Annotated in this window: 51 protein-coding genes (2 of these 51 cut by a window edge); 24 read left to right on the plus strand and 27 right to left on the minus strand. The window is 70.8% G+C overall.

Annotated elements, in window-relative coordinates; genetic code table 11:
- Positions 1-219: the 3' portion of a type 1 glutamine amidotransferase domain-containing protein gene (locus tag OHS59_RS03005; RefSeq protein WP_328491809.1), read on the plus strand. It extends 471 nt beyond the left edge of the window; 219 of the gene's 690 nt are visible here — the last part of the coding sequence; its start codon lies off the left edge, out of view; its stop codon occupies positions 217-219.
- Between the two features lie 114 nt (positions 220-333).
- Here the strand turns inward: OHS59_RS03005 and OHS59_RS03010 are convergent, their stop codons facing one another.
- Genes OHS59_RS03010 through OHS59_RS03035 form a run of 6 tightly spaced genes read right to left on the minus strand, consistent with a single transcriptional unit; the run spans position 334 to position 6407 of the window.
- On the minus strand, positions 334-1209 hold the full coding sequence (locus OHS59_RS03010) for a phosphogluconate dehydrogenase C-terminal domain-containing protein (RefSeq protein WP_328491810.1): 876 nt from the start codon (positions 1207-1209) through the stop codon (positions 334-336).
- A complete protein-coding gene (locus OHS59_RS03015) occupies positions 1209-2018 on the minus strand; it encodes a sugar phosphate isomerase/epimerase family protein (protein ID WP_328491811.1) in 810 nt (269 codons plus the stop codon). The genes OHS59_RS03010 and OHS59_RS03015 overlap by 1 nt, the downstream gene beginning before the upstream one ends.
- The gene (locus tag OHS59_RS03020; RefSeq protein ID WP_328491812.1) at positions 2018-2797 is read right to left on the minus strand and encodes a triose-phosphate isomerase; all 780 of its coding nucleotides are present in this window, start codon (positions 2795-2797) and stop codon (positions 2018-2020) included. Before OHS59_RS03020 ends, OHS59_RS03015 begins: the two co-directional genes overlap by 1 nt.
- Positions 2797-3285, minus strand: coding sequence for a ribose-5-phosphate isomerase (locus OHS59_RS03025; protein WP_328491813.1), 489 nt, complete (start codon positions 3283-3285; stop codon positions 2797-2799). The genes OHS59_RS03020 and OHS59_RS03025 overlap by 1 nt, the downstream gene beginning before the upstream one ends.
- Positions 3286-3297: 12 nt before the next feature.
- Complete coding sequence (locus tag OHS59_RS03030; RefSeq protein ID WP_328491814.1) at positions 3298-5043, minus strand: dihydroxyacetone kinase family protein; 1746 nt, start codon at positions 5041-5043, stop codon at positions 3298-3300.
- Positions 5040-6407, minus strand: coding sequence for an MFS transporter (locus OHS59_RS03035; RefSeq protein WP_328491815.1), 1368 nt, complete (start codon positions 6405-6407; stop codon positions 5040-5042). Before OHS59_RS03035 ends, OHS59_RS03030 begins: the two co-directional genes overlap by 4 nt.
- Positions 6408-6675: 268 nt before the next feature.
- Here OHS59_RS03035 and OHS59_RS03040 point away from each other — a divergent pair, with 268 nt between their 5' ends.
- The gene (locus OHS59_RS03040; RefSeq protein ID WP_328491816.1) at positions 6676-7440 is read left to right on the plus strand and encodes a FadR/GntR family transcriptional regulator; all 765 of its coding nucleotides are present in this window, start codon (positions 6676-6678) and stop codon (positions 7438-7440) included.
- A gap of 130 nt (positions 7441-7570) precedes the next feature.
- Here the strand turns inward: OHS59_RS03040 and OHS59_RS03045 are convergent, their stop codons facing one another.
- Both OHS59_RS03045 and OHS59_RS03050 read right to left on the minus strand, forming a co-directional pair.
- The gene (locus OHS59_RS03045) at positions 7571-8242 is read right to left on the minus strand and encodes a response regulator transcription factor (RefSeq protein ID WP_328491817.1); all 672 of its coding nucleotides are present in this window, start codon (positions 8240-8242) and stop codon (positions 7571-7573) included.
- Positions 8239-9426: a sensor histidine kinase gene (locus OHS59_RS03050; RefSeq protein WP_328499031.1), complete on the minus strand. Its 1188-nt coding sequence runs from the start codon at positions 9424-9426 to the stop codon at positions 8239-8241. Before OHS59_RS03050 ends, OHS59_RS03045 begins: the two co-directional genes overlap by 4 nt.
- A gap of 348 nt (positions 9427-9774) precedes the next feature.
- Here OHS59_RS03050 and OHS59_RS03055 point away from each other — a divergent pair, with 348 nt between their 5' ends.
- Positions 9775-10341, plus strand: a complete 567-nt coding sequence (locus tag OHS59_RS03055; RefSeq protein ID WP_328491818.1) for a GlcG/HbpS family heme-binding protein — start codon at positions 9775-9777, stop codon at positions 10339-10341.
- A gap of 63 nt (positions 10342-10404) precedes the next feature.
- Positions 10405-10896, plus strand: a complete 492-nt coding sequence (locus OHS59_RS03060) for a nucleotidyltransferase domain-containing protein (RefSeq protein WP_328499032.1) — start codon at positions 10405-10407, stop codon at positions 10894-10896.
- 22 nt (positions 10897-10918) lie between these two features.
- Here OHS59_RS03060 and OHS59_RS03065 read toward each other — a convergent pair whose 3' ends face one another.
- The 6 genes from OHS59_RS03065 to OHS59_RS03090 all read right to left on the minus strand — a co-directional run bounded on the left by OHS59_RS03065 (position 10919) and on the right by OHS59_RS03090 (position 21718).
- The gene (locus tag OHS59_RS03065) at positions 10919-12538 is read right to left on the minus strand and encodes a glycoside hydrolase family 13 protein (RefSeq protein ID WP_328491819.1); all 1620 of its coding nucleotides are present in this window, start codon (positions 12536-12538) and stop codon (positions 10919-10921) included.
- A 161-nt stretch (positions 12539-12699) separates the two neighbouring features.
- A complete protein-coding gene (locus OHS59_RS03070; protein ID WP_328491820.1) occupies positions 12700-13575 on the minus strand; it encodes a carbohydrate ABC transporter permease in 876 nt (291 codons plus the stop codon).
- 20 nt (positions 13576-13595) lie between these two features.
- Positions 13596-14558 (minus strand): carbohydrate ABC transporter permease, encoded by a 963-nt coding sequence (locus OHS59_RS03075; protein ID WP_328491821.1) that lies wholly within the window; start codon positions 14556-14558, stop codon positions 13596-13598.
- 73 nt (positions 14559-14631) lie between these two features.
- Complete coding sequence (locus tag OHS59_RS03080; RefSeq protein WP_328491822.1) at positions 14632-16050, minus strand: ABC transporter substrate-binding protein; 1419 nt, start codon at positions 16048-16050, stop codon at positions 14632-14634.
- A 252-nt stretch (positions 16051-16302) separates the two neighbouring features.
- Positions 16303-17316, minus strand: a complete 1014-nt coding sequence (locus tag OHS59_RS03085; protein WP_328491823.1) for a LacI family DNA-binding transcriptional regulator — start codon at positions 17314-17316, stop codon at positions 16303-16305.
- 115 nt (positions 17317-17431) lie between these two features.
- Complete coding sequence (locus tag OHS59_RS03090) at positions 17432-21718, minus strand: discoidin domain-containing protein (RefSeq protein ID WP_328491824.1); 4287 nt, start codon at positions 21716-21718, stop codon at positions 17432-17434.
- Positions 21719-22246: 528 nt separating this feature from the next.
- Between OHS59_RS03090 and OHS59_RS03095 the strand changes: the two genes are divergently transcribed.
- The 5 genes from OHS59_RS03095 to OHS59_RS03115 all read left to right on the plus strand — a co-directional run bounded on the left by OHS59_RS03095 (position 22247) and on the right by OHS59_RS03115 (position 29707).
- A complete protein-coding gene (locus OHS59_RS03095) occupies positions 22247-25696 on the plus strand; it encodes a CARDB domain-containing protein (protein WP_328491825.1) in 3450 nt (1149 codons plus the stop codon).
- A 247-nt stretch (positions 25697-25943) separates the two neighbouring features.
- Positions 25944-27599, plus strand: coding sequence for a PP2C family protein-serine/threonine phosphatase (locus tag OHS59_RS03100; protein ID WP_443061377.1), 1656 nt, complete (start codon positions 25944-25946; stop codon positions 27597-27599).
- Positions 27596-28717 carry a cobalamin B12-binding domain-containing protein gene (locus OHS59_RS03105; RefSeq protein WP_328491826.1) on the plus strand — a complete coding sequence of 374 codons (1122 nt, stop codon included), beginning with the start codon at positions 27596-27598 and terminating at the stop codon, positions 28715-28717. The genes OHS59_RS03100 and OHS59_RS03105 overlap by 4 nt, the downstream gene beginning before the upstream one ends.
- Positions 28714-29145, plus strand: a complete 432-nt coding sequence (locus OHS59_RS03110; protein WP_328491827.1) for an STAS domain-containing protein — start codon at positions 28714-28716, stop codon at positions 29143-29145. The genes OHS59_RS03105 and OHS59_RS03110 overlap by 4 nt, the downstream gene beginning before the upstream one ends.
- Before the next feature lie 58 nt (positions 29146-29203).
- The gene (locus OHS59_RS03115; protein ID WP_328491828.1) at positions 29204-29707 is read left to right on the plus strand and encodes a MarR family winged helix-turn-helix transcriptional regulator; all 504 of its coding nucleotides are present in this window, start codon (positions 29204-29206) and stop codon (positions 29705-29707) included.
- A gap of 59 nt (positions 29708-29766) precedes the next feature.
- Here OHS59_RS03115 and OHS59_RS03120 read toward each other — a convergent pair whose 3' ends face one another.
- A complete protein-coding gene (locus OHS59_RS03120) occupies positions 29767-30432 on the minus strand; it encodes a response regulator transcription factor (RefSeq protein ID WP_328491829.1) in 666 nt (221 codons plus the stop codon).
- Positions 30429-31382: a HAMP domain-containing sensor histidine kinase gene (locus OHS59_RS03125; protein WP_328491830.1), complete on the minus strand. Its 954-nt coding sequence runs from the start codon at positions 31380-31382 to the stop codon at positions 30429-30431. Before OHS59_RS03125 ends, OHS59_RS03120 begins: the two co-directional genes overlap by 4 nt.
- Before the next feature lie 401 nt (positions 31383-31783).
- On the opposite strand from OHS59_RS03125, the gene OHS59_RS03130 reads away from it, so the two are divergent.
- The 3 genes from OHS59_RS03130 to OHS59_RS03140 all read left to right on the plus strand — a co-directional run bounded on the left by OHS59_RS03130 (position 31784) and on the right by OHS59_RS03140 (position 33517).
- Positions 31784-32110 carry a TraR/DksA family transcriptional regulator gene (locus OHS59_RS03130; RefSeq protein ID WP_328491831.1) on the plus strand — a complete coding sequence of 109 codons (327 nt, stop codon included), beginning with the start codon at positions 31784-31786 and terminating at the stop codon, positions 32108-32110.
- 175 nt (positions 32111-32285) lie between these two features.
- Positions 32286-32636 (plus strand): TraR/DksA family transcriptional regulator, encoded by a 351-nt coding sequence (locus OHS59_RS03135; RefSeq protein WP_328499034.1) that lies wholly within the window; start codon positions 32286-32288, stop codon positions 32634-32636.
- On the plus strand, positions 32633-33517 hold the full coding sequence (locus OHS59_RS03140) for a hypothetical protein (RefSeq protein ID WP_328491832.1): 885 nt from the start codon (positions 32633-32635) through the stop codon (positions 33515-33517). The genes OHS59_RS03135 and OHS59_RS03140 overlap by 4 nt, the downstream gene beginning before the upstream one ends.
- On the opposite strand, the gene OHS59_RS03145 is transcribed toward OHS59_RS03140, so the two are convergent.
- Both OHS59_RS03145 and OHS59_RS03150 read right to left on the minus strand, forming a co-directional pair.
- Entirely contained in the window at positions 33509-34336 is an 828-nt protein-coding gene (locus OHS59_RS03145) for an MHYT domain-containing protein (protein WP_328491833.1), read from the minus strand. The genes OHS59_RS03140 and OHS59_RS03145 overlap by 9 nt on opposite strands.
- A 384-nt stretch (positions 34337-34720) precedes the next feature.
- Positions 34721-35983 carry an MFS transporter gene (locus OHS59_RS03150; RefSeq protein WP_328491834.1) on the minus strand — a complete coding sequence of 421 codons (1263 nt, stop codon included), beginning with the start codon at positions 35981-35983 and terminating at the stop codon, positions 34721-34723.
- Between the two features lie 166 nt (positions 35984-36149).
- Here OHS59_RS03150 and OHS59_RS03155 point away from each other — a divergent pair, with 166 nt between their 5' ends.
- Positions 36150-37076: a LysR family transcriptional regulator gene (locus OHS59_RS03155; RefSeq protein WP_328491835.1), complete on the plus strand. Its 927-nt coding sequence runs from the start codon at positions 36150-36152 to the stop codon at positions 37074-37076.
- A 68-nt stretch (positions 37077-37144) separates the two neighbouring features.
- Here the strand turns inward: OHS59_RS03155 and OHS59_RS03160 are convergent, their stop codons facing one another.
- A complete protein-coding gene (locus tag OHS59_RS03160) occupies positions 37145-38602 on the minus strand; it encodes an MFS transporter (RefSeq protein WP_328491836.1) in 1458 nt (485 codons plus the stop codon).
- Positions 38603-38767: 165 nt separating this feature from the next.
- On the opposite strand from OHS59_RS03160, the gene OHS59_RS03165 reads away from it, so the two are divergent.
- The 7 genes from OHS59_RS03165 to OHS59_RS03195 all read left to right on the plus strand — a co-directional run bounded on the left by OHS59_RS03165 (position 38768) and on the right by OHS59_RS03195 (position 46264).
- On the plus strand, positions 38768-39220 hold the full coding sequence (locus tag OHS59_RS03165) for a MarR family winged helix-turn-helix transcriptional regulator (RefSeq protein ID WP_328491837.1): 453 nt from the start codon (positions 38768-38770) through the stop codon (positions 39218-39220).
- A 448-nt stretch (positions 39221-39668) separates the two neighbouring features.
- Complete coding sequence (locus OHS59_RS03170; RefSeq protein ID WP_328491838.1) at positions 39669-40097, plus strand: DUF485 domain-containing protein; 429 nt, start codon at positions 39669-39671, stop codon at positions 40095-40097.
- The gene (locus OHS59_RS03175) at positions 40094-41704 is read left to right on the plus strand and encodes a sodium/solute symporter (RefSeq protein ID WP_328491839.1); all 1611 of its coding nucleotides are present in this window, start codon (positions 40094-40096) and stop codon (positions 41702-41704) included. The genes OHS59_RS03170 and OHS59_RS03175 overlap by 4 nt, the downstream gene beginning before the upstream one ends.
- A gap of 56 nt (positions 41705-41760) precedes the next feature.
- On the plus strand, positions 41761-42957 hold the full coding sequence (locus tag OHS59_RS03180; protein WP_328491840.1) for a FecCD family ABC transporter permease: 1197 nt from the start codon (positions 41761-41763) through the stop codon (positions 42955-42957).
- 209 nt (positions 42958-43166) lie between these two features.
- A complete protein-coding gene (locus tag OHS59_RS03185) occupies positions 43167-44189 on the plus strand; it encodes a FecCD family ABC transporter permease (protein ID WP_443061608.1) in 1023 nt (340 codons plus the stop codon).
- A 71-nt stretch (positions 44190-44260) separates the two neighbouring features.
- On the plus strand, positions 44261-45112 hold the full coding sequence (locus OHS59_RS03190; RefSeq protein WP_328499036.1) for an ABC transporter ATP-binding protein: 852 nt from the start codon (positions 44261-44263) through the stop codon (positions 45110-45112).
- A 123-nt stretch (positions 45113-45235) separates the two neighbouring features.
- Positions 45236-46264, plus strand: coding sequence for an iron-siderophore ABC transporter substrate-binding protein (locus tag OHS59_RS03195; protein ID WP_328491841.1), 1029 nt, complete (start codon positions 45236-45238; stop codon positions 46262-46264).
- A gap of 7 nt (positions 46265-46271) precedes the next feature.
- Here OHS59_RS03195 and OHS59_RS03200 read toward each other — a convergent pair whose 3' ends face one another.
- Together OHS59_RS03200 and OHS59_RS03205 are read right to left on the minus strand one after the other, a co-directional pair.
- Entirely contained in the window at positions 46272-47354 is a 1083-nt protein-coding gene (locus OHS59_RS03200) for a dipeptidase (RefSeq protein ID WP_328491842.1), read from the minus strand.
- Complete coding sequence (locus OHS59_RS03205; RefSeq protein ID WP_328491843.1) at positions 47351-48736, minus strand: amidohydrolase family protein; 1386 nt, start codon at positions 48734-48736, stop codon at positions 47351-47353. Before OHS59_RS03205 ends, OHS59_RS03200 begins: the two co-directional genes overlap by 4 nt.
- 121 nt (positions 48737-48857) lie before the next feature.
- Here OHS59_RS03205 and OHS59_RS03210 point away from each other — a divergent pair, with 121 nt between their 5' ends.
- The 4 genes from OHS59_RS03210 (at position 48858) to OHS59_RS03225 (ending at position 52586) form a co-directional block, all read left to right on the plus strand.
- Positions 48858-49643 carry an IclR family transcriptional regulator gene (locus tag OHS59_RS03210; RefSeq protein ID WP_328491844.1) on the plus strand — a complete coding sequence of 262 codons (786 nt, stop codon included), beginning with the start codon at positions 48858-48860 and terminating at the stop codon, positions 49641-49643.
- Positions 49640-50590 carry an ornithine cyclodeaminase family protein gene (locus OHS59_RS03215; protein WP_328491845.1) on the plus strand — a complete coding sequence of 317 codons (951 nt, stop codon included), beginning with the start codon at positions 49640-49642 and terminating at the stop codon, positions 50588-50590. The genes OHS59_RS03210 and OHS59_RS03215 overlap by 4 nt, the downstream gene beginning before the upstream one ends.
- 209 nt (positions 50591-50799) lie before the next feature.
- On the plus strand, positions 50800-51933 hold the full coding sequence (locus tag OHS59_RS03220; RefSeq protein WP_328491846.1) for an FAD-dependent oxidoreductase: 1134 nt from the start codon (positions 50800-50802) through the stop codon (positions 51931-51933).
- A gap of 194 nt (positions 51934-52127) precedes the next feature.
- Positions 52128-52586, plus strand: a complete 459-nt coding sequence (locus OHS59_RS03225) for a hypothetical protein (protein WP_328491847.1) — start codon at positions 52128-52130, stop codon at positions 52584-52586.
- 24 nt (positions 52587-52610) lie between these two features.
- Here the strand turns inward: OHS59_RS03225 and OHS59_RS03230 are convergent, their stop codons facing one another.
- The 6 genes in view from OHS59_RS03230 to OHS59_RS03255 are tightly spaced (at most 54 nt apart) and all read right to left on the minus strand, a layout consistent with a single transcriptional unit that may run on beyond the window.
- Positions 52611-53249 carry a dihydrofolate reductase family protein gene (locus tag OHS59_RS03230; RefSeq protein ID WP_328491848.1) on the minus strand — a complete coding sequence of 213 codons (639 nt, stop codon included), beginning with the start codon at positions 53247-53249 and terminating at the stop codon, positions 52611-52613.
- Positions 53246-53722: an SRPBCC domain-containing protein gene (locus tag OHS59_RS03235; RefSeq protein WP_328491849.1), complete on the minus strand. Its 477-nt coding sequence runs from the start codon at positions 53720-53722 to the stop codon at positions 53246-53248. The genes OHS59_RS03230 and OHS59_RS03235 overlap by 4 nt, the downstream gene beginning before the upstream one ends.
- Positions 53719-54057 (minus strand): ArsR/SmtB family transcription factor, encoded by a 339-nt coding sequence (locus OHS59_RS03240; protein WP_328491850.1) that lies wholly within the window; start codon positions 54055-54057, stop codon positions 53719-53721. Before OHS59_RS03240 ends, OHS59_RS03235 begins: the two co-directional genes overlap by 4 nt.
- Positions 54058-54111: 54 nt before the next feature.
- Positions 54112-55062: a YihY/virulence factor BrkB family protein gene (locus tag OHS59_RS03245; RefSeq protein WP_328491851.1), complete on the minus strand. Its 951-nt coding sequence runs from the start codon at positions 55060-55062 to the stop codon at positions 54112-54114.
- A complete protein-coding gene (locus tag OHS59_RS03250) occupies positions 55052-55633 on the minus strand; it encodes a hypothetical protein (RefSeq protein ID WP_328491852.1) in 582 nt (193 codons plus the stop codon). The genes OHS59_RS03245 and OHS59_RS03250 overlap by 11 nt, the downstream gene beginning before the upstream one ends.
- Positions 55633-56469: the 3' portion of a DUF6286 domain-containing Asp23/Gls24 family envelope stress response protein gene (locus tag OHS59_RS03255; RefSeq protein ID WP_328491853.1), read on the minus strand. Its footprint extends 183 nt past the window's final position; only the last 837 of its 1020 coding nucleotides appear in the window; the start codon falls outside the window, past its right edge; the stop codon is at positions 55633-55635. The genes OHS59_RS03250 and OHS59_RS03255 overlap by 1 nt, the downstream gene beginning before the upstream one ends.

The following is a 56469-nucleotide window of genomic DNA, read 5'->3' on the forward strand; positions in this document are numbered from 1 at the left end:
GGGTTCACCAACTCCGAGGAGGAGGGAGTGGCCCTCACCGAGGTCGTCCCCTTCCTGGTCGAGGACGAGCTGAAGCGCCTGGGCGGCATCTACTCCAAGGGCGACGACTGGGCACCGTACGTCGTGCGGGACGGCCTGCTGATCACCGGGCAGAACCCGGCCTCCTCCGGCCCGGCCGCCGATGCTCTCGTCGAGCTGGTCGAGAAGGCGGGCGCGTGACGGCGTAAGCACCGTCTCGCGGCGTAACCCGATCCGCCGCGGCGTCCGATGCGGCACCGAAGCCGGTGGTGGCCCGTCAGATGGCCGGCACCGGCTTCGGTGGAACGGGACGCGTCAGCGCTTGATCTCCTTGATCTTCAGCATCCGCGTGATGACCTTGTCGAGCTCGTCGTCCTCGAAGACCTTCTTCCAGTCGTCGCGCACGATGGACTCACGGCCGTAGTCCATGGCGATCAGGCAGGCGTCCGAGAACGGGTTGGAACCCTTGAGGGTGTTCGCCAGGGCGACCTGGGTGTGGCCCAGGAGCATCGCGCGGGCCGCCTTCTCCGGGACGCCGACGGTGTGGACCGTCTCGTGCAGCGCCTCGGTGAGAAGGGCGCCGACCATGCAGGCGATCGTCTCGACGAGGGTCGGCTCCAGGACGGCGAGCTGCTTGACGGTGACCCAGTGGACGTCGACCACGGGCGCGTACATCACGCGGATGACCGAGTCGGCCAGTTCCTGCTTGGCCTCGTCGCCGCCCTCGTACGCGGCGACGACCTCCTGCGGCGCTGCGATGCCACCGAAGGTGTCCTGCCACTCCTCCTTGGTGGTGCGCTCCAGGAACACCGACGGGTGGCAGGGGTGGGCACACGCGTAGTGGATGTCGGCGCGGGAGAAGAGGAGGCCCGCGTAGGCGGCGGCCGGGTCGAGGGTGAGCACGACCGTCTCCGGCTTCATCAGCGGGACGAGCTCCTCGGAGACCTTGCCGAGGACGACGTCCGGAACGGCGAGGATGACCACGTCGGCCTCGGCGACCGCGTCGGCGGACTCGGTCAGTTCACGGCCGAGGTCGCGGATCAGTTCCTGGCCCTTGGGCGAGGCCTCGCTGAAGAGCACCCGGAAGTCGCTCTCGACCAAGTTGTTGGAGACACGCTGGCCCATCTTGCCGGCGGCCCCAATGACGGCGACGGTCTTGACGTCGACCCGGGTCTGGATCTCGGTGGCCATTACTCGCTCCTCAGAAGGGTGTTGATGCTGTGCTGCGTCCACTGGTCTTCGAGCCGGGCGGTGGCGTCGAAGCCCTCGTCCTGCCACGGGAGCCAGTGCTCCACGATCTGGTTGACGCCGTCCGCGTCCGGCCGGGCGGCCCGCACGGCGGCGATCATGGCGTCGTGGTCGAGGAGGCCCTCGCCGAGAGGGCAGCCCGCGTAGGTGAAACCCACCCAGCCGTCCCGCCGGGTGAACGCGAAGTCCTTGACGTGGATGTTGACCACGTAGGGGGCTGTGGCGGTCACGACGTCCGCCGGGCGTTCCAGGCGGGCGACGCTGTTGCCCGGGTCCAGGACGACGCCGAGCCGCTCGCTGTCGACCCCGCGTACGACAGCCAGCAGGTCGTCGGTCGACACCTGCTCGTAGGTCTCCAGGCCGAGGGTCACCCCGGCGTCCTCGTAGCGGGGCACCGCCTCCTCGAGGAGGGACACGGCCTCGGAGGTGTCCGGTCGGTGGTCCGCCGTGTTGAGCATGGAGCGGACCAGGGTGACGTCCAACTGCCGTGCCATGTCGAGGTACTTGAGCAGGTGGGCGGACCGGACGCCGCGGGTTCCCAGCTCCAGTCGGAGTCCGAGGTCGTGTGCCGTGGCCCGTACGTCGGCGAGTTGTGCGGAGTCGTACGACTCGACGGGTGCGTAGTCGCAGATCTGGAAGACCTGGCCGCCCAGTTCGGCGGTGTCGCGCAGCATCTCGGGGAGCGTCATCGGCCGGGGTGCCCGCTCGGAGAAGCGCCAGAAGTACGCGTACGTGCTGATTCCGTAGGCCATCACGCCACCACCGCGTCGGCCGGGGCGCGGATCTCGTCGAGGATCGCGCGGACGTTGTCCGGGTCGTGGGCGAAGCGGCCGAGAAAGAGGCCGTCCGCCGTTCCCGCGAGGCGGGTGAGCAGGCCGGGGCCCGCGCTGCCGCCGTAGATGACCTGCGAACCGGCGTACTGGGGGCGGGTGTTCAGCCAGTCCCGCAGGGCCGTGCAGACCGTGGCGATGTGGTCGGCCGAGGCCGGTTCCGGTGCTCCGATGGCCCACTGGGGTTCGTAGGCGAGGACGACGGTGCCGTCGAGGCCGTGGAGCAGGCGGGCGGCCTCGGCGACCGTGCGTTCGGCCGCCTCCTGGGGTGTCCCCCGGTCGAGTTCGCCGACGCACAGCACCGGGGTGAGGCCGTTGCGCAGGGCGGCGGCCGTCTTGGCGGCGACGACCGTGTCGCCCTCGCCGTACAGGCGGCGACGTTCGGCGTGGCCGACCTCGGCGTAGCGGCAGCCGATCTCCCCGAGAAGGGGGCCGCCGACCTCGCCGGTGTACGGGCCGGTGTCCTCGGTGGCGATGTCCTGGGCGCCGAGGGCGATGCCGGACGGCACGAGGATTCCGGCGGCGGGGATCAGGGTCGGGAAGGCCGGCAGGACGAAGAGGCGGGCCTCGCCGGAGGTCACGGCGGGGTGCTCGTCGGCCAGAGCGGCTATTTTCCGGGCCCAGTCGAGGGTCTGGTGGTGGCCGAAGTACATCTTCAGGCTCACCCCCAGCAGGAGGGGCCGGCGGGCCGGGGCGGGCATCAGGCGGCCGCCCCGGAATCGGCGGCGGAGGTGTCCTCGTAGTCGCACATGAGCTGGACCTTCGCCGCGGACGCGGACGTCTCGTCGAAGCGGTAGGTGAGCCATTCGGCGGCGAGTCGGCGGGCGAGTTCGATGCCCACGACGCGCTGGCCGAAGGTCAGGATCTGCGCGTTGTTGGAGAGGACCGCACGCTCGACGGAGAAGGAGTCGTGGGCGGTGACGGCGCGGATGCCCTTGACCTTGTTGGCCGCGATGGCCACGCCGAGTCCGGTGCCGCACACCAGCAGGGCGCGGTCGGCCTCGCCGCGGGCGACCATCTCGGCGGCGGCGATGGCGACCTTGGGGTAGGCGGTGTGTCCGTCGGCGTCGACGCCGACGTCGGTGACCTCGGCGACCAGCGCACTGCCCAGCAGGTCCTGCTTGAGGGCTTCCTTGTACTGGTGGCCTGCGTCGTCGGATCCGACGACGATACGGAGCTTGTCGGTCATGGCGGCTTTTCCTCAGTGCTGGTCGAGCGGGTGGTCGGGAAGGACGCCGAGTACGGCGCGGGTGATGAGGGCGAGCGAGTGGGCGCCCGCGTCGGCGGTGCCCAGGGACTTCTCGGCGTGGGGCCGGGCGCGGCCCTTGCGGGGCAGCAGGTCGGCCGTGGCCGCGGCGGCCTTCTCGGCGGTGACGGCGGCGCGCTGCCACGCCTCGGTGAGCGGCAGGCCCTCGCCCGCGCTCTCGGCGAGGGTGTCGGCGAAGGGCACGAGGACGTCGACCATCGTCTTGTCGCCGACCTCGGCCCCGCCCAGGCGGCGTACGGCGTCGGAGGCGTCCACGACTCCCCGGGCGACCGCGGTGGCGGTCGGGGCGTCCTGGTCGCCGAGGCGCGTACCGAGGGAGCGCAGGATGGTGCCCCACAGGGCGCCGGAGGTGCCGCCGGCCCGGTCGGCCCAGGCGTCCCCGGCGTGCACGAGGACGGTTCCGGCGCCCGCGCCGAGGTCGTGGGCGCGAACCGCCGCCTCCAGAGCGGCCGTTGTGCCGCGCTGCATGCCGATGCCGTGGTCGCCGTCCCCGGCCACCGCGTCGATGCGGCCGAGCTCCACGGCGTGCGTGTCGACGATGTCGGCCACGGCGTTCAGGGCCGCCAGGACATGGGCGGCCGAGTCGCGGGACTCCTCGGTGGCGTCCGGGACGAGGCTGTCGTCCGTGTCCTCGACGAGGGGCGTCGACTCGGCCGCCGGCTCCTGCGCGGCGGGTGCGCCCTTGCGGTAGGCGGGTGTGTCGGCCGGAGCGCGCCACAGCTGCTCAAGCCGGTCGTCGAGCCAGGTCAGCGTGAGGGAGACGCCTGCCATGTCGAAGCTGGTGACGAGTTCGCCCACCTCCGGGTCGACGATGTCCACGCCCGCCTCGCCGAGCAGGGCCGCGACCTTGCGGTAGACGACGAACAGCTCCTCGTACTTGACCGAGCCCAGGCCGTTGAGTATCACGGCGGCGCGCTGCCCGGCGGGTGTGTCGATGTCCTCAGGGAGTTCCTTCAGGAGGGCGGCGACCATGAGTCGTGCCGCCTCGTCGGCGGTCGGCAGGGACTCCTCGCCGATGCCGGGCTCCCCGTGGATGCCGAGGCCGACGGCCATCCGGGCCTCGGGGACGCTGAACAGGGGCTGGTCGGCGCCGGGCAGGGTGCAGCCGGAGAAGGCGATGCCGAAGGAGCGGGTGCGGGCGTTGGCGTGTTCGGCGGCGCGCAGTACCTCGGCCAGTGGCAGGCCCTCCTCGGCAGCGGCCGCGGCGGCCTTGAAGACGGGCAGGTCGCCCGCGATACCGCGGCGCTTGGCCGACTCCTCCGGCGCGGCGGAGGAGATGTCGTCCGTGACGGCGAAGGTACGGGCCTCGATGCCGTCGCCCGCCAGGCGTTCGGCGGCCTGCCCGAAGTGGAGTACGTCGCCCGCGTAGTTGCCGTACATCAGCAGGACGCCCGCGCCGCCGTGGGCGGACCGTGCCACGGAACGGATCTGCTGCGCGGAGGGCGAGGCGAAGACGTTGCCGACGGCGGCGCCGTGCGCGAGGCCCCTGCCGACCAGTCCGGAGAAGGCCGGGTAGTGGCCCGATCCGCCGCCGACGACGACGGCGACCTGCCCCGCCGGAGTACCGGCGGCGCGGACGACGCCTCCCGTGACGGGCCGTACCCAGCCGCGGTGGGCGGCTGCGAAGCCTTCGAGGGCCTCGTCGGCGAAGGCGGCGGGGTCGTTGAAGAGCCGGGTCATCGCAGGGCCTCCATGGGCTTGTGCTCTGCCGCGGGGGCCGCTTCACCGGTACCGCCCCGGGCGGAGAGCCAGATCATCAGGGCGGCGGACAGGAGCATGAAGAAGCCGACCAGGTAGAGCGGCACGTAGTAGTCGCCGGTCCAGTCCTTGAGCCAGCCGGTGATGTAGCTGGACGCGAATCCGGCGACGTTGCCCGCGGTGTTGATCAGGGCGATACCGGCGGCTGCCGCCGCTCCGGTCAGGAAGCGGGAGGGCACGGACCAGAAGACGGGCAGGGCGGCGAAGATGGAACACGCGGTCACGGTGATCACCGCGACCGTGGCGGTCGGGGAGCCCATGTAGAGGGCGAGCGGGATGGAGACACCGCCGACCACGGCCGGTCCGGCCACGTGCCAGACGCGGGTGCCGTGCTTGGTGGCGTGGCGCGTCCAGAAGAACAGGACGATCGCGGCGGGCAGGTAGGGGATCGCGGTGATCCAGGCCTTGTCCATCACGCTGAAGGTGGTGCCGTACTGCTCCTGGAAGCCGTCGATGATCGTCGGCAGGAAGAACGCGAGCGCGTACAGGCCGTAGACGAAGCCGAAGTAGACCATGGCCAGCACCCAGACGCGGCCGCTGGTGAAGGCCTTCTTGAGATCGCCCTTGGCGTGCTTGTCGTCGTGGCCCGTCTTCCGCGCGTTCTCCGCGGCGAGTTCCTCGGTCAGCCAGGTGCGCTCGGCGGGCGTGAGCCATTTGGCGTCGGCGGGCTTGTCGATCAGGTAGAACCACGCGACGACGCCCAGGAGGATGGCGGGAATCGAGACGAACAGGAACATCACACGCCAGCCCTCAAGGCCGAACAGGCCGTGGTGGCCGATGAGCCAGCCGGCCAGCGGGGCACCGAGGACGGTGGTCAGCGGCTGCGCCAGGTAGAAGAGCCCGAGGATCTTGGTGCGGTGTCGTGAGGGCACCCACTGGCTGAGGAAGAGGATCGCTCCGGGGAAGAAGCCCGCTTCCGCCACGCCGAGCAGGAAGCGCAGCGTGTAGAGCTGGCCCGTGCTGTCCACCCAGGTGAACAGGAGGGAGACGATGCCCCAGGTCACCATGATCCGGGCCAGCCAGCGGCGGGCACCGAAGCGGTGCAGGGCCATGTTGCTGGGGACCTCAAGCACGATGTAACCGAGGAAGAAGATCCCGGACGCGAAGCCGAACTGGGCCGCGGTGAGGGCCAGATCCTGCCCCATGCCGTTCGGTTCGGCGAAGGAGACGGCTGTGCGGTCCAGGTAGTTCACGAAGAACATCAGTGCCACGAACGGCACGAGGCGGACTGAGACCTTCTTGATGGCAGTTCTTTCGACTGCCGCGGATGGCGCGTCGGCAACCATGGCGACTCCTCGGCTCGCCCGGACAGCTCCGTCCGGGGTGGGTCGGGCCGGGCGGCTCGCCGCACAGGCGGCCGACCGGAACGGTTTCACGCTATGCCGACGACTCAAATTGGTCACCAATTTACCAATGTGAGGACGGTCTCACATTCGACCCTCTCGCAACTCTTGACAAATCCGGCCTGCGGCACGATCTCCGCACGCCTGAGTCGGTTCTTCGACGCCGAGGAACCTGCTGGTCAGCCCTCTGGGGGCCGTATCTGGTTGACTGGTGACCGTGACCAGTCAGCCCGACGATCAGACCTCCGGGGCCGCCCCCGACCTCGCCCGACTCCTGCGCCCCGTGGTGCGCGAGTCCTCCGTCAGCGAGGTCGCCAAGCGGCTCCTCGACCACCTGTCGGCGGGCGACATCAAGCCCGGCACCCGGCTGCCCGCCGAGCGTCAGCTCGCCGAGGCCCTCGGGGTGGCCCGCTCCAGCGTCCGTGGCGCGCTGTCCGCCCTGGATGTGCTCGGCATCATCGAGATCCGCCCCGGCTCCGGCTCGTACGTGCGCGACGGCACCTCGGAGTTCCTGCCCAAGGCGATCAACTGGGGGCTGATGCTGGGTCAGCGGCGCACCCAGGACCTGGTGGAGGTGCGCACGTATCTGGAGGCCGTGTCCGCCCGGCTGGCCGCCGAGCGTGCGACGGACGAGGACCTGGAACGTATGGAGGAGCATCTGCGGCACATGCGCGCGGCCGGCGGCGATGCCAAGACCTTCATCGACGCCGACATCGACTTCCATCTGGAGCTGGCCCGCATCGCGCGCAACAGCGTGCTCAGCGACATCCTGCACAGCATCCGGGCGCTGCTTCAGGTGTGGATGGAACGGGTCAGTGACATCGAGGGCACGGTCAGTGGCACGTTGTGTGAGCATGACGCGGTGCTGGCGGCTTTGCGGGCGAGGGATCCCGAGGCTGCGGATCGGGCCATGGCGGAACACATGGTGATGGCCAGCCGCCGGCTGCGCGAGTCTGTCGACAACGAGGCCCTGTAGTCGGCCGCGGCCCGGCGGCGGCGAAAGCCAAAGGATTGCGCCGTTCCCCGCGCCCCGAAAAACAATGGGGCTGGGGCCCGCCGGCCACGCTGGGCCGGCGGACGGAAGCCGGTCTGTCGGTCCCCTCCGGTCACGGAAGGACGCGGCGCTCCTTCGCGGCGGCGACCGCGCCCGCCCGCGTGTCCACGCCGAGCTTGTCGTAGATGCGGCCCAGATGCGTCTTCACCGTCGCCTCGCTGATGAACAGCGCCCGGGCGATGTCCCGGTTCCCGAGCCCCCGGGCGAGCTGCCCGAGGATGTCCCGCTCGCGCCCGGTCAACGCGGGCGGCGGCGTGCGCATATTGGCCATGACCCGGCCGGCCACGGGCGGCGACAGCGTCGTACGCCCCCGCGCCGCCGCGTGGATCGCGGCGAACAGCTCTTCCGGCCGCTCGGCCTTCAGGAGGTACCCGGTCGCTCCGGCCTCGATGGCCCGCGTGATGTCCGCGTCGGTGTCGTACGTGGTCAGGACGAGGACGTGCGGGGAGCCCGAAGCGGTGACCGAGGCGGCGGCCGGCGCGGTGGTCAGGCGGCGGGTCGTCTCCACGCCGTCGATGCCCTCGCCGAGTTGCAGGTCCATCAGCACCACGTCGGGTGCGAGGCGTGCGGCGAGCGCGAGCGCCTCCTCACCGGTGCCCGCCTGGCCGACCACCTCGATGCCGGGCTCGCTGTCGAGAAGGGCGAGCAGCCCGGCGCGTACGACGGCGTGGTCGTCGCAGACCAGGAGGCGCACGGGGCGCCGCTCGGCGGGCGGATCGGTCATCGTGGTGTCTCCTCGGTGTGCCGGTCGGCCGGGACGGTGGCGGTCAGTACGGCGCCCTCCCCCGGCGTCGACTCGATGGTCAGGGTGCCGCCCAACTGACGTACCCGGGCCTGCATCGCCCGGATCCCATGCCCGCGCCCACCACCGGACGGTTCGTCGCCGACGGTGGCAGGGTCGAAGCCCCGTCCGTTGTCGGCGACGTCGAGGACCACCCGGTCGTCGAGCCCGGTGAGGGTGAGCGTGGTGACCGTCGCTCCCGAATGCTCCCGGACGTTGGCCAGCGCGCCCTGGGCGATCCGCAGGAGCGCGGACTCGGCGCGGTCGGTCGGCGCGGACGTCCGTCCGCCGTCGTCGATGTGGACGCGGACGGTGAGGCCGGAGCCGGACTCGCGTCCCGCGAGGGTGCGCAGCGCGGCTTCGAGGCTGCCGCCGCCGGCGAGGTCGGCGGGTGCCAGGTCGTGCACGAAACGGCGGGCCTCGGCGAGGTTGTGCTCGGTGACGGACGTGGCGGTCCCTACGTGGTCGCGGGCCTTGTCCGGGTCGGTGTCCCAGGTCCGCAGCGCCGCCTGCAGCAGCATCTGCTGACTGGACAGCCCTTGGGCGAGGGTGTCGTGGATCTCCATGGACAGCCGCTGACGCTCGGCGAGGACACCCTCGCGGCGTTCGGTGGCCGCCAGTTCCCGGCGGGTGCCGATCAGGTCGTCGATGAGGGCGCGCTGGCGCACCGCCTGCCGCCGCATGTGCGCGAAGACCGCGGTGGCGAGGGTGGCGACGGCCGCGGGACCGACGACCAGGTCGAGGCTGAACCGCGGTGCCAGCGCGAGCTGCGCGAAGACGACGAGGAGCGTGAGGAACCCGACGAGGAGGTACGCGGCCATGGGCGGCAGGGCGCGCAGCGCGGCGTAGAACAGAGGCACCGCCGCCCACGCGAAGCTCGGTGCGGCGACCACGAGGACCGCCCAGGTGGCGACGACCGCGCCGAGCCGGATCAGCCGTGGAGCGGGTGGCCAGGTGCCCCTGCCGCGCGACGGAGACGTCTCGTCGGTCAGGACCGTGTCGATCGCGTAGAGAACCGCCAGCGCGACGGCCAGAGCGATCACCCAGGGGGCACGGGGCTCGGCCGCGTGGCGCTGGACGAAGCGGGTCAGGCAGGTGGCCAGCAGCACGAAGAAGACGATGTGCATGACCAGAGCCAGTCGGCGCTCGTCCGGATCGCCCACCCGAGGTGCGCTCTCGGGGCCCGCGGGCGACGGCGGGACCCGGCGCGAGGGCGCACCGCTGTGATCGGACCGCACGCACACCTCCTGAACTGGGTGAACACCTCCATTGTCGCCCAGTGGGGCGGCCCGGGCATCAACCGATCGGTTGATGCCCGTGTCGACCGTTCCGCATCCCGCGTGCAGCCGATGCGCCGACCGCCGGGCGCCCTCCCCGGACCCACGATGGATGACAGAGCGGGGCGGTCCGCACAGCCGGAGTCCGCCGCCTCCCTCCGTACACAGTCATCCGCACACCTTGAGGAATGGGCAGCCATGAAGCACGTCAAGAACGTCTCCCGCCGTACCCGTGTCGTCACCGGTGGCGCCCTTGTGGCCGCCGTCGCCCTCGGCGGCTTCGGCGCCTACTCGGCGAGCGCCACCTCGTCGGTGCCCGCGGCCCGGGCGGCGGTGAAGGCCGACGCCTCGAACAAGAACCTGACGCAGTCCACGCATCTGACGGTGGACGCCGCGGGCCGGGCCGCGCAGGCGGCGCTCGACGCGGCGCGCAAGGACGACCAGCGCGTCTCCGTCGCCGTCGTCGACCGCAACGGCAACACCGTGGTGACCCTGCGCGGCGACGGCGCGGGCCCGCAGTCGTACGAGTCGGCCGTGAAGAAGGCGTACACGGCGGTGTCGTGGAACGCGCCCACCTCCGAGCTGGCCAAGCGCCTGGAGCAGTCCCCGAACCTCAAGGACATCCCCGGCACGCTGTTCCTCGCGGGCGGCGCCCCGGTCACCGCCAAGAACGCGCCCGTCGCGGGCATCGGTGTGGCGGGCGCGCCCTCGGGCGACCTCGACGAGAAGTACGCCCAGGTGGGTGTGGCGGCCCTGAACAAGTAGGTCGGGGGGCCACCCTCAAACCACTCGCCCACCCGGTCGTCGTACGGCTACCGTGCTCGCGTGATGACCGCTGACGACGTGCTGTCCGTGCTCGCCGTGCTGCGTGCGGCAGCCACCGACGTCTGGGTGGGCGGGGGTTGGGGCATCGACGCGCTCGTCGGGGAGCAGACGCGTCGGCACCGTGACCTGGACCTGATGCACCGCAAGGACCAGGAGCAGGCGGTCGTGGCGGCGCTCGCGGAGGCCGGGTTCGTCGAGACGCTCGACTGGCGTCCCGTGCGGTTCGTGGTCACGGACCCGCGCGGCCGTGAGATCGACCTGCACCCGTTGGTCTTCGCGGCGGACGGGTCCGCGGTGCAGGCCTCCCTCGACCCGCACCGCCCGTTCGTCTATCCCGCCCCGAGTTTCGTCGGTGGCACGATCCAGGGAATCGCCGTCCCGTGTCTGTCGGCCGAACAGCAGGTCCATTTCCACCAGGGGTACGAACCGGCCGACCGCGATCGTCATGACATGGCTCAGCTACGGCGGGTCTTCGGCGTCGCCACGCACTTCTGACCGGGTGCCGGCCGGTGTGCCCTCAACTGCGCAGCCACACCGCCGTGTCGGAGGGCAGCCTGTCGTCGGTGTCCAGTGGGCCGCTGGAGAGGAGGATCTCCGTGTGGTCCGGCAGGACGGCCGGGGTGTCTGCCAGGTTCACCACGCAGGTGAGGTCCGGGGAGCGGCGAAAGGTGAGGACGCCGTCGGAGGACGGCAGCCACTGCAAGGGGCCGCCGTCGCCGAGGGCGGGGTCGGCTCGGCGCAGTTCCAGTGCGGTGCGGTAGAGGTTGAGCATGGAGTCGGGGTCGTCGGCCTGGCGGTCGGCGGCGTAGGCGGGCCAGCCGTCGGGCTGCGGCAGCCAGGGTTCGGTGGCCGAGCCGAAACCGGCGTACGGGGCGTCGGCCGTCCAGGGCAGGGGGACACGGCAGCCGTCGCGGCCCGGGTCGGTGCCGCCGGAGCGGAAGTGCATCGGGTCCTGGATGCGGTCGCGGGGGATCTCCGCCTCGGGCAGGCCCAGTTCCTCGCCCTGGTAGAGGTAGACGGAGCCGGGCAGGGCGAGGGTGAGCAGGGCGGCGGCGCGGGCCCGGCGGGTGCCGAGCCGCAGGTCGGTCGGGGTGTTGTAGGTCTTGGTGGCGAAGTCGAAGCCGGTGTCCTGTCGCCCGTAGCGGGTGACCGTGCGGGTGACGTCGTGGTTGCACAGCACCCAGGTGGCGGGCGCGCCGACCGGGGCGTGTTCGGCGAGGGTGTCGTCGATGGCCGCGCGCAGCCGGGTCGCGTCCCAAGGGCAGGACAGGAAGCTGAAGTTGAACGCGGTGTGCAGTTCGTCGGGGCGCAGGTAGCGGGCGAAGCGTTCGGAGTCCGGCAGCCAGACCTCACCGACGAAGACACCTCCGTACTCGTCGGCGATGCGCCGCCAGGAGCGGTAGATCTCGTGCAGGTCGTCCCGGTCGATGTACGGGTGCGGGTCGCGGCCCTCCACGAACTCGGGCAGGTCGGGGTCCTTGGCGGGCAGTGCGGCGGAGTCGATGCGCACGCCGGCCGCTCCGCGCTCGAACCAGAACCGCAGTACCTCCTCGTGCTCCTCGCGCACCGCGGGGTGGGCCCAGTTGAGGTCGGGCTGCTGCGGGGTGAACAGGTGCAGGTACCACTCGCCGTCCTCGACGCGGGTCCAGGTCTGGCCGGAGAACTGCGACGGCCAGTCGTTGGGCGGGAGTTCGCCGTGTTCACCGCGGCCGGGGCGGAAGTGGAAGAGCTTGCGCTCGGGGCTGCCGGGGCCCGCGGCGAGCGCGGCCTTGAACCACGCGTGCTGGTCGGAGACATGGTTGGGCACGATGTCCACAATGGTGCGGATGCCCAGCTCGCGGGCCTCGGCGATCAGCCGTTCGGCCTCGGCCAGGTCTCCGAAGGCGGGGTCGATGGTGCGGTAGTCGGCGACGTCGTAACCGCCGTCGGCGAGCGGGGACAGGTACCAGGGGGTGAACCAGATCGCGTCGACGCCCAGTTCGGCGAGGTAGGGCAATCTCGACCGGACGCCCGCGAGGTCCCCGGTGCCGTCACCGTCGCCGTCGGCGAAGCTGCGCGGGTACACCTGGTAGATGGCGGCACCGCGCCACCAGTCGTCGGTGTGTCCGGGGGTCGTACCGGGCTGAGGGGCTGCCACGTGTCGGTCCTTTCGGGGCAGGAGTGGTTCTCCGCCGCCGCCCCGGACAGCGAGGCGTCGGGAACGGGACGGCGGCGGAGGATCGGTGGGGGCGCCTGCGTGATGTTCGCTGCGGGAGGTGCCCGGACTGCGCGGGTGGTGCCCGGACTGCGGGTGCTCGGTCAGCCCTTGAGGCCGCCCGCCGTCAGTCCGCTCATGATGTTGCGCTGGAAGATGAGGAAGAGGATGAGCGTGGGCAGGGACGCGATGGTCAGTGAGGCGATCAGGACGTTCTCGGGCACGCTGGTCGCCAGGGAGTAGATGCCGACGGCGAGGGTCTGCTTCGACGGGTCGGGCAGGACCAGCATCGGCCAGAGGAAGTCCTTCCAGACGCCGACGACGGCGAAGATGGACACGACACCGAGGATGGGCCGGGAGACCGGCAGGACGATGGACCACAGGACGCGCAGGGGGCCCGCGCCGTCCATCGAGGCCGCGTCGAGCAGCTCTCTGGGGATCGAGTCGAAGAACCGCTTGAGGAGGAAGATGTTGAAGGCGTTGGTGACCGACGGGAGCCAGATCGCCCAGGGCGAGTTGAGCAGGTTGCGTTCGACGATCGGCACGTCCAGCGCCGTGAGGTACTGGGGTACGACGAGGACGGTCGCCGGGATCATCAGCGTGGCCAGCATCAGGCCCAGGATCACCTTGCCGAGCACGGGCCGCAGCTTGGACAGCGAGTAGGCGGCGGCGACGTCGAGGACCAGTTGGAAGGCGAGCGCCCCGAAGGCGTAGTAGAGGGTGTTCATCAGGAGTTTGGCCAGGTCCATCACCTCCCAGGCACGCTTGTAGTTCTCCGCGTGGACGGAGCCCGGCACCCAGGTGGGCGGGGTCTGGACGGCTTCCTGGGTGGTCTTGAGGCCGCTGGTCACCATCCAGTACAGCGGGCCGAGGAAGGCCAGCGTGAACAGGACGACGACGAGCGCGAAGCACACCCAGTACAGGGCCTTGCCGCGGGGGCGGGCCAGTTGGGCGGGTGAGATGAGCGTGCGAGTGGACATGTCCGTGTCTCCCCCGGGTCCTAGTCCTGCTCGGCGCGGTTGAGCCTGGTGTACACGGCCGAGAAGCCGGCCAGGAGTACGAGCAGGAGCAGGCCGAGTGCCGCCGCGGCGCCGTAGTTGTTGAAGTTGAAGGCGTACTGGTAGATCAGGTACACGACGGTGGTGGTGGACCCCTCGGGTCCCGCGCCGCCGGTGAGCAGGAACGGCTCGATGAACACCTGCATGGTGGCGATGATCTGCATGAGGAGCATCAGCAGCAGGATGAGCCGGGTCTGCGGGACGGTGACGTGCCAGACCTTGCGGAACAGTCCCGCGCCGTCGAGTTCGGCGGCCTCGTACAGCTCGCCGGGTACGCCCTGGAGTGCGGCGAGGTAGATGAGGGTGGCGCCGCCCATGTTCATCCAGGTCGAGGCGACCACCACGGAGAGCATCGCGGTGTCCGGGTCCTGGAGCCACTGCTGGGCGGGGACGCCGAACACGCCGAGTATCTCGTTGAACATGCCGTACCCGGGGTCGTACAGGTACTTGAAGAGCAGGACCGAGGCGGTCGGCGGGAGCATCACCGGCAGGTAGACCAGCAGCCTCAAGTAGCCCTGGCCGTGCCGGAACTCGTTGATGATCAGGGCGGTGACGAACGGTACGACGAAGCCGAGGACCAGCGCCAGCACGGTGAACCAAAGGGTGTTGCGCCAGGCCTGGCCGAAGGCCGGGTCGTTCCAGACGGTGACGAAGTTGTCCCAGCCCACCCAGCTGACGCGGCCGTCCTCGGTCTTCTGGAAGGCGAGAAGGAACTCCCGGACGATCGGATACCAGGAGAAGAAGGCGAAGCAGAGCACCGCTCCGATGAGGAAGCCGTGCGCGGTGATGTTGCGGCGCAGGGTCTTGCCGAATCCGCCGTCCGGGCGGTGCGGGGCACCGGCGCGGGGTCTGCGGGGACGGCGGTCCTTGACCGCCGGGTCCTTGGTGAGGGTGGGGGCCGACATGCTCGCTCCTTGACGTGCTGCGGCGGCGCGCGGGCGGGCCGGGCGGTGGTGGCACCGCCCGGCCGCCGCGTGGTCACTGGGTGGCGAGGACCTGGTTTACCTGGGACTCGGCTGTGGACAGGAGCTTGTCGATGTCGGCGTCCTTGTTGGTGAGGATGCCCGACATGACGTTGTCGAGGACCTTGTAGATCTCCTGGGCCTTCGGCGGTTCGGCCTTGCCCGGGACCGGGTTGTCGGTGAACGCCTTGAAGTTCTCCACCGGCATGGTGGCGAACTCCTTGCGGCCGGCGTCGTCCTTGGTCTTGGAGCCGTTCAGCCACAGGTTCGGCTGCGGGAGCCCCACGGGCAGGTCGTCCGCCTTGGAGCGCTTCCAGTCGTACTGCCCCTTGCCGACCGTGGTGAACTTGAAGTTCAGCCAGGCGACGGCGGCCTTGACCTTGTCGGACGAAATACCCTGCTTGATCATGTAGTTGTTGCCGCCGGCGAGGGTGTTCTCACCGCCCGGGATCGGCCCCATGCCGAAGTTCTCGTACTTGGCGCCGAGTTGCTGGACCATGTACGTGACGTCGTCGGGCGCGGCGAGGAACATGCCCAGCTTGTCGGTGGCGATCTGCTTCTGCAGGTCGCCCCACTTGAGCAGCTGGGTCTTGCCCATGGAGTCGTCGTCCCAGCGCATGGCGTGGAGGTTCTCCGCGACCTGCTTGCCGGTCTCGTCGTTGAAGGCGGCCTTCTTCCCGCTCGCGTCGACGACATCGCCGCCGAGGCTGTACATCTGCGCGGTGAAGTGCCAGCCACCGGTGTTGGCCGCGCTGTACTCGCCGAATCCGGCGACCCCGCCGCCGATCCCCGCTATCTTCTTGGCCGCGGTGCGGACGTCCTCCCAGGTGGCGGGCGGGGCGTCCGGGTCGAGGCCGGCCTCCTTGAAGAGCTTGCGGTTGATGAGCAGGCCCATGCGGTAGTTGCTGGTGGGCAGGCCGTAGAGCTTGTCGTCCTTCTTCAGCGAGCCGAGGACGTCGGGGTCGATGTCCTTCAGCAGCGGGACGCTCTTGTCGTTGACGTACGCGGTGATGTCCTGGGCGCCGTCGTTGTCCAGGACCTGCGGCAGGTCGGTGAAGTAGGTGTAGAACACGTCGGGTTGGGACTTGGCCTTGAGCATCGCGGTGAAGCGCGGCGGCTCCAGACACTGGCCCGGGGTGGAACGCCCGTTGATGGTGACGTTCGGGTACTTCTTGTTGAACTCCTTGACGTCCTCGTTCCACTGCCTGAGCTCGGCCGCCTTCGCCGCGGGGGGCATGCAGTCGATGGAGATGGACACCTTCGTCTTCGGGTCCAGCGGTGCGGCGGGATCGGCTTTCGCGCCGTTGCCGGAGCCGTTGTCGCCGTCGTCGCCGCTGCTGCTCGTACCGCAGGCGGCGAGTGCCGTCAGCGTGAGCGCGGAAGCGAGGGTGACCGCGCCGGCGCGGCGGGTGCGGCGGAACCGAGCTCTTCTCATGGGTGGTCCCCTTCGGGCATGAACGTGGAAGGCGCCCTCATCGCCGGTGCGATGTGGGGCGCCGCACACTCAACCACCGCGAACAGATGACCGCAATATCTCGCGCAGCTTTCGTAAATGTTTGACAGAAGGATGGATACGGCTGATCTCGGAGAGCCTCACGGGAGGAGTGCGCGCGCAAGCAGAAGCGCGGTGGGGCCGGGGTCTGCCTCACCGCGCTTCGGTCGTACGTCCGGCTCGGAGTCCTGCGGTCTAGTCCCGGGGAGCCTGCGTCGTGGAGCCGCGGACCACCAGCTCCGGCTCGAACAGGAGCTCACCGGGCTGGACCTCGGCGCCCTGGATCTGGGCGCACAGGAGGTCCACTGCGGCCCGCCCCATGGCCTCGACGGGCTGGCGCACCGTGGTCAGCGGGGGCTCGGTGCAGTTCATGAAGGCGGAGTCGTCGTAGCCGACGACCGACACCTGTTCGGGCACCGCGAGGCCACGCCTGCGGGCCGCGCGGATGGCTCCGAGGGCGAGCGGGTCACTGGCGCAGACGACGCCGGTGACACCGCGCTCCAGGAGGCGGTTGGCCGCCGACTGGCCGCCCTCCAGGGAGAACATCGAGCGCTCCACGTACGCGTCGGGCAGGGAGCCGCCGGCCGCCTCCGCGGCGATCCGGGCGGCGGCCAGCTTGCGCCGGGAGGGGATGTGGTCGGCCGGTCCCAGGACCAGGCCGATGCGCTCGTGCCCCAGCAGGGTGAGGTGGCGCCAGGCCTGCTCGACCGCGACGGCGTCGTCGCAGGAGACGCACGGGAAGTCGAGCCCCTCGATGGCGGCGTTGATCAGCACGACCGGGATGCGCCGTTCTGCGAGCTGCCGGTAGTGGTCGTGCGGCGCGTCCGCCTGGGCGAACAGGCCGCCGCCGGCGAACACCACACCGGAGACGTGCTGCTGGAGCAGCAGCTCGACGTAGTCCGCCTCGGAGACGCCGCCCTTGGTCTGGGTGCACAACACCGGGGTGAGGCCCTGCTGGGCCAGCGCGCCGCCGATGACCTCGGCGAACAGGGGGAAGATCGGGTTCTGCAGTTCGGGCAGGACGAGCCCGACCAGACGCGCGCGCTCGCCGCGCAGCTGGGTGGGACGCTCGTAGCCCAGAACGTCCAGCGCGGTCAGCACGGACTGCCGGGTGCTGTCCGACACTCCGGGCTTGCCGTTGAGGACCCGGCTGACCGTGGCCTCGCTGACTCCAACCTTCTTGGCTACCTGAGCAAGTCGTCGCGTCATGAGCGCAAGGCTAGCGCAAGCCGCGCAAACGGCTTGCGCCAACCTTGTGGCCTCCCTTCGGTCGGCTTCTCCTAACCCGACGGGGGTCCCGTGAGGAGTCCCGTCAGGGCTCCCGTCAGGGGTTGATGTTGATCTTGAAGGTGGAGGTGGTGTTGCGGACGTCCACGGCGTTGCCGCTGAAGCGCAGGCCGTTGAAGGTGACCTCACCGACCGCCGGACCCTGCCCCTGTTCGGGCAGCTCGTTGGCCCACAGCCCGAACCCGGACTTCGCGTCGTAGGCGTCCCCGCTCTTGCGGGCGCCCGTGATCGAGATGTCGGTGAGGATCGTGTCCTTGATCGGGTTGATCGGCCGCCCGCCCGCGTCGTACTGGGTCTGGAACATGATCCCGCTGTAGGTCGGGTCCACGATGTCCACGTCGTTGACGCGGATGCCCTGGAAGACCTTCGAGGCGGAGAACAGCCAGATGCCGGGGAAGGTCTGGTTGCCCCAGAAGTGGCCGCCCGAGCGGACCACCGACACGTTCTCCACGGTCGTCGGCTCGGTACCGAACCCGTTCATCGGATAGCCGAAGTCCAGCGAGCTGATCGTGATGCCCGAGTAGACCAGGGTGTCGGCGATGTGGATGTTGCGGAAGGTGTTGTCGTAGCCGCCGTAGACGGCGATGCCGGCGGCCCGCCAGGTGAGGATCGAGGTCAGGTTCTCGTAGAGGTTGTCCTTCATGTCGGCGCCACCCGCGTCGATCGCGGAGAACAGCGCGAAGCTGTCGTCGCCGGAGGCCCGGGACTCGTTGTTGACCACGTGGTTGTCCGTCGAACCGTTGGTCATGTTGATGGCGTCGGCGAACGTGTTGCGGATGCGCGCGTTGCTGATCGTCACCTTGTCGGTGTTGGCGCCCCAGTAGAGGCAGATCATGTGCTCGGTCCAGGTGTTGTCGATGACCATGTCCGAGACGTTCGCGAAGTCGAACACCTTGCCAGGCCCGTCGATGCGGGAGGTGTAGTTGCCGAAGTAGGCGAAGTTCCTGAACGAGGACCCCTTCGCGGAGTTCTCCGCCCGGAAGCCGATATCGGTGTTGTCCTGGCCCGACGGGGCGTGGAACTGCGTGTACCAGGGCCCGGCGCCGACCACCTGCACGGCCTTGCCGTACACCTGGAACTTGCTGGACGTCTGGTAGTCGCCCGGCGGGAGGTAGACCCCGGTGAGCTTGCCCGTGGTGTCCATCCGCACCCGGTCCAGGGCGTTCTGCACGTCCTGGTGACCGAAGCCGGTCGGCACGGCGTACGCGGCCGGGTCCGGGTTGGCGACCGGCGCCACCTTCTCCAGGCTGACGAAGTCGATCGCGTACCGGGAGGTGTTGGCCGTGTCCTTCTGCAGCCGGATCTTCGCACCCTCCGGGACGGTCTCGCCCAGCATCAGGTGTGCCTCGTCGTAGATGTGGCGAGGGGCTCCCGCGGAGGGGGAGTTGCCCGGACCTGCCTCGGCCCCGTACAGCCAGGCGTACTTCGAGGTGAGCGGCAGCGCCTTGCGGAAGGTGCCGTCGACGTAGACGTTGAGGGTGGCGTCGATGCCGCCGCCGCCCGCGGAGTCCGGGATGGAGAAGCGGGTGACCAGGGTGTTCGTGGCCGCCTTGGTGGTGAACTCCACGTACTCACCGGTGCTGTCGAGGGTGACGGCCTTGCGACCGGAGGCCTCGCCCGCGAGGTCGCCGACGGTCCGGTTGGGTCCGACGGTCGCCGCTCCGCCGCCGGTGGTGCCGTCCTCCGCCTCGTACATGTCGTAGGGCATGTTGGCGCCGCGTCCGACGAACAGGGACTGGGTGGCGCTGTTGTTCTCCCGCTTCACGGGGAGTTCGTTGGCGTCGGCGGCGACGGTGGTACGTACCGTGTACGAGCCGTTGGCGGCCGTCCAGGTGCCCAGCGTGACCGCGCCCGTGGTGGCTCCGGCGGCGATCGTGCCGTCGTAGGAGCCGGTCAGGGTCTTCACGGTGGCGCCCTTGGAGTCGACCAGCGCGACGGTGAGGCCGTGCGCGCCGCCCGCCGAGGCGGTGGTGCCCTGGTTGCGTACGGCGGCCTTGAAGGTGACGGTGTCGCCGTCCGCCGGGCCGGACGGTGTGGTGGTCAGGACCGGCACGAGGTCGGAGCTGCTGACCGGGCGTACGACCAGTGAAGTGGGGCTGGTGTAGGTGTTGTTGGTCTCGTTCTGCTCGATGACGGCGCCGGCGTCGTCGGCGACGGCGCTGAGCTGGTAGGTGCCTGCGTCCCGTGCCCCGATGGAGGCACTGACGGTGCGCGTCGCGCCGGCCGCGAGGGCGGCGACGGAGGCGGTGGCGACCTTGGTGCCGCCCAGCCGCAGCGCGACGGCGCTGGCGGGCGCGGCGGCCTCGCCGCTGTTGCGGACGGTGGCGGTGAGGGTGATCTCGTCGGACTCGACCGGCGAGGCGGGCGAGGCGGTCAGCCCGGTGACCTCCAGATCCGGGTTGGGCGCCGCGGTGCCGATCACCTGGAACTCGGCGATCTGCCCGGCCGGGGCACCCGTGTTGGAGGTGAAGCGCAGCTGTACGTCGGCCACGCGCGCCGTGACGGGCACGGTGACGCTGTTACCGCTGGACGGGTTGAAGGCGTAGTCCTTCGCCGCGACCAGGCTGGTGTACCCGGTGGCGTCCTGCTCGCGGCCGAGGACCTGGATGTTCTGGGTGCGGGCGCCCCAGGCGCTGTCCGGGTTGAGCTTGAGGACGAGCGAGGAGACGTCGGCGTTGGCACCGAGCTTCACGGTGAGGGTGGCGGGGTGGCCGGAGCCCTCCCAGTAGGTGGAGGTGCTGTTGTCGTTGGCGTTCTCCGCGACGAAGGTGTGCACGGTCGAGGAGGCCGTGATCGGCTTGCCGACCGCGAGGTTGGAGCCGGGGCCCGAAGTACCGTTGCGGGTCACGGTGTTGCTGTTGCCGGAGACGTTCCCGGCCGCGTCCTTGGCCCGCACGAAGTACGAGACCGTGGCACTCGCGGAACGGTTGTCGGTGTACGTGGTGACCGAGCCGCCGACTGTCGTGAGCAGGCTGTTGTTGGCGTACACCTCGTAGCCGGTGACGCCGGTGTTGTCGCTGGAGGCGTTCCAGGCGAGCCGGATCTGCCCGGCGGCCGGTTCGGTGAGGGCCAGGTTCGCGGGCGCGGTGGGCGCCTGGGTGTCACCGCTCTCGCCTCTGCGGGTGACGGTGTTGCTGTTGCCCGAGACGTTCCCGGCCGCGTCCTTGGCCCGCACAAAGTAGGAGACCGTGGCGCTGCCGGGACGGGTGTCGGTGTACGTGGTGACCGAGCCCGCGACGCTGGTGAGCAGCTCGTTGTTGGCGTACACGTCGTAGCCGGTGACACCCGTGTTGTCGTCGGACGCCTTCCAGGTCAGCCGGATCTGGCCGGTGGCGGGCTCGGTGTAGGCGAGGTCCGCGGGCGCGCTCGGCGCCTGGGTGTCGCCGGTCGCCGGGCCGTAGACCTCCAGCTCGGACAACTGGCCAGCGTTCTGCACGGTGTTGGCGGTGACCAGGACCCGCACGTACCGGGTGGTGGTCGCGTCGAAGGAGATCGTCACCGAGTTGCCCTCGCCCGGCGCGAACGCGTACGCCTTGGAGGCGGTCAGGTCGGAGAAGTCGGTGCCGTTGGCGCTGCCCTGGATCTTCAGGGTCTGACTGCGGGCGCCCCAGCCGTCGGGCAGGCGCAGCACGACCCGGTTGACGCGCACGGAGGAAGCCAGGTCCACCTGGATCCACTGCGGCAGGTCGTTGTTGCGGCTCTCCCAGTAGCTGGCCTTGTTGCCGTCGGCCGCGTTGGCCGGCAGATAGGTCTCGTTGTGGCTGGCGGCGGTGAGGGTGCGGCCGCGAGCCAGGTTCGCCGAGGAGTCACCGGCCTCGCGGACCTCCAGCTCGGAGAGCTGGGCGGCCTGCCACCCGGTGTTGGCGGTGATCTCGATCCGGATGTGGCGGGCCTGGGCGGCGGGGAAGGTCACCGTCACCGTGTTGGCGCTGCCGGGGCTGAAGGCGTAGGACGCGGAGGTCTTCAGCGTGGTGAAGCTCGTGCCGTCCGCGCTGCCCTGGACGGACAGCGTCTGATTGCGGCTCTCCCAGCCGGCCGGCAGCTTCAGCACCACCTCGTCCACGCGCGCGGCGGCACCGAGGTCCGTCTGGACCCACTGGGGAAGGCTGCTCCCGGCGCTCTGCCAGTACGTTCCCTGATTGCCGTCGGTGATGTTGTTCGCGGCGTATTCGGCGTGGGCGCTGCTGGCGGTGGCGGGCCGTCCGGCGGCGAGGTTGGGTCCGGCGGCCGCCGCGGCGGCGGTCAGCGACGGCCAGCCCAGCAGGAGCAGTGCGGTCGAGAGAACGGCGGCTATCCCCCGCCATCCCCGGCGTTGCGGTCTCATGTGTCCCCGATCTCCGTCCCGGTCCGGATGTGGGCGGCCCCGGGGCGGCTGTGTGGGTGGGTGTCCGTGGGGGTCGGTGCATCGCGCTTCAATGTGCGGTGAAGAGCACTGTCTTTTGCGTCGATCGATCAGAGAGTTGCAGACGCCTGACGGTACGTCTATGGCGTGAGCATGTCCGAAACACAACCCCGCAGCCATCCCTCACCTGCCATGGCGCCGGGCCAGCGGCTTTCGTGTGGAGTGTCGGAAAACGCAAGTGGGACCGCAAGTCACGCAAGCCGCTTCCACGTCAACTACCGGTGTCACCGGGACCGTTGACAAAGTGGAGACGGGCTAGAAACCTGTGGGCGTAGTTTCCGCAAAGAATCGACTGAGCAGCTCAATTTACGCGCAAGGCCGGTGCATTCCTCGTCGGACACTCCTCTCCCGCTCCGCACTCCCCCGTGCCTGCCCCGGCGTGCCCGGCCCGACTGCCGTGCTCCCGCTCCCCCCGAAGCTTCCCCACGGAACAACGGAACAGAGGACCCCATGAGATGGAGACCCCTCGGCCGCCGGTCACTGACCGGCGCCGTCATAGCCGCGCTCATGACGACCGGGCTGCTGCCGCTGGCCCTCACATCGAGCGCCCGTGCGGCCACCGCCCCGGTCGGCGGCGAGCGGGCGAAGGCCGCGGCCGACGTCAACCTCGCACTCGGCCGGCCGGCCACCGCGGGTGGCACCAACGGCTCGTACGTGGCCGGGAACGTCACCGACGGTTCCCAGGCGTCCTACTGGGAGGGGCCGGCCGGCTCGTTCCCGCAGTGGGTCCAGGTCGACCTCGGCGCGACCCGCACCGTCGACCAGGTGGTGCTCAAGCTGCCCGCCGCCTGGGAGAGCCGCAGTCAGACGCTGTCCGTCCAGGGCAGCACCGACGGCTCCAGCTTCAGCGCCCTCTCCGCCTCGGCCGGCCGGGCGTTCAACCCCGCGCAGGCCAACACCGTCCCCGTCACCCTGGCCTCCCCCGCCACGGCACGCTATGTCCGGGTGAACATCACCGGGAACACCGGCTGGAACGCCGCTCAGCTCTCCGAGCTGGAGGTGATCGGCGACGACGGCGGCACCAGCGAGCCGCCCACCGGCACCAACCTGGCCCGCAACAAGCCGGTCGAGGCCACCTCGTCGGTCCAGTCGTACGTCGCCGCGAACGCCACCGACGACTCCGTCTCCACCTACTGGGAGGCGGCGGGCCACCCCTCCGACCTCACCGTGAAGCTCGGCGCCGACGCGGACATCACCGCCGTGGTGGTCAAGCTCAACCCGGACCAGGCGTGGGGAGCCCGGACCCAGGGCATCCAGGTGTTCGGCCGGCAGAACTCGGCGAGCGGCTTCACCTCGCTGCGTGACCGCGCCGACTACGCCTTCAGCCCCTCCCGGGACAACAACTCGGTGACCCTCCCGGTCAGCGGCCGCTGGTCCGACGTCCGGCTGCGGTTCTTCTCCAACACCGGCGCGCCCGGCGGCCAGGTCGCCGAGTTCCAGGTCGTCGGGACCGCGGCACCCGCACCCGACCTGACCGTCACCGGGCTCGACTGGACGCCCGCCTCCCCCTCTGAGCGGGACGCGGTGACCGTCAACGCCACCGTCCGCAACGCGGGCACGGCACGCTCGGCCGCCACGACCGTCGAGGCCAGCCTGGAGGGCACGGTCGCCGGCAGCGGCACCGTACCCGCGCTCGACGCGGGCGCGTCCGCAACCGTGGCCGTCTCGGCGGGCACCCGCCCGGCCGGCAGCTACGGCGTGTCCGCCGTGGTCGACCCGCGCAACACGGTCGCCGAGCTCGACGACTCCAACAACAGCCGCACCGCCGCGACCCGGCTGGTCGTCGGCCAGGCACCCGGCCCCGACCTCGAAGTCAGCGGCATCACCACCAACCCGGCCAACCCGGCCGTCGGCTCGTCCGTCTCCTTCACCGTCGCCGTGCACAACCGCGGTACCACCGCCGCGGCGGCCGGTTCGGTGACCAGGCTCCAGGTCGGATCCACCACGCTCAACGGCACGACCGCCCAGGTGGCGTCCGGCGCCACCGTGAACGTGGCGATCAACGGGACGTGGACGGCGACCAGCGGCGGGGCCACCCTCACCGCGACCGCCGACGCCACCGGAGTGGTCACCGAGACCAGCGAGAACAACAACGCGCTCGCCAAGTCCCTCGTCGTCGGCCGGGGCGCCGCCGTCCCGTACACCGAACTGGAGGCGGAGGACGGCCGCTACCAGGGCACCCTGCTCACCGCCGACGCCAAGCGGACCTTCGGACACACCAACTTCGCCACCGAGTCCTCGGGCCGCAAGGCCGTCCGGCTCGGCTCCACCGGCCAGTTCGTCGAGTTCACCTCGACCGCGCCCTCCAACTCGATCGTGGTGCGCAACTCGGTCCCGGACTCCGCGAGCGGTGGCGGAGCTTCGGCCACGATCAGTCTGTACGCCGGCGACACCTTCGTACAGAAGCTGGATCTGTCGTCCAAGCACAGCTGGCTGTACGGGACCACCGACGACCCCGAGGGGCTGACCAACACCCCCGGCAGTGACGCCCGGCGGCTCTTCGACGAGTCGCACGCGCTGCTGTCGCAGACCTACCCGGTGGGCACCAAGTTCCGGCTGCAGCGGGACGCGGGCGACACGGCCGCGTTCTACGTCATCGACCTGATCGACCTGGAGCAGGTCGCCCCCGCGTCCGCCAAACCGGCCAACTGCACCTCGATCACCGAGTACGGGGCCGTCCCGAACGACGGCCTCGACGACACCGACGCCATCCAGCGGGCTGTCACCGCCGACCAGAACGGCCAGATCCCCTGCGTGTGGATCCCCTCCGGGCAGTGGCGCCAGGAGCAGAAGATCCTCACCGACGACCCGCTGAACCGCGGCCAGTACAACCAGGTCGGCATCCGGGACGTCACCATCAAGGGTGCGGGCATGTGGCACTCCCAGCTCTACACGCTCACCCCGCCCCACCAGGCCGGCGGCATCAACCACCCGCACGAGGGCAACTTCGGCTTCGACATCGACCACAACACCCAGATCTCCGACATCGCCATCTTCGGCTCGGGCACCATCCGCGGCGGCGACGGCAACGCCGAGGGTGGCGTGGGTCTCAACGGCCGCTTCGGCAAGGGCACGAAGATCACCAACGTGTGGATCGAGCACGCCAACGTCGGCGTGTGGGCCGGCCGCGACTACTCCAACATCCCCGAACTGTGGGGACCGGGCGACGGATTGGAGTTCACCGGCGTACGCATCCGCAACACCTACGCCGACGGCATCAACTTCGCCAACGGCACCCGTAACTCCACCGTCTACAACTCGTCCTTCCGCAACACCGGTGACGACGCACTCGCCGTCTGGTCGAGCAAGTACGTGAAGGACACCTCGGTGGACATCGGCCACGACAACCACTTCCGCAACAACACGATCCAGCTGCCGTGGCGCGCCAACGGCATCGCGGTGTACGGCGGTTACGGCAACACCATCGAGAACAACGTCATCGCCGACACGATGAACTACCCCGGCATCATGCTCGCCACCGACCACGACCCGCTCCCGTTCACCGGGCAGACCCTCATCGCGGGCAACGCCCTGCACCGGACGGGCGGCGCGTTCTGGAACGAGGACCAGGAGTTCGGCGCCATCACGCTCTTCGCGCAGGGTCAGGACATCCCGGGCGTGACGATCCGTGACACCGAGATCCACGACTCGACGTACGACGGCATCCAGTTCAAGACGGGTGGCGGCTCGATGCCGGGCGTGAAGATCACCGACGTGAAGATCGACGGGTCGAAGAACGGCTCCGGCATCCTCGCGATGAGCGGGGCCCGCGGCAGCGCCGCCCTGACGAACGTCACGATCACCGACTCCGCCGAAGGGAGCGTACTCATCGAGCCGGGCTCGCAGTTCACCATCACCGGCGCACCGGTCGGAGCATCGGCCGCCCGCCTGAACCGCTGACCGGTCGAGCGACCTGAACGGCTGAACGGCTGAATCAAGGGTCTCCGGCTCCTGTCACAGGGGCCGGAGACCCGCGGCGTATCCGCCCTCGCCGTGGCCTACATCGAGGCATCGGGGGTAACCGTCCCGAACCCCGCAGTGGCGAGGGGTGTGGTTGCCACGGGACATCACATGAGGGATTGTTGCCCTGAGGCAATGTTTCTTCGAGTTGGTGAGGTGAGGGATTCGCCCAGCGGGTCCTCTATTTTTGGTCTCCACCCAAGCGCAAACCGGTGCCGGCACACAGCAGGACTCGCTCTGGGGTGACGCCCCCTACCCCGCCCTGGTCGCCGACGCCCAGGGCGCGGTCGTGCTGCGCAACCGTGCCGCGGACGTGCTGCTGCCCGGGATCCGTCCCGGGACACTCTTCGCGGACGCCGTCCCGGCCTGGCTGTCGGCGGCGCACGACGCCTTGCGGACACCCGGCTCGCGTACCGCCCAGGAGGCGGGCACCCCTGTGACGGGAGTGATCGGCGAGCGCACCTTCGAGGCCCACTCCAGCGTGCGGGACGACGGCACGGTGGCCTGGTGGCTCGTCGACGACACCGATCACCTGCTGGCACAGAAGGCCCTGCGCATGGAGCGGAAGCGGACCGCGTTCCTGTCCGAGGCGTCCAGCACGCTGCTGTCCTCGCTCAACCTGGGGCGCTGCATGGATGTGACCGCCGAGCTGGCCGCGGAGCATCTCGCCGACGCGGCCCTGGTGATCGCGCCGACGCACGGGCGTCGGCTGCCGGTGGTGACCTGCCTGCGCGGCGGCAGCCCCGTGCTGTCCCACGAATCGGTGGATCCCAACGACGTGCCGGGGCTCGGCGAGGCACTGCGCGGGTTCCCCCCGGTGCCCTCACGGTGGATCGATCCGTCCGCCGCGCCGGTCTGGATGGTGCCCGAGGGTTTCGGCCCGGTCGGCTCGATAGTCATCACCCCGCTGCCCGGTCACGGCGTCCCGGCCGGTGCCCTCGTCCTGCTGCGCCGGTCGGGCGGAGCGGCGTTCACCGACAGTGAGGAAGTCTTCGCCCGGCTGTTCGCCGCGCGGGCCGGGGCGGCCATGTCGGCCGCCCGCCTGTACGCGGAGCAGACCTCGATCACCGACGTGCTGATGCGCGAGCTGCTGCCGCCCTCGCTGCACCAGATCTCGGGAGTGGACTACGCGGGCGGCTACCGGCCCTCCGCGGACCACGAACGGATCGGCGGCGACTTCTACGACGTGCACCCGGCCGCGGTCGAGGGCGAGGCGTCACTGGTCACGCTCGGGGACGTGTGCGGCAAGGGCCTCGAAGCGGCCGTACTGACCGGGAAGATCCGCAACACGCTGCACGCGCTGCTGCCCCTGGCCGACGACCACCAGCGGATGATCACTCTGCTGAACACCGCGCTGCTCAACTCCCACCACACCCGGTTCGCGACCCTGGTCCTGGCCTCCGCCGTACGGGAGGGCAACGCGGTGAACCTGCGGCTGACCAGCGCCGGACATCTGACCCCGCTCATCGTCCGGACGAACGGCGCGGTGGAGGAGGCGCAGACCCGCGGCACCCTGGTGGGCGCCATGCCGGACGCCCCCGCCCGCACCACCGCCCTCACGCTCGCGCCCGGGGAATCCTGCGTGCTCTACACCGATGGCATCACGGAGGCGGAGGGCGGGCCGATGGGCGGCGTCCAGTTCGGCGAGGAACGGCTCAAGCGCGTCCTGTCGGAGTGCGTGGGCATGCCGTCCGAGAGCATCGTGGAGCGCGTCCAGATGCTCGCCTCGCAGTGGGTCGGCAAGGGGCGCCACGACGACATGGCCGTCGTCGTGATCTCCGCGCCCCGCACCCACCACCTCAGCGCGGTGAACGGCCACACCCGGGGCAGGTTCACCGCATGAGCATCCGTACCCCGCACCGCCCTCCCGTCGGTGAGACCGCCGACGGGACCGCCGGCCGGACCGTCGTCCATCAGCTGGCCGACGAACTGTGGAACGCCGTCTCGGCGGCCGACGAGTACACGGCTGTCGAGGTGGTGCTCGGCGCACTGGAGCGCGGTGTCGATCCGGAGAGCGTGCTGCTGGACGTCATCGCCCGCGTTCAGGGCAAGGTGGGCGAGGAGTGGGCCGCCAACCGGCTCAGCGTGACCCAGGAACACGCGGCGACCGCCATCAACGAACGGGCCGTCGCCGCCCTCTCCCTGCACCCCGCCGCACACACCACCCCCACCCGCGGCAGGATCACGGTGGCCTGCGTCGACGGCGAGTGGCACGCGCTGCCCGCCCGCCTCCTCGCCGAGGTCCTGACCCTGCGCGGCTGGCAGGTGGACTACCTCGGCGCCCAGGTGCCCGCTCCGCACCTCATCGCCCACCTGCACCGCACCGACTCCGACGCGGTCGCCCTCTCCAGCTCGATCGCCACCCGACTGCCCACCGCGCACGCCGCGATCACCGCCTGCCAGGCCGTCGGCGTTCCCGTACTCGTCGGAGGCGCCGCCTTCGGACCCGACGGGCGCTACGCCTCGCTGCTCGACGCCGACGCCTGGGCGCCCGACGCCCGCACCGCGGCCGACCGGCTCGCCCTCGGCCCGCTGCCCCGCCCGCGGGCCGACCACCAGCAGCTGGACGACCTGCCCCACCTGGCCGACCAGGAATACACCCTGATCACCCGCAACAGCGCCTCGCTGGTGCGCAGTGTCTTCACCGCTCTGGAAGACGCGTTCCCCGCCATGCGGACGTACAGCGAACTGCAGCGTGAGCACACGGCCGAAGACCTCGCGCACATCGTGGACTTCCTCGGCACCTCCCTGTACCTCGGCGACGAGGATCTCTTCGCCGGCTTCCTCACCTGGACCGCCCAGATCCTCACCGCCCGCGGGGTGCCCGCGCGCAGCCTGCCGCCGACCCTGGCCATCCTGGCCCGTGAGCTCAAGGACTTCCCGCGGGCCGTCCGCATCCTCGAACACGGCGCCGATGCCCTCGCCCCTGTAGACCACCGCACCGCCGAGAGCCGTTCATGACCACGTTGCCCCCCGCCCACCTGCGTCTCACCACGGTCGACACCGAGGACACGGTCCGCATAGAGCTCCACGGAGATCTGGACTACGACACCGCCGACAGCCTCCTGGCCGCCGTCACCGTCACCCTCACCGCACACCCGCGCCTGGGCGATCTGCATCTGCACTGTGCCGAGCTCGGCACCGTCGACTCCATGGGCCTGTCCATCCTGCTGATGATCCGCCGCCGCACCGATCAGGCCGGTGTCCGTCTTCATCTGGACGACCGCCCGGTGACTCTGGAACGGCTGCTGACCATCACCGGTAGCCTGGACTACCTCACGACGAGCCCCACCGACACCGCGAACTCACCCCTCGGTACGGGGCAGGATCCCCTCACGAGCGGAAAACCGATGACGGCCCGCCCCACCGGACCGGACGGCACCACCTGACGCCACGCCCTCGCCGACGACCCACGGCGCGGAAGCCGGACCCACCGACGGGGAGCTCATGGCAGCACAGGACTTCGCCTCGCGCAGGTTCTCCCGCGAGGCCGCCCGGTCCGCCGGCGGCATCACCGAACTCCTCGACGTGATGTGGGAGAAGGCCAGACAGGCCACCGCCACCTCCACCGCTCCCGCCTCCCCCTCCCAACTGCGCCTGATGTACCTCGTCGAGGCGGAGGAAGGGGTTCGGATGCGGGTGGTGTGCGAACAGCTCGGCGCCGCGCCTCCTTCCGTCAGCCGGCTGTGCGACCGTCTGCAGGCCATCGGCTTCCTGGAGCGGCTGCCGTGTCCCGACAGCGGACGGGAAGTCGTCCTCCGGCTGACCTCGGCGGGGAGAACGCATCTGCGACGCATCCGTGAGCAGCGCGAGACCATGCTCCACCAGGCCATCGACGCCATGCCCGACGCCGAACGGCGCGCACTGGCAGAAGGGTTGGCGGGGCTGCACGCCCGGCTCACCGCGGCCGACGGCGAAGGCGGCAAGCCCGGCAGCGCTTCCGTTGCCTGAGCCCCTGCGCCTTCGTGGCCCGGGTCCCCGCACGTCCGTGGCCCGAGTCCGCAAGCGGTTCAGGCTTCGATGAGGCCGACGCGGATCGCGTAGCGGGTGAGTTCCAGCCGGTCGCGCAGGCCGAGCTTGTGCAGCACGTTCGACCGGTGCCGGTGGACGGTCTTGATGCTGATGAACAGCATCTCGGCGATCTCCTTGGAGGAGTGGCCCTCGGCGACGAGTTTGAGGACCTCCTCCTCGCGTGCGCTCAGCACCTGGTCGGGCGGCTCCTCGCCGTGGCGGACCCGGTCGAGGTAGTTGCGGATCAGCGCGGTGACCGCGCCCGGATACAGGAAGGGCTCGTCACGCATGGCGGCCCGGCAGGCGGCCACCAGATCGCGGTCGGCCACGGACTTCAGTACGTATCCGCTGGCGCCCGCCTTCAGCGCCTGGAAGAAGTACTGCTCGTTGTCGTGCATCGTCAGCATCAGCACCCGCACGCCGGGCTTCAGCGCGGCCAGCTCGCGGGCGGCCTGCAGACCCGTCATGCGGGGCATGGCGATGTCCAGTACCGCCAGGTCGACCTCATGGGTGCGGGCCAGCTCGACGGCCTGCGCGCCGTCCCCGGCCTCCGCGACGACTTCGAGGTCGGGTTCCCGGTCGAGGATGAGCCGCACTCCACGACGTACCAGCGCGTGGTCGTCGGCGAGGAGGATTCGGATCACGGGTGTGGCGGGCGTGGTCATGGCTGCTTCCTGGGAACGGGCACGGTCAGCCGGACCTGCGTACCGGCATCCGGCTCTGAGGTGACGTCCAGCATGGCCCCGATCAGCAGGGCGCGCTCACGCATTCCGCGGATGCCCGCCCCTTCGCGGGCGACGCCGGAGCCGCAGCCGTCGTCGCTGACGGCCAGCACCACGGTCCCGGCGATGTGGTGCAGGCTCACCTCGACCCGCTCGGCCTCGGCGTGGCGGGCCGTGTTGGTCAGGGCCTCCTGTGCGACGCGGTACAGCACCAGTTCCGTCTGCTGGTCCAGCGCGGGGAGGCCCGAGTCGAAACGCCGCACCACGCGCAGGCCGGCGTGGGTGGCGAACTCGGTGGTCAGCGAGGTCAGCGCGCTGATGAGACCGAGGTCCTCCAGCACGCCCGGCCGCAGTCGGCGCACCACACGGCGTACCTCGTCCAGGCTCCCCCGGGTGATCTCCTGCACCTGCCGCAGTTCACCGCGCAGGGGCTCGTCGGCGTCGTCCGCCGCGCGTTCGAGGACCAGCAGGATCGCCGTCATGCTCTGGCCGACCTCGTCGTGCAGTTCCTGGGCGATACGGCGCCGCTCCGCCTCCTGCCCGACCAGGACGCGGGCGCTGCTGGTGGCCCGCTCGTGTTCGAGGCGCTCGACCATCGCGTTGAAGGTACGGATCAGTTCGGCGGTCTCGCCCCGGCCCTGTTCCGGCAGCCGCTGCCCGGGGCGCAGCAGGTCGACGGTGGTCATCAGCCGGGTGAGCCGGTCCAGCGGGGCCAGGCCGATCCGCAGCAGGGCCGCGTTGGCGACGAGCATGACGACCAGGCCGGCCACGAGGATGACCGCCTCGGTCAGCACCACCGGCACGGAGACGGTCACCGGAGCCCACAGCAGCAGCGCGGTGGCGATCCCGAGCACCACCGCGTTGAGCGCGAAGATCCGCCAGAACAGGGACACCGGGACGACACCTCTCTCTGTGTGACACGGCTCTGTCGCCGTGACACGGCACTGTCTCCACTGTCGGTCACCGCGTGTCCCGAGAGTGAGCTTCGGCCTCTGGTGTCGGCCGGTCTTCCGCCCAGCCTGCCTGTTCGCGGTTCCGGCGTCGATGGGCACCGATGCCCATTTCCCGGCCCTGGCCTGCCCATTCCGCGATGGGCCCCGCTACGGGCCGCGGATGGGTATCGCGCCCGATGGGTTTCGTACGGCGTACCGGCCAGGGTGGGGGGCATGGGTCGGCCCTCCTGGTTCCCGCCCTTCGTCCCTCTAGGTTCCCGGCCCTCGTCGCCCGGGACGACAGCGCGACGACTCCCCCGCCCGCCATGACCAGACCCGCCCCACTGGAAGAAGGACCCACCATGTCACTCGACACGCCCCGGACCGGGACCCCCCTTGAGCGGCTGACCCACCACGAGGCCCTCCAACGCCTCGAACACGAACGCAACTCCCGCCTCACACAACTGCGGGCCATCGACGAGGCGGGCACGGACGCGGAGGAACAGGTGATGTCCGCGCAGAAAGACACCATCCGGCGGGTACTCGCCGAGGTCGAGGCCGCCTTCGCCCGCATCCGGGACGGCAGTTACGGCATCTGCCGCGCCTGCGCGAAGCCCATTCCTGTCGAGCGCCTGGAGATCCTGCCCTACGCGAAGCTCTGTGTGCCCTGCCGTCGCGACACCGCCTGACGACAGCCTGTCCGCCCCCGGATACCCGCCCTGCCAGAGGGGTGAAGTGGTGAACCACCGAACCATCGAAGACCGCGACTCGACCCAGCCGATCCCGTCGGTCCAGCCGCTCCCGTCGACCCGGCCGCTCCCGTCGGTCCAGCCGACCCGGCCGACCCGGCCGACCCAGTCGGTCCTGTCGGTCGAGGACCTCGCCGCGCTGCGCGAGAACCTGCACGAACAACGCCTGTTCCGCCGGGAACAGCTCCAACACCTCTCGGCCTCCGCCACGCCCCGTACCGACGCACCCCGTACCGACGCGTCGCGCGACCGCAGGGCCACTCCCCAGGCCGAGGTCCGCGGCAAGCTCGCCGCCTCTGCCCGGATGGTCCTCGCCGACGTCGAAGCCGCGCTGATCCGCATGGACGAGGGCAGCTACGGCATCTGCCACCTGTGCCGGGAACCCATCGACCGCGAACGCCTCACCGTCGTGCCGCAGTGCCGCTTCTGCACGCCGTGTCAGCAGGTCAAGGAGGGCGGCCGATGATCACGGCACGCGGCCCCCGCCCCCTCATCGGCCGGCATCTTTCCTGGCCCTGGTGCCGGCACTGCTCCGGCATCGCCCTCGACCTGGGCAGCGCCCGCACCCGAGCCTGGACGAGCGGGCGACGGATGATCCTCGACGTGCCCACGGTGACCTTCCCGGGCGGCGGCGCCACGTACCCCATCCAGCGAGGCACCATCGTCGACACCCCCGGAACCTCCCGGATGCTCGACCGGCTGCTCGGTCACCGGCTGCCCCGCTTCGGCCGCCCGCTCCTCATCCTCACGACACCCGTGCTCGGCGGTGTCGCCTACCGGGCCGAGGCCCGCGCCGCGGTCGAGGTCCTGCGCCCGCGCACCGTACTGACGGTTCCCACCGCACGCGCCGTGGCCATGGCCGTGGACGCCGATCCGATCCGCCCGTTGCTCGTCGTGGACATCGGCGCCCATCTCACCGAGGTCACGTTGCTCGCCGACGGCGCGGTGGTCGACGCGCACCACACCGCGCTGGGCACCGGCGATCTGGACAGCCGTACCCCACCCGCGCGGATAGCGGACGCGATCGTCGCCATGGTGACCACGACGCTGGAACAGGACGGCACGTCCGAGGCACTCGACGCCCTCCGACGGGGTGCGCTCCTCGCCGGCGGGGGCGCTCTGCGCCCCGACATCACCTACCGTCTGGGCGCACGGCTCCACACTCCCGCGCGGCCCGTGCCCGCCCCGCACACCGCGGCGGTCCGCGGCGCCGCGAAACTCCTCCGGGCGGCCCATGCCCATCCCGCGGTGTCACTCTCCTGCGGAAGCGCCGGAAGTGGGGACCTCGTGGCCCGCGTCATGCCCCCGGTACCACCGGTCGTGGACGGTCGGCCCGGGTCAGAGTGAGGGCCAGGACGCGGTGGGTCGCGCATCCGCAGCGACCGCGGACTGCGGCTCCTGGTCGGGGGCGGACTGGACGGGTTCGTTGCCGATCAACATGTCGGGGTCGAACATGACGATCACGGCCGCCACGGCCAGTACGAGAACCGGTCCCCCCACCATCGGGATGAGGGAGAAGAGGAGATCCATCGAGGACTGGCCCTGTACCGCGGAGCCCGCGTCGACGTGGACACTCATGGCGGCCATGCCGGTGTAGTGCATACCTGTCACGGCGACACCCATGATGACGCTCGCTGCCGCGGCGGAGGCCAGGGTGTGCAGCGACACGGCTGCCCACAGTGCGGCGGTGGCCGCCGTGACGGCTATCAGCACGGACAGGCCGACCGTCACGGGATCGAAGGTCATGTGCCCGGCGAACTGCATTCCGTGCATGCCGATGTAGTGCATCGCGGCGACGCCCGCGCCGGTGATCACACCGGCGACTCCCAGGTTGAGCGGCGAGGCGCCGCGGTAGCCCACGATGAACACGCCGAGGAAGACCACGGCCACCGCGACGCCCAGGCTGAGGAACGTGAGGGTCGGGTCGTACCGGATCGAGGCGCCGTCGATGGTGAATCCGATCATGGCGATGAAGTGCATCGTCCAGATGCCTGATCCGATACAGATCGCGCCCAGCGTGAGCCAGGCGGCTCTGCGGCCCTGGACGCCCATGCGTACCGACCGTGTCGTGCAGCGCAGACCGAGCGCCGAACCGGCGCAGGCCATCAGGAACGCGACGACAGGAGTGACCATTCCATAGTTGAACTGACTGACTGTGCTGTTCACCGAACGCCTTTCGGACCGCAGGTCCCCTCTCGGGAACCGCGCTGAAGAAACCTTTCCGCAGAACCGTCCGGGTACGCAGACAAGCCGAGTTCACCGGCACCTGTGTCTGACGCGTCCCGGAACCGACCCTGGGGGCGGACGGTGACCCAACGCATGACGTTCCGTCATACACCGGTCTCGGGGGGTGAGCGGGAGCCCAATGCTAGGTAGGCGCACCCTGCTTGTCACTTCCAGGTCCACGACGCAACCAAATCGAGACTTGTGGCGTCATATTCCTCCTGCATGCCATCACGCGCATAGTCCCCATATGCCCCTTCGGTGATATCCGGCTCTCCGAAATCGGCGGCCTCGCACGGTGAGAGATTCCTCGAGTGCCGGTCCTCGCTACTGGTCCGCTCCCGTCGGCACGACCGCCTGACCGTCGGCGCGGGTGTTCCGCCGCCCGTTCTCGCGGCGTGGCAGCAGCAGCGGGGTGGCCAGGAGGAGGACTCCGGCGACCGCGATCGCGGTGCGGGGGCCGATGAGGACGGCCAGCAGACCCCACGCGGCGGTCAGGGCCGCGATGGCGGCGCTGCTGCTGACCGACCAGGCGGTGAGCGTGCGGGCGACCCGGCCGGGGCCGGTGTGGTCGAGCCGAGAGGTGGCGAGCACCGGGTTGAACACGCCGCAGCAGGTCACCAGGCCCAGTTGGACGACGATGACGAGGACGATCCCGGGGATTCCCGGCTGGACGAACGCCAGGCCGAGAGGCCAGCACGCCCGCAGTGTCCCGGCGACACGGATCACCTTGTACTGTCCGAACCGCGCCACGAGCCGGTGCGCGAGGCGTGCCCCGACGAGGCCGCCGATACAGGGCGCCGCGAACACCAGACCGTACTGCCAGGGGGCGAACCCGAGGTCGTCCAGCAGGAGTACGGCGAGCAGCGGTTCGGAGGCCATGATCAGGCCGTTGACCACGATCGCGTTGAGGAACAGCGGGCGCAGCGCGGGGTGGGCGAGGATGTGGCGCCAGCCTTCGAGCAGATCGCGTGCCCGCAGTCGCGACGCGGCCTTCCGCGCCGGGAGCGGCTCGCCGCCGCCGATGGCACGGATGCCCAGCGCCGAGAGCAGGAAGCTGACGGCGTTGGCCATCAGGGCCGTCACCGGGCCGAACAGCCCGATCGCGTATCCGCCGAGCGGTGGTCCGACCATGGTCGCGGTCCATGTCGTGGACTCGAACCGGCTGTTCGCGACGAGCAGGTCCGCCGGCGGCAGGAGCCCTTTCAGGTACGCCCCGCCGGCGGCCTTGAACGCGATGTCGGCCGTGGCGACCACGACGGAGACGACGAGGAGCTGGACGAAGCCGAGCCGGCCGAGCGCGAACGCGGCGGGGACGCTCATCAGCGCCGCGAACCGGATCAGGTCCATCGCCACCATGACCGGCCGTTTACGGCGGAACTCCACCCACGGGCCGAGCGGCACCGCCACCACGGCCCCCACGGCTCGTCCGGCGGCGGCCAGCGCCGCCACCTCGGCGGGCCCGGAGTGCAGCACCAGCACCGCGATCAGGGGAGACGCGCCGAACCCGATCCCCGTACCGTACGAGCTGACGGCGAACGCCGCCCACAACCAGCCGAACCGGCGCCCCAGCTTCCGCCCACCCGCCATCCCCGATGCACCCCTCGCCGATCCGAACGGCCACACACTGGCCATCGGCATCAAAGCGAGTAGCAGATCACGAGATCAAACAACCGAACGACCGCGACCGCACAACCGATCGTTGTGACGGTCGTGCGATCGTCGTGGCAGTAGTGGTGCCGCTATGGTCGTCGGCGTGGATCTCGATGCCGTGCGCACCTTCGTGGCCGCCGCGGACGCGGGGCGCTTCCGGGACGCCGCCGACGAACTGGGAATCACCCAGCAGGCCGTCTCCAAACGCGTCGCCGCGCTGGAGAAGAGCATCGGGGTGCGGTTGTTCACGCGCACCGCGCGCGGTGCGCGGCCGACCGTCGACGGGCAGGCGTTCCTGCCTCATGCCCGTGATCTCCTGCGGGCCGAGGAGCGGGCACTGAACTCTGTTCGGCCGGGCAGGCGTGCGCTGCGCGTCGATGTCATCGGCCGCCGGCTCGCGCCCGCCGATCTGCTGCGCGACTTCCATCGCGCGCGCCCCGGGATCGAACTCGACGTCGTGACCCTCTTCGACGCGGACGCGGCGGTCGACGCGATCCTGTCCGGCGTGATCGACGCGTCCTTCCGTGCCGTCCCCGGATCCGGCGGGCAGCTCCCGGACGGCATAGGGGCGGCCCGGGCCTTCGACGAGCGCGTCCAGCTCCTCGTCGGGCCGGGTCACCTGCTCGCCGCCGCCGGGGCGGTCACGCCCGCCGAGCTGGTCGGGCACCGGATCTGGATGCCCGGCATCGTGCCCGGCACCGAATGGGCCGCCTACTACGGCGATCTCGCCGCCGCGTTCGGGCTCACCATCGAGGTCACCGGCCCCGACTTCGGCGTCGAGCCGCTGCTGGACACCATCGCCGAGTCGCCGTCACTGGCCACCCTCGTCGGCGAGCAGACAGGTTTCAGCTGGCCCGCGGACCATGATCTGCGGCGCATACCGGTGCGGGACCCGACTCCGGTCTACCCGCACTCACTGCTGTGGCACCGCGACAACGCGCACCCGGCACTGGCCGCGCTCCGCGACCACCACCGCTCCGGCCCGCGTGCGCACTCGGGCGCCGAGACCTGGACCCCGGCATGGGCCTAGCGGTCCGGACATGAGGGGGCTCCGGAACTCCGACCGGAGTTCCGGAGCCGCCTCATGTCCGACGGGCGTCAGGCCTGGACCGCGGCCTGTTCGGAGGCGTCCTGCCGGTCCGTCGTGGCGCTGTCGGCCGCGACGGGGCGGGCGGCCGGGATGACGGCCGCGATGACGGCGGCCACCAGGGCGACGGCGCCGCCGATGATCAGGGCGGTACGGAAGCCGTCCTCGGAGGTGATGCTGAAGCCGCCCATGGTGACGGTCATCTGGGAGAGGACCACGCCGACGACGGCGGCGCCCACGGACGTGCCGAGGGAGCGCATGAGGGTGTTGAAGCCGTTGGCGGCGGCGGTCTCGGAGAGCGGGACCGAGCTCATGATGAGTGCGGGCATCGCCCCGTAGGCGAGGCCCACACCACTGCTGGTGATCATGAGGACCAGCATCAGGCCCCAGGCGGAGCCCAGCAGCGCCAGGGACACGCCGTAACCGGCGGCGATGACGAGGATGCCGGAGATCAGCGTGAACTTCGGGCCGCGTGCGTCGGTGAGCTTTCCGCCGAGCGGGGAGACGACCATCATCATGATGCCGCCGGGGGCCATCCACAGGCCGGCCGCGAGCATCGACTGGCCCAGGCCGTAGCCGGTCGCCTCGGGGAACTGCAGCAGCTGCGGAACGATCAGCATGCCGGCGTACATGCCGAAGCCGACGAAGAGCGAGGCGAGGTTGGTGAGCAGGACCCGGGGGCGGGCCGTGGTGCGCAGGTCGACCAGCGGGTCCCGGGTGCGGGTCTCCCACACGCCCCAGGCCAGCAGCACCACGACGGCGGCGGCGAACAGGCCGAGGGTCGTCGCCGAACCCCAGCCCCACTCCGCGCCCTTGGAGACCGCGAGCAGCAGGCAGACCAGGCCGACGCCGAGTCCGATCGCGCCGGGCGCGTCGAAGCGCTGACCCTTGGCTCCGGCGGGGACGTCCGGGATCAGGAACCAGATCAGGACGGCGATCGCCACGGCCAGGACGGCGGAGCCCCAGAACAGCACGCGCCAGTTCGCGTACTGGGCGACCGCGGCGGCGATCGGCAGGCCGAGTCCGCCTCCGATGCCCATGGACGCGCTGACGAGCGCGATCGAGGAGCTGAGCTTCTCGGCCGGCACCACGTCACGCAGGAGCGCGATACCCAGCGGCACCATGCCCATGCCCATGCCCTGCAGACCGCGGCCGACGATCATCGGGACGACGGACGACGACAGCGCGCACACCACCGAGCCCACGATGAGGGGGACGGAGCAGGCGAGGAGCATCCGCCGCTTGCCCAGCAGGTCGCCCAGGCGTCCGGTGACGGGCACACAGACAGCCGCCACCAACAGGGTGACCGTGATCACCCACGCGGTGTTCGAGGACGAGCTGTGCAGGATCTGGGGCAGATCCGCGATGAGCGGCGTGACCAGGGTCTGCATGATCGCCGCCGTGGTGCCCGCGAAGGCCAGCGTGGCGATCACGCCGTTGGTGTGGCGGGGTATCGGTGGGGTTCCCATCAAGGGACTCCTCGCATCTCTTTCGGGCTACTGAGGATGCAGTGTACATACCTTGTGCATCATGCATGACATGTGCTCATTGCATAGCCTGTGCAAAGATGGCAGCCGGGACCACCGCAGAACGAGCCGCGTCGGTCCCGTCGCGAAAGTGGGAGGCAGTGGCGCATGGGCAGGCCGACGTACGAGGTCGAGTACGAGCAGATGCTGCTCGGCAGGCACGCGCTCGCAGCGCACGGCGGGCGCAGCAAGGAGAGCGTGCTGGAGCGGAGCTCCTACATTTTGCTCAGCCGCATCCGCGTACAGGGGCCCATGTCGATCGGTGAGCCGAGCGACGCGTTCGGCCTCGACGCCTCCACGCTCAACCGGCAGACCGCCTCGGCCATGCGCGCCGGACTCGCGGAGCGCATCCCCGACCCCGACGGCGGACTGGCCCGCAAGTTCCGCATCACGGACAAGGGGGCCCGGATTCTCGACGAGGAGCGCGAGCGGACCGTCGGCTCCCTCGACCGGGTCATGGCCGACTGGTCCGACGAGGACATCGCGGAGTTCGCCGGCTACCTGCGGCGCTTCAACACCGGCATCGAGCGGCTCGGCGGACGCCCCTGGCCACGCCCGTGACGGCGGCCGTCGTGAGCGGGATCGCCGACACCTCGACCCAACTCCCGGTGTACGCACGGCAGTAGAGGCAAGGAGGGGTTCGGCGGGAGGCGCGGTGACGGGTTCGCGGAGCCCGCGGAGGGGTACTCATGAGCCCTATGAGGGAGACCGGAAGATACCAGGCGCGGGGGCCCTGCGGCCCAGCAAGTGCCGCGGAGACCGAAAGCCCTTGCCCCTGAGGCACCGATCGACCCTCGCGGGGCCTCACCCGTCCCCTCACCCACACCCCTCACCGAGTGACCGGCCCGGCGTCCGAGGCCGGCACCACTGATACGCACGAACGAGCCAGATCGACCAAAAGGCCTCGCTTCACGGTCTCGCCGAATAGCGTGCGAGAAATCGAACACCTCTCCCCACCTCCCTGCGGTCCGTGCACGTGACGGACCCCTGCCGCGCTAGGAGAACCGGGATGTCCGACGACCCCTCGGATGCGTACGCCGCTCAGCCCCACCCAGCCAGGCACCCCACAGCCACACCCGCCTGGGCCACCACAGAAGAGCACTTACCCGAGCGCATCGCGCGCCCCTCCACGCCCGGACACCACAGGGATCTGCGCATCCTGCGCCGGGCCTACCGCCGACAGCGCCGAGTCGCCACCTTCACCGCTCTCGGCTACTTCACGATCTTCCTGATCCTCTCCGTCCGCGCCCCGTCGTTCATGACGGAGCCCGTCACCGGCGGCCTCTCCACCGGCATGGTGCTCGGCCTGGTCCAACTCCCCGTCACCTGGCTCGCGATCGTGCTCTTCGAGTACACGGCCAGCCGGTACGTCGACCCTCTCGCGCGCCGTATGCGGCAACGCACGGCCCTGCTCGCCGAGCGGGAGCCCGGACAATGACGGAGTTCAGCGGCACCGCGCAGACGTGGTCCCTGGTCGCCTTCTGCACCGTCGTCACCGTGACCCTGCTGCTCTGCGTCATCGCGGGCCCCGACCGCGACGACCTCGACGAGTTCTACACCGGGTACCGCTCGCTGTCCCCGATGCGCAACGGTCTCGCCATCGCGGGCGACTACATCTCCGCGGCCACCGTCCTCACCATCGGAGGCGTCATCGCGCTGTGCGGCTACGACGGTGTCGTGCTCGCCCTCAGCACCCTGCTGTCCCTGCTGCTCCTGATGTTCCTGCTGGCCGAACCCCTGCGGAACACCGGCCGGTTCACTCCGGGGGACGCCATCGCCAGGCGCATGCCCGGACGCGCCGTGCGCATCACGACGTGCGTCGTGACCATCGCCTCTCTGATGCCGATGATGCTGGTCCAGCTCGCCAGCACCGGCCAGCTGCTCGCCTTCATCCTCGGTTTCAGCAGCGCCACCATGAAGACCGGATGTGTCATCGGGGTGGGCGGGCTGATGATCACCTACGCGGCCATCGGCGGGATGAAGGGCACCGCCCTCATCCAGATCCTGAAGATGGTCATGCTCCTCGGCTCGGGCGCCGTGGTCGCGGTCCTGATGCTCCGCGCGTTCGCCTGGGACCCGGGAGAGCTGTTCCGCAGAGCCGCCGAACGCAGCGGCGCGGGCTCGGCGTTCCTGCGCTCCGGCCTGCAGTTCGCCGGAGGTCCGCACGCGGGCCTGGACATGGTCAGCACCCAGTTCGCCATCGTGCTCGGCGGCGCCTGTCTCCCCCATGTCACCATGCGCATGTTCACGGCGGACAGCGCACGGCAGGTCCGCCGCTCGATGTCCTGGGCGGTGTCGTCGGTGGCCCTGTTCATGCTGGTCATCACCATCGTCGCGACCGGGGCGACCGCGCTCCTCGGCCGGTCCGGGATCACCGCGGCCGACCCGCGCGGCAACACGGCCTACCTCGTGGGCTCCCGCGCGGTGTTCGGGACGCACGTCACGCGGGCCGAGACCTTCCTGTTCACCACCGTCACGGCGGCGATCTTCCTGACCCTGCTCGCGTCGGTCGCGAGCATGATCCTGGCCTGCGCCAACTCCCTGGCCCACGACGTCTACGCGAGCCGCGCCACCCGTCATTCACCGGTACGGGAAATGACCGTCGCCCGAATCTCCGCGCTCGCCGTCGGAATACCGACGATCGTGCTCGCCGGTCTCATCCAGCACCGCAGTCTCCAGCCCCTGGCGACGCTGTCCTTCTGTCTGGCCGCCTCGGCCATCGCCCCCGCGCTGATCTACAGCCTGTTCTGGCGCCGCTACACCCGTACCGGTCTGCTGAGCACGCTCATCGGCGGCTCGCTCACCGTCCTCGTCCTGATGCCCGGCACCCGGCTGGTCTCCGGGACACCCATGGCGGCCTTCCCTCAGGCCGACTTCAACTGGTTCCCGTTCACCACGACCGGGCTGGTGTCCATCCCCGTGGGCTTCGCGTTCGGCTGGCTCGGCACGATGTTCTCGGGACGCCGTGAGACACAGCGGCGAAAGAGGGACTACGAGCGGATCGAGGCCAGAATCCTGGCCGGCCCGGAGCCCAGGCCGAGATGACATCGCCCGCCCAGGGCCTGTCGAACTGGGCCTAGTTGCAGGCAGCACGTTTCCTGATGTTAGGTTTGGCTTACCTTACTGAACGGAACTCGCTGTTCCGTAACTCTGCGCTGCCCCCGAGCGGGCGGACAAGGACGACCTCCAGTGCGCTTCGACCCGTCGCCGTTCGCCCGCGGCACGCACCCTCGGACACGCGTCGCGTGACCGTCTCCCCGCCGAAACCCGCCGACGCCACACGCGTCCGCCGCCGTCACGGCAGGCCCGCACTGAGTGCGGGCCTGCTCGCCGCGGCCCTGGTACTGGCCGCCGTGAGCGTGCTCAGCCTCGCCGTGGGTTCCGGCGACGTGGCTCTGCACGACGTGGTCGCCGGGGTCTTCAGCCCCGACCGTTCCGTCCACGGCCAGATGGTCGTCCAGGAGGTCCGCCTCCCGCGCACGTTCGCCGGGCTGCTCGCCGGATCGGCGCTCGGCGTCGCCGGTGCCCTGATGCAGGGCGTCGCCCGCAACCCCCTGGCGGATCCCGGTCTGTTGGGCGTCAACGCGGGTGCCTCCGTCACCGTCGTCTTCGCCATCAGCGTCCTGTCGCTGACCGAACCCGCGCAGTACATCTGGTTCGGCTTTCTCGGAGCGTGCGTGGCCGCCGTACTCGTCCACGGCATCGGCAGTCTGGGCCGCGAGGGCGCCACACCGGTGAAACTGGCCCTCGCCGGAGCGGCCACCACCGCTGTACTCGGCTCCCTGACCAGCGCCATGCTGCTCAGGGACAGCCGGACCTTCGACCAGTTCCGGTTCTGGCAGGTGGGCGCGCTCAACGGCCGTGACATCGATGTCCTGTGGCAGGCGCTGCCCTTCGTCGCCGTCGGCGGAGTGCCGGCCCTGCTCCTCGGTCCCTCCCTCAACGCCCTCGCACTCGGCGACGACATCGCGCGCGGCCTGGGACAGCGCATCGTCGCGATGCGGCTGGCCGGCGCCGCGAGTGTCGTCCTGCTCTGCGGTGCCGCGACGGCGATCGCGGGGCCGATCGGCTTCCTCGGCCTGGCGGTTCCGCACGCGGCACGCCTGATCACCGGCCCCGACTACAAGTGGATCCTCCCCTACAGCGCACTGCTGGCACCGGCTCTGCTGCTCTTCGCGGACGTCGTGGGGCGACTGATCGCGCGCCCCGGTGAGGTGCAGGTCGGTGTGATCACCGCCGCGCTGGGCGCCGTCCCCTTCGTCCTCCTCGTCCGCCGCCGGAACGTGGTCGAACTGTGAACCGTACGACGCCCTCCGGGGCAGCCGGGGCGCCCTCCGGACACTGCGCGCCGACCGGCACGACCGCTGTGGCCGGTACAGCCCACGTGGCCGGTACCACCCCCACGGCCGGTACGGCCGACACGAGGGGCACGCCCGGCTCGACAGGCGGCCCGGCCGGTACGAGTGACACGTCCGGCCGGCTCTCCCCCGCCGCCACGCACGACGCCGTGGCCCGGCTCGTGCGCGTCAGGCGCCGCGGGCAGGCCCGCCGCACCCTCGTGAGCGGCGTCCTGCTGGCCGTCGTCCTCGCGGCGCTCGCCCTGTCCCTCACCACCGGCGACTTCGTCATCCCGCTCGCCGACGTCCTCGCCACCCTGGCCGGGGGCGGTGACGGGGGAACGCAGTTCGTCGTCCTCGAACTGCGCCTGCCGCGAGCCCTGCTGGCACTCCTGGTCGGCATCTGCTTCGGCCTCTCGGGAGCGGTGTTCCAGGGTCTGCTGCGCAACCCGCTGGCCAGCCCCGACGTCATCGGCGTCAGCGCCGGGGCCAGCGCGGCGGCCGTCCTGGCGAGCATGGTCCTCGACCTGAGCGGGATCGCCCTGTCGGCGGTCGCCCTGGTGGGCGCGCTGCTGACCGGCGCCGCCGTGTATCTGCTGGCCTGGCGCAAGGGTGTCTCCGGCTACCGCCTGGTCCTCGTCGGCATCGGCATCGGTACGGGCCTGTCGAGCGTCGTCTCGTACGTCATGACGCGGTCGGACGTCACCGAGGCCCAGAACGCCTTCCTCTGGCTGACCGGCAGTCTCAACGGCCGTTCCTGGACCCACTTCTGGCCCCTGTTCGGCGGCGCGGTCCTGCTGCTGCCCCTGGCCCTGGTGGCCGCGCGGGCCCTCCCGGCGCTGCAGCTGGGCGACGAGGCCGCCGGGGGTCTGGGGGCGCGCGTCGAGCACAGCCGACTCGCCATGCTGGCCTGCGCGACCGCCCTCGCCGGGCTGGCGACGGCGGCCGCCGGGCCCGTCGGCTTCGTCGCCTTCGTGTCCCCGCCCATCGCCCGGCGCCTGCTCCCCGGTCAGGGCGCGGCCCTGGTGCCCGCTGCCCTGGTCGGCGCCGCGCTGGTCCTCCTCTCCGACTACGCGGCCCGACACCTCATCCCCGGTACGCAGTTGCCGGTGGGGATCGTGACCAGCCTCGTCGGTGCGCCGTACCTGCTGTGGCTGCTCGCGCGCGCCAACCGCGTGGGCAGGGGCGGCTGACCGTGACACGACCCTCAGACGAAGGTTCCGGCGAGGTCCGTGAACCGCTCGGCACCCTCAAGGAGACGACGGTGACCTCCCCGCACGCCCCGCACACCCTCCAGGCCCGGGACCTCACGCTCGGATACGGAGAGCGCGAGATCATCTCCGGGCTCGACGTCGACCTGCCACCAGGCCGGATCACCTGCGTCGTGGGCCCCAACGCCTGTGGCAAGTCCACGCTGTTGCGCTCGATGGCACGGCTGCTGGTGCCGTCGGCGGGGGCCGTTCTCCTCGACGGGCGCAGCATCCAGGAGCTGCCCACCCGCCAGGTGGCCGCGACCCTGGGCGTCCTGCCGCAGTCCCCGGTGGCGCCCGAGGCCATCACCGTCGCCGATCTGGTCGGCCGGGGCCGTTATCCGCACCAGGGGTGGTTCCGGCGCTGGACGACGTCCGACTCCGAGGCCGTCGCCGCCGCCATGCTCGCCACCGACGTCCTCGACCTCGCCGACCGGCCCCTGGACGAGCTCTCCGGCGGGCAGCGCCAGCGCGTCTGGATCGCCATGGCCCTGGCCCAGGAGACCGACATCCTGCTGCTGGACGAGCCCACCACCTATCTCGACATCAGCCACCAGCTGGATGTGCTGGACCTGCTGACCGACCTCAACCGGCAGCGCGGTGTCACCCTCGCCGTCGTCCTGCACGATCTCAACCTCGCGTGCCGGTACGCCGACCACCTCATCGCGATGAAGGACGGCCGCGTCGTCGCGGAGGGCACCCCGACCGCGATCGTCACCGAGGAACTGGTGCACGAGGTGTTCGGGCTGCGCAGCGCGGTCGTCCCGGACCCGGCGTCGGCCACACCCCTGATCGTTCCGATGGGGCGGCACCACATCACGGCGCCGCAGCAGGCCGGCGGCGTCCCACTCGCCTCGTCCTCCTGAACCTCCGTCCCCCTGAACTCACCTTTTCCTGAACCCAGTTCTCCGAATCCACGTCAGCCTCCACCCCCCGTCCCTCCTGCCCTGTCGAGCACTCCTGTGCGCCTCCCGGAAAGAGCACCCACCATGTCCCCTCGCCCCGCCGACTCCGGCTCCCGACGCCGCACCGGCCCTCTGCGCCTGCTGACCGGCGCCCTCGCGCTCACCCTGATGGGCGCGCTGGCCGCCTGCGGTTCGTCCGACGACTCCGGCACCCAGGACAGCGCCGCCCAGAAGTCCGACGGCTCGTTCCCCGCGAAGGTGGCCACCAAGTTCGGGACGGTCACCGTGGACGAAGCGCCCAAGCGCGTGGTGGCGCTCGGGTGGGGAGACGCCGAGGCCGCACTCTCGCTCGGGGTGCAGCCGGTCGGGGCCAGCGACTGGCTCGCCTTCGGCGGCGAGGGCGTCGGCCCGTGGGCCAAGGGCCTCTACGACAAGAGCCCGCAGAAGATAGGCACGCTGGAGCCCGAGTACGAGAAGATCGCGGCCCTCAGGCCCGACCTGATCCTGGACACCAAGTCCAGCGGCGACCAGACGCGTTACGACACCCTGAGCAAGATCGCACCGACGGTCGGGGTGCCGAAGGGCGGCGACCAGTACAAGATCTCCTGGGAGAAGCAGACCACCATGGTCGCCCAGGCTCTCGGCCGCAGCGACGAAGGCAAGCAGCTGATCACCGAGACGGAGCAGAAGTTCACCGACGCCGCCGAGGCGCACCCCGAGTTCGAGGACAAGACGATCACGCTCGGTTCACGGACCGCCTCCGCCTGGGGCGCGTACGTGCGCGGCACCGGCCGGGTCGACTTCGTGGAGCGGCTCGGGTTCCGCAACAACCCGGCCGTCGAGGCCAAGGCCGGGTCCGCGTTCTCCGTGCCCGTCTCTGAGGAGAACCTCCAGCTCCTCGACGCCGGCCTCACCGTCATGGCGCCCATCGGCGTCACCGCGAAGAAGATCAGCTCGGATCCCCTCTTCAAGGCCGTGCCGTCCGTGAAGAAGGGCCACTCCGTCGTCTTCGACGACCAGAACATCAGCTCGGCCTTCGCGATGGACTCCGTACTGTCGGTCGACTACGCGCTGGAGAAGGTCGTTCCGCTGTTCTCGAAGGCGCTGAAGTAGCGCCTGGTCAGGCCTGGTCGGTCTCGGGCGCCCACACCCGGTCCGCGTAGTCGGCGAAGTTGCGTCCGAGGATCTTCTCGATGCGTTCGGAGCGGTATCCGCGCCGCTCCAGAAGACGGATCAGCTCCCGGAACTGGTCCACCCCGCGCAGGTCGAGTACGAAGGGGAGCGTGTCGGCGCGCTCCCCCGCCGCGCCGACCCCGGCCTCGCGGCGCAGTGCCACGTGCTCGGCGAGATCCGCGCGGTAGGCGTCGAGGTCGTCGATCGCGGTGACGGGCCCGTCGGTGCCGATGCCGACATGGTCCTCACCGCACACGTTCACGGCGTGGTCGATGTGCTCGACGACGTCCGCGGCCGTCGCATGACCGGAGAGGTCGAGGAACGGCATGAAGTAGATGCCCACGAACCCCCCGCGCGAGGCGACCAGCCGCAGTTCCTCGTCGGTCTTGTTGCGCGGCAGGTCGGCGAGCGCCCGGCAGCCGGTGTGGTTGATCGACACGGGCGTACGGGAGAGAGCCGCGGCCTCCAGGCAGGTGCGCTCCCCGCTGTGCGAGAGGTCGACCATCAGGTGGTGTTCGCCGAGCGCCTCGACGACGGAACGGCCGAAGTCGCTCAGGCCCCGGTTGGCCGGCGCCATGGAACCGTCGCCGATGTGGTTGGCCTGGTTGTAGGTGAGTTGCACGACGCGCACGCCCAGTTCGGCGAACGTGGCGACGCGACCGGTGTCCTCGCCGACCGCGACGGCGTTCTGGAAGCCGTAGATGACACCGATCCGGCCCGACTCCCGTGCCCGGTGGAGGTCGGCGGCCGTGCGGACCTCCATCAGGTCCGCCGCGTGGTCCCGCACGATCCCGTCCCAGACGGCGATCTCGTGGAGCGTGTGCTCGTACGGAGGCAGATCGCCCATGGTGTAGCCGAGGGTGATGTTGACCGCGGTGAGACCCGAGGCGTGGGCGTCCGCCAAGGTGCGCGCGTCGATGGTGAGTTGCTCACTGCTGGGGTTGAGTTGTGCGGCGGCCTCGGCCGACCGGGGCGCGTTCGGGTTGTCGAGCTGCCCGAGCGCGTTGATGATCATGGGGGTGGAGGTCATCGGGCTTCCTCGTGCTCGGCGCGGGCGGGCTCTGCGGCACTGGACCGTGCGTCCTGCGGCCGTGCCGCCCGGGAGTGGGCCGCGTCGTACGCGGCGCGCTCGTAGCGTCGGCCGCGCTTGACGGTCAGGGTGACGCTGCGCAGGTGGTCGATGTCGAGCAGCGGATTCTCGTCCAGGACGACGAAGTTGGCGAGCTTGCCGGGCTCGACACTGCCCATGAGGTCCTCGGCGCCGGCGCTCCGGGCACCGATCAGCGTAGCCGAGCGCAGCACCTCCTCGGGCGGCATGCCGCAGCGGCGCACCAGGAACGCCAGCTCCTCGAACAACGCGGGGAACGGCTCCCCGGGATCGGTCTCGTAGTCGGTGCCCGTCGAGAGGTCCACACCGGCGCGGTACGCCTGAGCCGTGACGTGCGCGGCGAGCCTCGAGTTGGCACGCGCGCGTGCGGCGTCCTCGGGCCCCTCCCCCGCCGGCTCGTCGCTCTCCCACATACCGGCGGTCGCGTCGAGAACGGTTCCGCGGCGGCACATCAGCGCGAAGAGTTCGTCGAGGTGCGGATCGTCCTCGGCGGCGAACCGCCGGTGGTCGACCTTCGGTTTGTTCTTGTACGTGGTCAAGGGCTCGTCGGCGCCCTCGAAGGCGAGCAGCGTGACATGGGAGACGCTGTCGACACCGGCCTCGACGACCTGTCGGGGTGTCGCGGGGAAGACGGCCGCGTGGGCCCAGACTGGGATGCCCTGGCGGTGCGCCTCGGCGGTGATCGCGGCGACCGTGCGGTGGTCGAGGTCGGCGTAGACCTTGATGGCGGCGGCGTGCGTGCCGCGCGCCAGAGCCACCGCCACACGCAGGTCCGTGTCCGGTGTGACGGCCTGCATCCACGGCACGGCGCCCGGGATCTCCCCCTGGGAGACCTGGTGGGTGCGCGGGTCGTCGAAGAAGCCCGGCCCCGCCATCAGCGCGGCGTAGCGGATGTCCGGCCCCGGGATCTCGCCGACGAGGGTGGCCCGCGCGAGGTCGCCCACCTGCCGCAGGTCGTCGGCCATGTCGCGGATCGCCGTGACGCCGCTGTGCACGAGGCGGTCCAGCACCGCCTCGGCGACGGGCCGGTCGGGCGGGGTCGCGATGTGCTGGTGGGAGTCGATCAGGCCCGGCATGACGAAGCGTCCGCCGAGGTCGTGGACGCGCGCGTCGGCGGGCAGGGAGGCGGCGATGTCGACGTCGTCACCGACCGCCCTGATCGTCGCGCCGTCGACGACGATCGACGTCGAGGGCCGGGGCGCCCGTCCGGTTCCGTCGAAGAGCGTGGCGCCGCGATACACGGTCACCGTGCCCTCGGGCGGCGGGGCGTGCGGGGTCGGCGCTCCCGGAGCCTCGTTCGTCATCGTCACCTCTCGCTCAGCCTTGCCACGCAGGTTGTTACGCTCTACGCAACACATGTAACGTCTCTTGCAACATGCGTCACCGTACGCCGCCGTACCCCGACGCCACAAGGAGTGGTCGGACTTGCCCGAAGCACCCCGAACCGCGGTGGACAAGGCCCTGGACCTGGTCGAGGCCGTCTCGCGGTCCCCGCGTCCACCGCGCCTGACCGACCTGGCCGAGGAGGTCGGACTGCACCGCGCGACCGCCTACCGCGTCCTCCTCGATCTCGTACGCCGCGGATGGGTGCTGCGAGCCGGTGACCGCTATCTGCCCGGCACCGCGGTGCTCCAGATGTCGTCGTCCGCGGCCAGGAACTCGCTGTCCGCCATCGCCCGGCCGGTGCTCATCGAGCTGTCCGCGCGCACCGGCATGATGGCCAACCTCCAGGTCCTGGAGGACGACCGGTCGCGCGTGATCGATGCCGTGCGGCCCGAACGGCTCGCGATGATCACCGACCTGATGGGCGAGGGTCTGCCCGTCCACCGGTTCGCGGGCCCGCTCGCCCTGGTCGCCGCCCTCTCCACCGCCGCCCGCGCCCCCTACCTCCGCCCCGCCGAGGCGGCCGGACACCCGCTGGAGGGTCCCGACGGACTGCTGGCCGACATCGAACGCGCCGAACGCACCGGGTTCGCCGTCGAGCACGGCCGCAACGAACAGCCCGTCGCCTCGCTCGCCCGCGCCGTCTCCCCGACGTCCGGTTCGCCGGTCTGCGCGGTGACGGTCGTCGGTCTGGACGCCGAGTTCACCCCCTCCCGTCTCACGGAACTGCGCGAGCACCTGCGCGAGGCCACCGACACGCTGCGACGGCTCCTGACCGCCCCCGGCACAGCCGGAGGACCCTCCGACCCCGCGAACGGACCGGCATGAGTGACGTCCTCGTTCTCGACCGCGCCCAGACCCGCGCGGCACTCGACCCGCACCGGGTCATGGACGCCGTGGGACAGGCGCTGATCTCCGTCAGCCGGGGCGAGGCGTCCGCACCACCGCGCGTCGCCGCCCGCGCCCCCGGCGGACTGCTGGGCGTCATGCCCGGTTACGTCCCCGGGCTCGGGCTCGCCGCCAAGCTCGTCTCCGTGTTCGCGGACCCGGCGGGGGCCGGACGGAGCAGCCACCGTGGCATCGTCGCCCTCTTCGACCCCGAGGACGGCCGCCCGCTGGCGCTCCTCGACGCCGAGTCCCTCACCGAGATACGTACGGCGGCGGCAGCCACCCACAGTGCCCTCGCCCTGGCGGCGCCCCGCCCCGGCCGCGTCGCCGTCCTCGGTGCCGGGGCCCAGGCGCGGGCCCAGCTCAACCTGCTCGCGCTCCTCGATCCCACGACGCCCGTCGCCGTCGCCGGGCGGAACCCGGAACGTGTCCGCGCCGCCGCCGCTCTGCACCCCGCGGCCGAGCCGGCGCCGAGCGCCGAAGCGGCCGTACGAGATGCCAACGTGGTGTTCTGCTGCACCGGCGCCGACCGCCCGGTGATCCGCCGCGCCTGGCTCGCTCCCGGCACCCATGTCAGCTCGGTGGGCGGCTCCCACGGTCCCGAGGTGGACGCCGACACCGTCCGGGACGCCCTCCTCTTCACGGAGTGGCCCGGTGCCTACGCCTCCGCACCCCCGGCGGGCGCACACGAGTTGCAGGACCTGCCCGAGGGGAAGGTCGTCACTCTCCTCGGTTCCGTCCTTTCCGGCCTGCACCCCGGCCGCCGGGACGAGACCGGACTGACCCTGTTCAAGTCCACCGGCCACGCCGCCCTGGACGTGGCCGCGGCGCATGTCGCACACGCTGTCGCCGTGGGCGCGGGCTGGGGCACGGTCGTCGACCTGTGAGCTGCGCTCCGGCTGCCGACCCCCTGTCCCGCCTACCGACCCCCTGTCGGTAGGCGGGGAGCGGCGGTGGCGCGGAGCGGCGGTGCGGTGTCGGTCATGCGTCGAGGGCTGTCGGTCCGGTGTCGGTGGCTTGTCGGCGCGGGCTGAAACCTTGCTGGAGATCCCGCCGGGCGCACATCCGGCAGGCGTACGACAGGCAAGGAAGCACCATGACCACTCACGTCACGATCATCGGCGCCGGACTCGGCGGACTCACCCTGGCCCGCGTCCTGCACATCCACGGCATCCCGGCCACCGTCTACGAGGCGGAGGCGTCGGCGACGGCACGTTCGCAGGGCGGAATGCTCGACATCCACGACTACAACGGCCAGCTCGCCCTGGAGGCGGCCGGCCTGACCGACGAGTTCCGCAGCCTCATCCTGGAGGGCCGGGAGGCGATACGGGTCCTCGATCCGGACGGAACCGTCCTGTTCGAGAAGGCCGACGACGGCACCGGCGTACGCCCCGAGGTGCTGCGCGGCGAACTGCGGCAGATGCTGCTCGACTCGCTTCCGGCCGGCACCGTCCGGTGGGGGCACAAGGCCGGCGGCACCCGTGCCCTCGGCGAGGGGCGCCACGAGGTGACCTTCGCCGACGGCACCACCGTCGAAACGAACCTGCTGGTCGGCGCGGACGGCGCATGGTCCCGGGTCAGGCCGCTGCTCTCCGCCTCGGCACCCGAGTACATCGGCATGTCGTTCATCGAGACCTACCTGTTCGACAGCGACACCCGGCACCCGGCCGCCGCCAAAGCGGTCGGCGGCGGATCGCTGTTCGCGCTCACGCCGGGCAAGGGGATCCTCGCCCACCGGGAGAGCGGCGGCACCCTCCACACCTACGTGATGCTCACCAGGTCGCAGGAGTGGTTCGCGGGCATCGACTTCACCGATTCCGCCGCGACCGTCGCGCGGGTCTCCCAGGAGTTCGACGGCTGGGCGCCGGAGCTCACCGCCCTGATCACCGACGGTGAGACCGCACCGGTCCTGCGCCCCCTCAACGCCCTGCCCGTCGGGCACCGGTGGGACCGGGTGCCGGGGGTGACCCTGCTGGGCGACGCCGCCCACCTCTCCGTCCCGAACGGCGAAGGCGCCAACCTGGCCATGTACGACGGCTCGGAGCTCGGCAGGGCCCTCGCCGCCCACCCCGACGACGTCGAAGCCGCCCTCACCGAGTACGAGCAGGCCATGTTCACGCGCGGCGCCGAAGCCGCCGCCGACGGAACCCAGCTCCACGAACTCCTGTACGGCGACAAGACACCCCACAGCCTGATCGACATGTTCACCGAACCCGAGCCGACGCCGTGACCGCAGGGCGATCACCGCGCTGAGGGAAGTGGCGGGCACGGGCGGCCCTCGTACACCGTCAGGGCCCTCATGGGCTGTCCGGGCCGTCGTGGGCTGTCGGGCCCTCATGCAACGTGAGGGCTCATGACGCCATACGGGCACTCGTGACGTCGAACGTGCATACGTGTCCGCAGTTCGCGGGCATGCGCCAAGGCATGAACCAACCGAACGACGGTCCCGACCACGCCCATCGGCGTCCCCCGGGCGTCAGTGACGAGACCGTGGAAGCGCTCGGTGCTCTGTCCAAGGCGCTGGAGACCACCGAGCGGGCCCGGGGGCACCTGTACTCCTTCCACCAACTGACCGGAGGAGCCGACCTGGAGCTGGACCGCGCGGTCCGGCTCCTCCGCGAGGCGGGCCACACCGAGTACGCCGACCGCGTGGAGCGCGAGGTCCTGGGCCGCAACGTGATCCCCGGCCACTGGACGTTCCAGATCGTCGAGGCCTACGACGAGACCTACTACCAGCCGTTCAGAGACCTGGAGCGAAGCGCGCTGCGCGACCTCGTCGACGGACGCGACCATCTTTTCGAAGCCGAGATGAAGGAGGACCGGCGCACGACGGGCCACCGCGATCACACCGCCCGCCCCGACAGCCCGGACACTCCGTCCTAGCCCGGCCACGGCCCCTGTCCCGGCTCAGGGAGGTGTGCCGAGGAAGTCGGTGACTCCCTGGTACTCGCCCGTGGATGCCTGGCCCGTTGTCGCGTATTCGAGGAGCAGCAGGCCGGTCGGTGTCGCTTCGTGGTGGACGAGTCGGAGGCCGGACGGGGTGCCCGGGCCGGTCAGCAGTCGTCGGCCGGTCCGCAGCACCGTGGGCGCGACGACGAGACGGAGCGTGTCGATCAGGCCCGCCGCGAGCAGTGCCTCGCCCAGACGGGCGCTGCCGTGGATCTGGAGTTCCCGTCCCGGTCGCGTCTTCAGCTCGGCGACCGTCCGGACCGGGTCGCCCTTGAGCACGGTCGTGGGGTGCCAGGTCCCCTCGGCGAGGGTGTTCGACACGACGTACTTCGGCAGCGCGTTCATCCGCCCGGTGAACGGATCGGCCGGGTCGGTGATCTTCGGCCAGTCGCGGGCGAACGCCTCGTAGGTGCGGCGGCCGAGCAGCAGGCCGTCGGCGAGGTCGAGCCAGTCGGAGACCCGCTGGACGAACGCCCCGTCGATGTGGGGCACGAGCCAGCCGCCCCGGGTGAACCCGTCGCTGGTGTCCTCGTCCGGCGAGCCGGGACCCTGGCTGACCCCGTCGAGCGTGACGAACTCGGTGAGGGTGATCCTCATCGCGGGGCCATGCTCTCGGCGAGCGCGGCCAGCTGACCGGCGACCGTTCCCCAGCCCTCGGCGAAGCCGAGCTTGTCGTGACGAGCACGGGACTCCGGGTCCCCGTGCCGGACGAGCATCCGGTAGTCCGTGCCGTCCGGGTGGTCGAGCAGCGTGATGGTGGCGGTCATCGTGACCGGGGCGGGATTGGCCGGACGCCACGTGCTGTCGATCGCGTTGGTGAACACGATCCGATGGAGTTCGTCGACGGCGAGGAAACACGCGTCCAGGTGGGGGACGAACTCGCTGCCGTCCTCGCTCATCCGGGTCACGAACGCCCCGCCGGGCCGCGCTTCCAGACGGTCCACCCGACAGCGCATCGGGGCCGGCAGCCACCACTTCTCAAGCCGGGACGGGTCGGTCCAGGCGCTCCACACGGTCGCACGCGGGGCGCGGATGATCCGCTCCAGGCCGAGGTCGAGGTCGGGATTCACTGTCTGTTCTCCTCCGGGTCGGTGACGAACTGTTCGAGGCGGTCGGTGCGCTCCTCCCATATCCGGCGCTGCTCCGCGAGCCAGTCGTCGACGAGAGCGAGCCGCTCGCGGTTGAGCACACAGGTGCGCACCCGGCCCGACTTGACCGTGCGGATGAGCCCGTTCGCTTCGAGCGTCCGCACGTGCTTCATGAACGAGGGGAGGGTCATGGGGAACTCGCGGGCGAGTTCCCCGACGCTCGTTGAGCCGCGGCCGAGACGCCGGACCACGGCGCGCCGCGTCGGGTCGGCGAGGGCGACGAACACGCCATCCAGTTGCGCCGAATACTGTGCCATGCGGCTAAGTATTGCGAGCTGCGGCAGTCAGCGCAAGGGAACACAACACAGGGCTCAGGCGGCTTCGGCGGGACCTTCCGTCCGCGACTCGGCCGGTTCCTCGCTTTTGTTCAGCCCGCTCAGCTCGGCGGTGAACTGCGCACCGGCGAGCAGGGCGAGGTTGGAGAGCCACAGCCAGATGAGGAAGACCACCGCGCCCGCGAGGGAGCCGTAGAGCCTGCTGTAGGTGCCGAGTGCTGAGGCGTACAGGGCGAACCCGCCGGAGACGATGAGCCACAGGCCGGCTGCCAGGATGCCGCCGGGGACGCTGTGCTTCCGGCGGCGGGCCGGTACGGGTCCGGTGTGGAAGACGATGACGACGAGCAGCGCCACGAGGCACAGCAGGAGGGGCCAGCGCAGCAGGTCCCAGGTCCACGCGGCCATCGCGTCGAGGCCGAGGAGGTGGCCGGTGGTCTCGGCGATCGGCCCGGTCAGCAGCAGGAGGAGTGCGCTGACGAGCAGCAGCCCCAGGAGGGCGAGGGCGGTGAGCAGGATGCGCGGGGCCGTGTGCCAGGGCGACCGGTGGTCGGCCTTGTGGTGCATACGGTGCAGGGCGCGGCGGAAGACGGCGAGGTAGCTGGACGCGGACCACAGGGCACTCACGGTGCCGCCGGCCAGCAGCGTCCAGGCGGCGGAGCCGTCCTTCAACGTATGGGTCAGCACGTTGTGCAGCTGGGTGCCCGACTGGTCCGGGGCGTAGGCGGTGACGTGGGCGATGAAGTCCTCGGCGGTGCCCGGGCTGATCATGCTGAAGGCGATGACGGTGACGAACAGGGAGGGCAGGACGGCCAGGATCGCGTAGTAGGTGAGGGCGGCCGCGTAGTCGGAGACGTCGTCGCGCCACATCGACACCGGTGTGCGGCGCAGCGCGACCCCCCAGGCCGCGGGGGTCCGGCCGGCACGCCATACCGGCTTCAGCACGTGTGGCCCGCCGCCGGTGACGGCGGGCCGTGGCTCAGCGGACATGAGGCCTACCGTGCGAGCGTGCGGAGAAGTGGACGCGCGTCCGCACGGTGTACGGGGTGAGTGAGGTCTCCGTCCGGTCGGCCAGCTCTGCGAGGGCGGGCAGGACGGCGGCCGGGGCCACGTCGGGCCGGAGCCAGACGTGCAGCTGTACCTGCAGTTGCTTCTGCCGTGCGAGCACTCGGGTGCGGCAGCGGGTGACGCCGCCGATCCCGGCCGCGTGCCGGGTCACGGCGTCCTCCAGGGCCCGGGTCCGCAGGGTTCCGCCGGGTGTCGGCAGGGGCACCGACGGGCGGACCCCGCTGCGCAGCAGACGGAAGCACCACAGGGCGAACAGTGCGGTCGCCGCGATCGACACAGCCATGACGAAGGGCGTCCACCAGCCCGTCGTGCGCAGTTCGGCGAGTCCCGACCGGTCCACCAGTACGGTGCCGGGACCGGCGTCGGGCCACCAGGCCGGGAGGCGCGTGGCCCAGGACGCCCCGGTGAGGGCGAGCCAGACACCACCGAGGAGAAACACCAGGCCGACAACGGCGAGGGCGGTCCGGTTCAGGACCGTACGGGAACGTTGCATCAGGGGGTTGCTCCTTCGAGGGCCGTGTTGTCGGCACCGGCCGTGAGCGTACGCTGCGCTCCCCTGCCGTCCTTGACCGTCGTCCCTGGATCCCAGGTGGGCTCGGGCCTGACTCTGACGCGCAGTCGCGGTACGCGCCGCAGACTGCAGCCCTCCAGCACCCGGCGGGCCGCTTGCCGCGCTTCGTCGAGTGCGAGGGCACGGTCACCGAAGGCCAGGCCGGCCCGGACGGTGGCACGGCGGCGGCGCACCCGCACCTTCACGGCGCCGATCCCCTGCGTCTCTCCCACGGCTTCCCTCACCATCGCGGCGACCGCCGTACGATCCAGGGCCGCGCGCAGGTGCGGAGCGGGCGCGGTGACCGTGAGGAGTCCGCGATGTCCCGGGGCGAGGGCCAGGACGATCATCAGCAGGCCCAGCAGTGCGACCGCGCCGGAGCAGGCCATGACGGTCGGATCGCCCGGGCCGTGCTGCGAGAGCCATCGCAGCGCTTCGGTGCGCCAGGCCGCGGCCGGGCGGTCGGCGGTGTGCACCAGGATCAGGTCGACCGCCAGTGCGCCGCAGGTCACGGTGGCCGCCAGGGCGAGCACCAGGGCCGGCAGCCGCCGCCCGGACCACCACCGCAGGGGCGTCCGTGAGTCGGGGAGCTCCGGTGCGGGCGGGTCCACCGGAGGCTTGTCCAGCGACACGCTGCTCTCCCCGGCGGGTGCCGGGACCAGAGCGGTGACACCGACACGGGCTCTGGTGATGTCCAGGCCCGTCAGCTGACCTGTACGGGCGGTGACATGGTCCTGGAGTCGGCGCACCGACTCCGGGAGGGGAGCCGGGTAGGGCAG

Source organism: Streptomyces sp. NBC_00414, assembly GCF_036038375.1.
Taxonomy (GTDB): Bacteria; Actinomycetota; Actinomycetes; order Streptomycetales; family Streptomycetaceae; genus Streptomyces.

Coding starts and splice junctions, on each gene's coding strand:
- OHS59_RS03010 (WP_328491810.1), bottom strand. CDS start 1,209: ATGGCCACCGAGATCCAGACCCGGGTCGACGTCAAGACCGTCGCCGTC.
- OHS59_RS03015 (WP_328491811.1), bottom strand. CDS start 2,018: ATGGCCTACGGAATCAGCACGTACGCGTACTTCTGGCGCTTCTCCGAG.
- OHS59_RS03020 (WP_328491812.1), bottom strand. CDS start 2,797: ATGCCCGCCCCGGCCCGCCGGCCCCTCCTGCTGGGGGTGAGCCTGAAG.
- OHS59_RS03025 (WP_328491813.1), bottom strand. CDS start 3,285: ATGACCGACAAGCTCCGTATCGTCGTCGGATCCGACGACGCAGGCCAC.
- OHS59_RS03030 (WP_328491814.1), bottom strand. CDS start 5,043: ATGACCCGGCTCTTCAACGACCCCGCCGCCTTCGCCGACGAGGCCCTC.
- OHS59_RS03035 (WP_328491815.1), bottom strand. CDS start 6,407: ATGGTTGCCGACGCGCCATCCGCGGCAGTCGAAAGAACTGCCATCAAG.
- OHS59_RS03045 (WP_328491817.1), bottom strand. CDS start 8,242: ATGACCGATCCGCCCGCCGAGCGGCGCCCCGTGCGCCTCCTGGTCTGC.
- OHS59_RS03050 (WP_328499031.1), bottom strand. CDS start 9,426: ATGCACATCGTCTTCTTCGTGCTGCTGGCCACCTGCCTGACCCGCTTC.
- OHS59_RS03055 (WP_328491818.1), top strand. CDS start 9,775: ATGAAGCACGTCAAGAACGTCTCCCGCCGTACCCGTGTCGTCACCGGT.
- OHS59_RS03060 (WP_328499032.1), top strand. CDS start 10,405: ATGACCGCTGACGACGTGCTGTCCGTGCTCGCCGTGCTGCGTGCGGCA.
- OHS59_RS03070 (WP_328491820.1), bottom strand. CDS start 13,575: ATGTCCACTCGCACGCTCATCTCACCCGCCCAACTGGCCCGCCCCCGC.
- OHS59_RS03075 (WP_328491821.1), bottom strand. CDS start 14,558: ATGTCGGCCCCCACCCTCACCAAGGACCCGGCGGTCAAGGACCGCCGT.
- OHS59_RS03080 (WP_328491822.1), bottom strand. CDS start 16,050: ATGAGAAGAGCTCGGTTCCGCCGCACCCGCCGCGCCGGCGCGGTCACC.
- OHS59_RS03085 (WP_328491823.1), bottom strand. CDS start 17,316: ATGACGCGACGACTTGCTCAGGTAGCCAAGAAGGTTGGAGTCAGCGAG.
- OHS59_RS03090 (WP_328491824.1), bottom strand. CDS start 21,718: ATGAGACCGCAACGCCGGGGATGGCGGGGGATAGCCGCCGTTCTCTCG.
- OHS59_RS03095 (WP_328491825.1), top strand. CDS start 22,247: ATGAGATGGAGACCCCTCGGCCGCCGGTCACTGACCGGCGCCGTCATA.
- OHS59_RS03105 (WP_328491826.1), top strand. CDS start 27,596: ATGAGCATCCGTACCCCGCACCGCCCTCCCGTCGGTGAGACCGCCGAC.
- OHS59_RS03110 (WP_328491827.1), top strand. CDS start 28,714: ATGACCACGTTGCCCCCCGCCCACCTGCGTCTCACCACGGTCGACACC.
- OHS59_RS03115 (WP_328491828.1), top strand. CDS start 29,204: ATGGCAGCACAGGACTTCGCCTCGCGCAGGTTCTCCCGCGAGGCCGCC.
- OHS59_RS03120 (WP_328491829.1), bottom strand. CDS start 30,432: ATGACCACGCCCGCCACACCCGTGATCCGAATCCTCCTCGCCGACGAC.
- OHS59_RS03130 (WP_328491831.1), top strand. CDS start 31,784: ATGTCACTCGACACGCCCCGGACCGGGACCCCCCTTGAGCGGCTGACC.
- OHS59_RS03140 (WP_328491832.1), top strand. CDS start 32,633: ATGATCACGGCACGCGGCCCCCGCCCCCTCATCGGCCGGCATCTTTCC.
- OHS59_RS03150 (WP_328491834.1), bottom strand. CDS start 35,983: ATGGCGGGTGGGCGGAAGCTGGGGCGCCGGTTCGGCTGGTTGTGGGCG.
- OHS59_RS03160 (WP_328491836.1), bottom strand. CDS start 38,602: ATGGGAACCCCACCGATACCCCGCCACACCAACGGCGTGATCGCCACG.
- OHS59_RS03165 (WP_328491837.1), top strand. CDS start 38,768: ATGGGCAGGCCGACGTACGAGGTCGAGTACGAGCAGATGCTGCTCGGC.
- OHS59_RS03170 (WP_328491838.1), top strand. CDS start 39,669: ATGTCCGACGACCCCTCGGATGCGTACGCCGCTCAGCCCCACCCAGCC.
- OHS59_RS03175 (WP_328491839.1), top strand. CDS start 40,094: ATGACGGAGTTCAGCGGCACCGCGCAGACGTGGTCCCTGGTCGCCTTC.
- OHS59_RS03180 (WP_328491840.1), top strand. CDS start 41,761: ATGTTAGGTTTGGCTTACCTTACTGAACGGAACTCGCTGTTCCGTAAC.
- OHS59_RS03195 (WP_328491841.1), top strand. CDS start 45,236: ATGTCCCCTCGCCCCGCCGACTCCGGCTCCCGACGCCGCACCGGCCCT.
- OHS59_RS03200 (WP_328491842.1), bottom strand. CDS start 47,354: ATGACCTCCACCCCCATGATCATCAACGCGCTCGGGCAGCTCGACAAC.
- OHS59_RS03205 (WP_328491843.1), bottom strand. CDS start 48,736: ATGACGAACGAGGCTCCGGGAGCGCCGACCCCGCACGCCCCGCCGCCC.
- OHS59_RS03215 (WP_328491845.1), top strand. CDS start 49,640: ATGAGTGACGTCCTCGTTCTCGACCGCGCCCAGACCCGCGCGGCACTC.
- OHS59_RS03220 (WP_328491846.1), top strand. CDS start 50,800: ATGACCACTCACGTCACGATCATCGGCGCCGGACTCGGCGGACTCACC.
- OHS59_RS03225 (WP_328491847.1), top strand. CDS start 52,128: ATGAACCAACCGAACGACGGTCCCGACCACGCCCATCGGCGTCCCCCG.
- OHS59_RS03230 (WP_328491848.1), bottom strand. CDS start 53,249: ATGAGGATCACCCTCACCGAGTTCGTCACGCTCGACGGGGTCAGCCAG.
- OHS59_RS03240 (WP_328491850.1), bottom strand. CDS start 54,057: ATGGCACAGTATTCGGCGCAACTGGATGGCGTGTTCGTCGCCCTCGCC.
- OHS59_RS03245 (WP_328491851.1), bottom strand. CDS start 55,062: ATGTCCGCTGAGCCACGGCCCGCCGTCACCGGCGGCGGGCCACACGTG.
- OHS59_RS03250 (WP_328491852.1), bottom strand. CDS start 55,633: ATGCAACGTTCCCGTACGGTCCTGAACCGGACCGCCCTCGCCGTTGTC.